The organism is Shimia ponticola (genome assembly GCF_007995215.1).
Taxonomy (GTDB): Bacteria; Pseudomonadota; Alphaproteobacteria; order Rhodobacterales; family Rhodobacteraceae; genus Shimia_B; species Shimia_B ponticola.
In genome coordinates this window covers 1-47731 of sequence record NZ_VCDK01000010.1, presented here as the reverse complement: position 1 = coordinate 47731, position 47731 = coordinate 1, and the positions used below count along the sequence as shown (strand labels likewise).

The following is a 47731-nucleotide window of genomic DNA, read 5'->3' as shown; positions in this document are numbered from 1 at the left end:
AGCCTGTTCGAACCGCTGATCAAACGCCCTTCGCGCCTGCGCATCCGTCGCAACCTGCGGCAAGAGCCGCGTCAACTGAATGTCATTGGCCAGCGCAGCCCGATCTTCACGGGTTTCAGCGGCCTCCAGAGCCGCCAGCCGCGACTGTGCCATTATGATATCCGTCGACAGCGACGTCAGACGGTCCCGGATATCCTTGAGCTGGATTTCCTGCACCTGCAGCGCTTCGACAGAGACCAAATCAGCCGAAGCGCTGAATTCGGCAACCGCCGCCTCTGCGTTTTCAAGCTGCGTCTTCAGCTCGGTGACCCGCTCGGTCAGCCAAAGCGTGGCTTGCTCGGTGGCGTCGAACTTCACCTGCAATTGCTCGAGGATATAAAGTTCGGCCATCGTGTCAGCGATCAGCGCGGCCTTTTGCGGGCTCTGGCTCACGGCCGAGATCTGGAAGACGTAAGTCTGGCGGATGTTGGACACCGAGACGCGTCTCAACAAGACATTCACAGCTCTTTCGCGCGCCCGCGCGGCGCGCACTTCGGGGGCGACTGTCGGCGTGGTTTCCTGGGGTTGGTTGTTGCCCAGCAATGACGCGCGCAATTGCGCGATCCGGCCAGGTGGGCGCAGGGCCCCGTTGAATTCGGGGTCGCTGGTCAGATCAAGCCGGTCGACGACCTTGCCCATCAGGGTTCGGCCCCGCATCACTTCGACCTCGGTCGCGATATCGACGAATGACCCTGTCGGCCCGCCAATCACGCTTTGCACGTCAACGACATTGGCCTGCTGGGATTCCAGCACAAGCGTCGTGCGCGCCGTATAGATCGGCACCGCCACGCGGTAGGCGTAGTACCCCCCGATGAGCATGGCGATCACGACACAAATCATGATCCACCACTTGCCGCGCCAGAGTGCCAAAACCAAAGACCAGAGTTCGAAATCTTCTGTCCCGCTGCCCCCGACATGGGGCGCAACAGGAAGCCCGTTTGAGGAGCGGGATGACTGCATTTGCGACTGGGTGTTCACGTCTATGTTCTTTGCCTCAGATGGGACCATGTCCCAGGAGCATCATGGGGTGCTGTCGCGTGCTATAGCTTTGAAAGATCGCGAACGCCATCACTCTTCGCCGTGGCCCTGCCCGGTTTGATACCCAGTTCATATCCATGGAAGGCAATCTCACCAAGTCACGCTTTCACACCAAAACCAACAAACACGACATGTCTCAAATCAGGGAGATCGCAGGACCTGATGCGCCGCGCTTGACTATTGTGCCTATCAAGACCCGGCTCCCGGATCGAGAGGTCGCCGCGATCAGGCCGCTCAATCTTGCGCGGATATCTGCCGATGCCACGTCCTGTCGGGTCACGCCCACAGGCGGGGTGACGCTTGATGACACCCTCACCCTGCAGGCTTAGTTGGACGCCGCCCGAATCCCGGTCCCGATCAGGGACGGCGTGATCTGATTGACGACACGGTTCCAGCGCGTCACCGGCTGTTCACTGATCAGGACAATGTCATTGGGGCGCATCTCAAAGCGGGTGGCCACAAGGAAGGCAACGGCATTGCGCGCATCCAGCTGGTAAGCATCCATCGCGGCGAACTCACGCGGATCATTCGACCCGCGCAACACGTAGATCTGGCCCGGATTGGCTTCGCGATTTTCAAAGCCGCCTTCTCCAAACAGCACATCGGCCAGGCTTGCCTGACGCCCAAGCGGCAGCGTCACGCGGCCCGGATTGGCGACTTCTCCCACCAGATAGACGTAATCGCGGTCGACGGCGTCAAAGGTCACGCGGCTTTTGTAGTTTTCCCGCGCTTCGTTCAGCGCCGAGCGCCGCAAATCCACCTCGGCCTGCAACTCTGCAAGGGCCTGACTGCGCGCCCGTTGCCGGAATTCGGAAATGCGGATCTGTTCCTCGAAATACGCCTGAGCCTGGCTCAACTCGTACTCGGTATCCACAAAGATGCTGTCGCCATCCACCAGTTGAATGCGCGCCGCGCGGCCTTCGTACAGATCGCTGACAGGAATCTGATACAGCGTCCCGTTGCGATAGAGACGAATGCTGGTGAAATCGATATCGCTGGACCGGATCCCACCGGCATTGGCAATCGCTTCCTCAAGGAAGAGCGGCGTCAGCGTAATCGGCGTCACACCCGGCGCACCGACAGCCCCGCCAATCGAGACACGCTTGGAGTTGAACTCGGCCACTTCGAGACTGAAGGTCGGATCGACCTGAGCTGCGACCAGACGCTGGAACAACTCGGCTTCCGCTTGATCAAGCGTCATCCCGGCAACAGACACCCGGCCGATATCCGGGATCGCAATGGCCCCGTCATCCTGCACGGTATAGCCTTGGCGGCGGTTCTGAGCGGCCAGAAGGCCACTGAGTTCTTCGACCGTGTTTCCGGCACTCGGAGTGGCCAGAACAAGCACATCACCCACGCCGATCTCATAGGCCATGGGCGTCACCGGAGGCGGCAGCCGCCGCTGCAACGTGGTTGGGCGGGATTCGAGATTGGTGGGAGGTGGCGGAACAGCCCCCGCGCCACGGGTTGCCGTGCCCCCTGCCCCTGCCGTCGCATAAAAGACGGCTGGCAATTCCTTGGGGCGATACGTGCTTTGATTGGCCACAAGCGCCGATTCAGCTGTCAGCGGCAGCACGCGCACCTTGGTCCCGTCCTGGGCGCCCGAAGACACCTTGGGCGAGAAATAGACAGCGCCGCATCCCGACAAGACCAGCGCTGCGGCCAGCGCCACGACGGGCCCAATTCCGCGCTTGCTCAAAACCCGCATTGTCATCTCTCCCCCGTATCTTGGAGAAATCCTCTCCCAGATGGCGCTATGGACTTCAAGAAAAACAACCCCGTTCGAAGCAAGTTATCCACAATTGTCGCAGAGATACCCCAAGGATACCCCCACAGATACCCTAAGGCACCTCAGAGCACCTGAGACAACTGCGTCCCAGCACAGCACCAGCGCCGTCTGCAGGCCGCACACACAAAATCCCCAAACGCAAAATCCCCCTGCACGGAGAGCCGTACAGGGGGATTTCAGGATTCTTGAGATCAAATAGATCTAGCTGTCAGATCAATCCGAACCGGACGACGAACCAGCAATGGCGAACAGACCGCCAATACCCAGAACGATCAGCGGAATGGGCAGAGTCTGTGTCGAAACGGTGGTGTCCAGAGGCTGGACAGCCTGTGCCGACGCGATCGAGGTCGATGCCAAAACGGCAACCGTCGCAAGAGCGAATAGCTTTTTCATTGGTTAACTCCAAATTGCATGCAACATGTGGTTATCACTTTGCTTACCCCCATGCAAAGGTCAATTCGGGACCGCGAGATCACTGGCGATCGCAAGCCGATCAGGCGAAAAGCGCACAGTTAACGGTCATATCGCGGGCATATCGCGGGGCCGGCCGAACCGATCAGGCGCTTTTTCAAACTGGCCCCTATGCATTCTCCACGAGACCTGAACAGGCCCCTCGAATCGCCGCGCGGCAGCCGCCATGGGGCTTTGAAATATCCCTCCGGGCAAGAGCGTCTTGGCCAAGCTTAACGCAAGCGCTGTACGCGAATGCGGCCCAGTTCGGGGCTGACCCACTGTTCGGATTGTCGGATCTGGTTGTTTTGATCCAGCCAGAACCGATTGATAATCTCTGTGCCCGCGCCCGTCAGACATGCCTCTTCGATCAGGCGGGTTGCAAAGGTCCCGGTCAGCAAACGCACCGTTGCCGGTCCGCGGTTCGAAATCCGGCACACCAGCCCGACGGCCTGAATCTTGTTTTCGCCGTTAAGAAGGCGATGCACCCGAAGCGCCTGCGACTGTCCGGCGGCGCCGCCTGCGATCACACGATCAAGGGCGCGCGTATCGGTGGTCATGACATCCCGGCCAAAGCCGCGCGTGGCCCGCAAAACGCCAGCCTGTGTGAAGGACATCGTGCGTGCCGTGCCCTCGACCCATGTCACCACATCGCCATTTTGCCCGGCAATGGCAAAGCCACCCCAGTTCCTTGCAGGTTCAAAGCTGCCATTGGTTTCAAAGGTCACGAGCAGATAGGGCGTGGTGATCCCCGCCAGGACCTGCGGAGTGAGCACCTGCTCTGGTGTCGGCGGCGGCGGTGGACGCCGGAACAGAGACCCCAGGGACCCCAAGGACGGGCGCTGCGCAACGGCACCGCTGGCAACCGGGACATCCCCCGGCGCAGGCGAGCGATAGGAATAGACCTCGCCACAGCCGCTCAGAACGCTGCCGAGGATCAGGACCGCCCCCAGATGCCGCAAACGGCCAAAGAGGTTCATCGCCGTCATCGCCAGAACCTCCCCCAACTGTCGCCCAGTTGCGGATCACTGTCCTGGCGGACAAGATCATAAAGCCGGTCTGACACCTCTACCCTCGCGCCGCCATCACGCAGGATGGGTTGGATCACGCTGGTCCGGGCCGCGCGGGACGGCTGCCCAAGGGTCCATGACAGTGGAATCGTGATGAAAATCCCCTTGTCGAAGGAGCCTTCGCCAAAATCATCAAAGCTCACATCGGTAAACGTCGCATAGGCGCCGACTTCCCAGCCATTGTCGAATTCCCGCGCCAGGGTGAACGTACCGCCCCAGTCTTCGGCAAGGTAGCGCCCGACATCGACCTGGGCGCGGAACCCGTTCTCGAAATCGTAATAGGCAGAGGCATGGCCCGTGATCGCGTCGTTGTCATAGACCCCTTCGCCCAGTTCAAAGAGCGCGCCGGGTTGGCGCTGATGGACCGCGTTCAACTCAACGCCCAAGGCCAGTCGCGACCCTTGGGGCTTCCAGAGAATTTCGCCCGACACGCCGGCAAAGGCGGTCTCGAGATAGCCTGCCGTCACCCGTCCATAAAGATTGCGCCCGGGACGAAAGTAATGCGCCAGCGTCAGTTCATCGAGCTTGGGATCATTGCCCCGGTTGTAGTCGTCCTCTTCGGATCGCACGAAGGGCAATACCGAGTTCGAGACCCGGTTCGTGTTGTCCCGGTTGCTGACCAACGGCTGACGCAGGCTCGCCTGCAATGCCCAGCCCGGAAGCGGCTCGTAGCGGGCGCCAAAGCGCAAGCCGGCATCATAGAGCACAGGCTCGTTAGGGTCGAACAGCGACGGGTTGAAATAGCCTGTCACAGAAAAGGTCAGCTTCGGCGCCGCGATGGACCGACGGGCATTTCGCTGATCCCCCGCATCCTCGATCCGGGCGCGCACATAGGACTGCCATGCATTGTCAGGCGCGAATTCAAGCTCTTCGAGATCGCTGCGCTGGATCGTCACCTGCGTCGTTGGCATGCCCTGCTCGACCAGAACGATGACAAAGGTCTCGACCGATGGCGGCAGTGCCCGCGTCAGCGCGCGGGCCGCGCGACCGACCGCTTGCGCGGATTGGCCAAAGCGCTGGTTGCGCAGCGCAACACGGGCCGAGGTCGCCGTCACGGTCAAATCTTCGAGCGCGAGCCCCTCGGGCGACAGCACCCCCAGAACCGCGGTCTCAAGCACGCCTTGGGTCTGGGGATTGGCAACCCAAGCGGTATCCCAAAGCCCGGGAGCGGCGGCGCGCGCAGGACGAACCATGACGGGTTGCGGACCAGGTTCGACCCCTGAGGCCGCCGGAGGCACCTTGGGGTTCAGCACATAGTTGATGCGGAAACCAAGTTCGCTGCCATACATGTAATAGAGACCGACATCGGCAGCTTCGGACAGTTTGTAGGACGTGCCGACATTGACCGATGACCGGCGGTCAAGGACGTTATCGTCCACGGCGCGGGAATAGGCGTCCGAAGAATATTCGAGCATCATCGTCCAGCGGTCATTCGGAGACCACGCCAGGCCCCCAAAGGCGGCCACATCACCCCGGAAAAGCTGATCAAACTCAAACGACCCGCCCTGCCCGAAATCAGCCGCCGGCCGCGTTTCAAATGCCGAAGAGAAGACCCCCAAAGGATTGCGTTGTCCGCCCTGCGACGCAAGACGCCCCCACCCCAGCCCGGCGGTCACCTGCACGTTGCCCAGACGCGGTCCAGAGAATGATTTGGTGGCAGCGAGGTATTCCGCGCTCTGCAAGCCCGTCCCGCCAAAGTCGCGGATCCCGACAGCCACAGCCGGACGATACGTCCCTTCGCGGGCGATCTGATAGATCAGATCAAAGCTGCGGTCGAAGTCATCGCGCCGCCCAGGCCCTCTATCGGTGCGCACATAGCGAAACGCCGCTGTCAAACGGGGGCTGACCTGAAAGGCCAGATTTGTTCGTGTTGTCGGGCCGAAATACGCCGCTGACAGGGCCAGATCCGCATCCGCCATTGCCCCTGCCGTGGGCATATCCATGAGGCCGGGTGTGCCGAAAAACGAAAGATGCGGGCGATCTGCAAGCCGCGCCTGATCAGACAGGGTACCCGCCCGATCCTGGGCCGAAACTGGCTGCGACAGAAGACCGAGCAGACCAGATGCACAGACCAGCGACAGGGCCCCGAGACGGGCGGCAGGGCTGGCCGCAAAACAGGCTGCACCCGTCTTGCAAATGTATCCCCAGGACACCTGTAAAAACTGGGAGATCATTGACCGCGCATCCCTTGTTCGATGCTTCCTGCGATAGCGGGCTGACTGGTTATCCACAAGAATCGGCCGCCAGAGACTTGGCAAACGTGGCATGATTGCATCGACACCCGCAGGGCCTGAACCCCGCCTGCGAGCCCCACCGGGGCCACACGCCACGGCGGATCTCGCCCTTCCTTTTTTGCCGTCAAGAGGCCGATTGACGATCCTGGCGCGCCGCAAAATGCCCAGACCCTCTGGCAGAGAATTCTAAGGCCTGACAAAGTGCAGCTATGAAACGTTTCTTGTCTAGGCTGCTTCCATCAGCACCGCGTGATGTACCCCCGCCTGCGCGCTTTGATCCACCGACCCCCAAGCGCGCCGTTTGGGTGATTGGAGATATACATGGCCGCTTTGATCTTTTGATACGGTTGATGGAGCAGATCGAGCAGCGCGCCCAAGACACCGATATCATCATGGTCGGAGACTATATCGACCGCGGCGACGAAAGCGCCTCTGTGCTGGCACAGGTGATGGCCTGGGAACAGGCCCATGAAAGCCTGATCTGCCTGCTCGGCAATCATGAACAATTCATGCTGTCCTTTCTGGACAACCCCACCCGGAAAGGGCGACGCTGGCTGCGCCATGGCGGCCTGCAAACCCTTGCAAGCTATGGCATCGGAGGGTTCGGAGAAGCCGCCAGTGATGCGCAGCTGACACAAGCCGCCATCGACCTGCGTGACGCGATGCCCGATGGGCTGACTAGCTGGCTGCGCGCGCGCCCCACCCATTGGCAGTCTGGCAATCTTCACGTTGTCCATGCCGCTGCCGATCCGGGGCGCGACATGGATGAACAGGATGTGAACACCCTGCTCTGGGGGCATCCGGATTTTGCCGCGACCCCCCGCACCGACGGTCAGTGGATTGCCCATGGCCATACGATCACAGACCGCCCCGGATCAGATGGGCAAGGCCGGATTGCGGTCGACACTGGTGCTTACGCCACGGGACGCCTGACTGCCGCGCTGATTGCGCCAGACGGGACGATCGAGATGGTCCAGGCCTGAGCCGGATGTTTCGCACGGGAAACGCGCCACCCCAAAAATCGTCTATGGCACCGTATAAGCCCTACGAAACTGAACGATCCAACCACGCGCGCAATGCGGCCTTGAACCCCTCGGTCACGCCGGGGCCAGACAGACGGATCTCGTTTTCCGCCTCATTCACGTCGATCTCGCCTCGTGGGGGCGCGGGTTTGGGCGGTTTCGCCCGGACCATTTTTTGGACAGGCAGAGCTGACAGGTCCGGCGTATCAATCACGCGGCGCAAGCGCTCTTGTTCCTGACCGGCATCGACGACAGGCGCGTCCAGCACCGCGCGCAGATCATCCCCGCGCCCAGCCTCGATTGCCTTGGCGACTTGCAGGCCCAGACGCTCGCCCAAATCCGTCGGAAAGCGCAGAACATCATCCAGCGCTTCGACCACCGTCACGAAAGACCCGATCTTGGAACGTTTCGCGCGCGAAACATTTGCAAAGAGACTCTGCAAAGCCGCTTTTCGGGTGGGATAGACACCTTCCTGCTCGGCACGCAGCACGATCCGGGCGCGTTCATAATAGGACAGACCCACCCGAATTTCGTTTTCCTCAATCATGGCGACATAGGCCTCGGCCTCGGTGCCCGGTGTGATCAATCGGGCCAGAACAGAGTCTGATTTCAGCGCACGTAAGGCATGCAGCCGCCGCCAGCCCGAGATCAAGCCAAAGCGATCCGGCGCAAGCTGCACGACCTCGATCGGTGTCTGCTGACCGCGATTGCGCAGGCTCTCCTTCAGAGCCTCCATCTCGGTGTCATCAACGGCCAGGCGATCGCGGATCAGGTGATCGGCGACGATCTGATCCAGCGGCAACTTCTGCACCAACCGCCCTTCGGCGCGGGCGGTTTCCATCGCCTCAACCACACGGTCAAAAGCATCTGCGCTGGCGGCCTCTGCGGCCTGCACAGCAATTGGCGGGCGGGCCGACAAGGCTGACTTCACCTCGGGCGCAGGTGTGGCCGCAAAGGCATCGACGGGCCCCAGACGTTTACGTTTGGCCATCAGAGCGTCCTTTCCGCGTTTGTTTCGCGCGCGAAACGTTTCGCACAGTGGTTAACCATTCGTTGCCACCCCGTTCTCATCCCGCTTCCAGGTGCCATAGAGCAGCCGTTTGAAGGCCCCATAGGTCGCATCAAAGGTCTCGCGCCCCCGGGCATAGGTCTCGCGGTTGAAGTCGCGATAATCCGCCTCGTAGATGCCGGCGACCTGTTCGCCCGCTTGCCCGATCAGCGCTGTGACCTCTTGGCGTTGCAGCGACAGGGTGCGCCCCAGATAGGCCTGCATCAGCGCCGCAAGTTCGGCCTGTTGCGCGCCGTCATAGCGCGTGATGACGGCCTGCACGGCGTCCCATTCAAAAGCCAGCTCTTCGGTGCCCAAGGCCCGCGCCGCCATGTTCTCGCTGTCCTCGATGCTAGAAAACGTCGATTGCAGCATGTCAAAGAACCGGCCGGTACTGTCGAACTCGAGAAAGGACGCGCCCAGAGGCACCAGCAGGATGTCGGCAGCCGCCAGACCGTTGATCGTCAGGTAGCCCAGGGCAGGGGGCGTATCGAGGAAAACGATGTCATAGGCGTCGAGCACACCGTCCGCCTCAAGCCGATCCGTCAGCGCATCCCACAGCTTCCAGCCACGCCCGTTCATGCGCCAGACGGGGATCTGGAATTCAGCCCAGTAGAGGTTCAGCTGTGCGCCGATCAGGTCGATATTGGGCCAGTGGGTTTTCTGGATCAGGTCACCGGCGCTGATCTTCATCGCCTCGGCCAGCGTGTCATCCAGAGGTTGGGGCGCATCGCCCCGGGCCACCCGAGCGGCGTTTTCCGATTGCAGGTGGCTGCCGTAATGGCGCGCGAGCAGGGGAAAGACCGTCTGCCATTCATCCGCAGGCGCGCCGCCAAAGATCGAGGTCATGGACCCTTGGGAATCCAGATCAATCACCAGTACCTTGTAGCCATCCAGCGCCGCTGACATGGCCAGGTGCGCGGCCGTCGATGTCTTGCCCACGCCCCCTTTGAAGTTGGCGACAGCGCAGATCTTGGCGGGCAGGCCTTTGGGCCGGTAGGGCAGGTATTCCTTGGCCTTCGATCCCTGACTGCCAAAGAACGCGCGCAGGCGCAGGACCTCATCGAGGGTGAACCACTTGGCGCCTCCCTCGGTCTCGGATCGGCCTTGGGGCAGGTCGGGGTTCTGTTTCAATACGCGGCGAAAATGCGGGGTGGCGACGGGGATCAGGTATTTGGTGATTTCCCAAGTCGAGAACAGGCGCAGCGATTTCGCCCCGCTGTCATCCAGACCCCGCCCGATCAGGTCTGCGCGCCCTTGGGCACAGGCCGCGGCGATCTGGGCAAAGTCAGATGTCCCGACAGGCGGGGGCAGGGCAGCCTCGGATGCCTCGGCATCAATGTTGAAATAAGGGGGCAGGCGGTCCAGCATGCTGCTCATCGGTGATTGGCCTCGTGAAACAGGCGTCTGATGTGCGCCCTTTTGAGCAAGATACGCAAAAACACCGCACATCGCCAAGAAAAGAAATCACCTTTTGGCTTTCTTGAGGTTTTCTAAGTAAGTTCAAAGAGTTGTATTATACCTAGAGGTTTGCAGGTCTGGGCCTTACCGGAAGGCTTAAAGAAAAAAAGCAGTGTTATATATGGGTTATTATATGTGTTAAGTGCCTGAGCACTTCTTCTAAATATCTGTATTTAAATAGAAAAATTTGCCTCCATCTTTGCAACCCGACTCTGGAACCACGCTCAGGCGACTCTGATCCCCCGAGCAAGTGACTCTGAACCCCCGACAGATTGGGCTGGAATCCTCTAGGCGGGTGCTGTGGATAACTTTAAGGTGGTGTCAGTAAAACCACGAAGAATCGGAGCGGCCCGCAAAGAGGCCTGAGCCCGATCCACAGAGGCAGTGAGCAGACGATGACAGCGGTGACCCCTTCCGGCGGGCTTGCGCCCGACCGTTACCCGCAGCGGGATTTTTTCCTCTGCGATATCTTCGATGCGATCCCCAAGGATGATCTGGCGACGATGGAGCATCCGGTGTTTTCGCTCTCCACACGACCCGACCGGCGCATCCTGAGCTATGAGCATAACGGCACGCGGATCGAGGTGACGCCATCGGTCAAAGGTCTGGCCACGATCCACGACAAAGACATCCTGATTTTCTGCATCTCGCAGCTGATGGCGGGGCTCAATGCGGGGCGCGAGGTCAGCCGCACGCTGACGCTCAAGGCGCATGATCTGCTGCTGGCTACGAACCGGGAAACCAGCGGTGATGCCTACCGCCGTCTGCGTGAAGCGTTCGAGAGGCTCGCTGGTACGCGCATCACCACGAACCTCGAAACCGGAGGCCATGAAGTTACGACCGGCTTTGGCTTGATCGAGTCCTGGGAGATCGTGCGCAAATCGAAAGGCGGGCGCATGGTCAGCGTGGCTGTCACGATCAGTGAATGGCTCTACCGCGCGGTGCTGTCGAAATCTGTGCTGACGCTTTCCCGCGATTACTTCCGTCTGAGGAAACCGCTGGAACGCCGCATCTACGAGATCGCGCGCAAACATTGCGGGCGACAAGACAACTGGCGCGTGTCCGTTGATCTGCTTTTGAAGAAATCCGGCTCTGCCAGCCCGCGCCGCGTGTTCCGCGCGATGCTGCGCGAGATGATCAAATCAGACCACCTGCCGGATTACCGGATGGAGGAGGTGCCGGGCGATAGGGTCCAATTCACCTCGCGCCATGCGGTGGTCGAGACATCCGATGCCCCATCGCTCACGCCTGACACGCTGGATCAGGCGCGCGGCCTGATGCCCGGCGCGGATGTCTATGCGCTCCAAGCCGAATGGGCGGGCTACTGGGTCGCCTCTGGCCGCCCGCGTCTGAGGAATGCGCAGGCGGCGTTTTTAGGATTTGTGAAGAAGAAGGCCTCGGATGAGGCAGGTCAGGCGGGCAATCGCGTCTAGAGCGACAAAGAGATCACACGCTGGGCCTGCGGGATCAGGGCGACGGTTCCGGCGTCAAAATCAGTGACAGGCACCTTGATGTCGACAGCCCCCAGCGCCGTCGTCTTCTGGGCGGCCAGCGGTTCAGGAAGGACCGAGATACCGGAAAACAGGACCTTGTGGTTCAGGCCGGTATCGGGATGCCCGCCCCATCCCCCGGCACGGTTCGAGTAATTGGGCAGCCAGAACACCTTCACATAGGCGGTGCCGGGTGGAAAATTCTTCGACACGTTGTCGCCCGACAGATCCAAGCCGCCCATGTGGTTTTCGCACAGGTACCATCGGTCGGTCTCATCCAGGATCAGACCCGACATAAGCGAATATTTGAAGTTGCCGCCGCTGAGCGTGTTGGCGATGCGCGTCCCCACAGGCCAGACGCCACCCGGGTCGTCCGGATTGGCCAGGCTGGCTGGCAGCGGCGCATTCAGCGTGATGCGGTTGTTGGTCTTGTCGACACTGCCCAGCTCGAACAGGTCCCGCTCATACAGGCGGCTGTAATGGGTGTAGCTCTGGCCAAAGCTGTTCTTGTAGCCAAACAGGATCAGGCCCCGGGCGTGGTCAGCAGCCAAGCTTTCGTTCCAGCCTGCGGCATCGGCGACCTCGACGATCGTATCACCGGGGGCCAGAGGTGCACTCAGCGTGGTCAGGCTGTCGACCCCTGCATGGCGATAGCGGCGATGGGTCAGCGCCGTGATCTCGGTATGATCCGCATCAAAGCACATCAGCCCCATGAACTGGGAATGGCGCGCGCCAGAGGCATAGGCTGACCAATCGCCGGGGATGCTGTCTTGCAGGATATAGCTGCGCAACCGGTAGACCGCGTTCGGGTCCACGGGCAGGAACTCTGACATCGCCAAGGGGCCGGGGTAATGGCCCGCATAGCTGACAGCGCCAGGCAGGTTGGGGGTGGTACCGGCTTCGAACGTGAATTCCGGCGGATAGTTATAGGCATTGCCCAGCATCCCGGTGCCGTTGGTGACCAGATCGGTGCCGCGGGCGGCTGCGTAACCCGTCGTCAGCAGCGCACCCTCGCCAAAGGCGGCATCGGCCAACCCGTCGGTGCCGGACGGAAACCGGATCCGGCCCGTCGCCTCATCGGCGAGAAGCGCAGTGTGAAAGGTGCTGCCATCGGCGCTGACCTTGATCTCGAACCCGTCTGAGCCCGTCGTGCCCATTTCGGCACGGCCCGAGAACCCGGTCTGAAACAGCAGGCTCGCGGTGTCGGTGGCGGTGGCCTTGTTGAGCTTGAGCTGATGACCGGCCCCGGCATGGGTCAAAAGCGTGGCCTCCGAGGCCACCGCAAGCCGGTTGATCGCGTCAGAGGCGGTGGCGATGCCCACCCCCGGCAGGTTGTCGTAGTCGGTCTGTTCGGGATGCGCGGCCTCCCAGGCGGTGCCGGTCCAGACCAAAAGGCGGCCGGCATCCATGTCTGCGCCCATGTCCCAGGCCAGCCAGCCGGAGGCTGGAGAATAAAACACCCAGCCGCCCGGTTCGCGGACCGCCAGGGCATGCTCATGACCCGCAAATTCCGCGCTGGCCCCCGCAGCCACCAGCACGCGCATCCCATCGCTCGGCTCGGCGGGCGGCTGCGCCAGAACCCCGATGACCGCGATCTGTGTCACCGCATCCAGCACCCGCAGGGCTTCGTTATGGGTGACATGTTTCTGAGCCTGTGCCGCCTGAATATAGGGCAGGCCGAAAACGGGGGTGTTCACTGACATCGCAGTCCCTTTGCATTGGAGCCATTCCGAAGTGGGTGTCTCGGGAGCATCCCAAGGTGTCCCGGAGGTTGTGGAGAGCGATTTCGACGGCCTGTCGACAAAGGCGCCCACTATCAGACCAGGATCACACCGAGACGAGACCACACCGAGACCGCTCTGGAAAATCATGATCCGCGAGGGTGGGTGTCAGATGTGAACATTCTGCGAGGCAAACGCGCTCAGCCGTGATGAATATTTAAGCATGCTGCGCTGCAGTGCTCAGGCACGCGCCAAACCGGCCAATCTTGGCCGATGCGGCTCCTGATCCCCGACCAGTCGGGATTTCCGGTCTTGAAGAACTTTGCCCACCGTCATAGCGTTTTTACACATTATATGTTTAATCCCTTGGTATTGCGCCTGTATCTGCTCAATATTTGAACCCGGTGGGGGGTCACTTTTGCATACGTCCATTCTGAATTTGTCGCGCTCGACGAAGCGCGCCACACTTCTTGCCGTCGACACTCTTTTGGTGCCGATTTCCCTATATGCTGCGTTTGCACTGCGATTAGGCACAAGCATGCCGGCAGAGTATCTGGTGCCGGGCATCCCGCTTTTCGTGGGTCTCACCCTCGTGGCCGTTCCGATCTTTCTTCTGACCAGCCTGAACCGAATCAAGGTCACGGCGTTCGAGGTGCCTGATATCTGGCGGACCGGCATTGCGACGGGCCTTCTGGCCGTCTCGGCCGCGGCGATCTCTTATGCGTTCGGTCTGGTGGGGCCACGTTCGATCCCGCTGATCTTTGCATTTCTGTTCCTGGGTCTGCACATCGTGACGCGTCTGGCCGCGCGCAGCCTGCTGATCTTCATGACCACACGCACCAAGGGCCGCATCCCCACAGCCATTTACGGGGCCGGATCGACCGGGGTGGAACTGCTGGCGGCGCTACGCCAGAACCTCGAAGTGCGTCCGGTCATGTTTGTCGATGACAACCTGACCTTGCAGAAGATGACTGTTTCCGGTCTGCCGGTTTACCCCCAAGCCGCGCTTGAGGCGGCTGTGCGCACGGGCCGTGTCCGCCGCATCCTGCTGGCCATCCCGTCCATGGATGAGACCCTGCGCCGCCGGAAGATCAAGGAACTGACAGAGCTGGGCTGCGAGGTCTACTCGCTGCCGTCGATCAACGAGATGATGCAGGACAAGGGGCTGGCCGATGCCCTGCGTCCGGTGACGCCCGACATGCTTTTGGGACGTGACAAGGTCAATCTCGAAATCCCCGAAGTGGCGCGCACCTATACCGGGCGCCGTATCCTGATCACCGGGGCAGGGGGCTCGATCGGTTCTGAGCTGAGCCGCCAGATCCTGCGCTGCAAACCGGCCTCGCTGACTTTGCTCGATCACAGCGAATACGCCCTTTATTCCATCCACCATGAACTCAAATCGGTGGCGCCGGACCTTGGCATCAAACTGACCGCCCGGCTCGGGTCGGTCTGTGATGCGGCGCGCATGGCCGAACTCATGGCCGAAAACGAAATCGACATCGTGCTGCATGCGGCCGCCTACAAACACGTCCCGCTGGTCGAGGATAATGAGGTCGAGGGGGTCTATAACAACGTGATCGGCACCCAGACCGTGGCCGATGCCGCCGAGACCGCAGGGGTCGAGCGTTTCATCCTGATTTCGACGGACAAAGCCGTCCGCCCGACCAACATCATGGGGGCCTCGAAGCGCCTCGCCGAGCTGGTGATCCAGGACCGGCAGACACGCGCCTCAAAGACCAAATTCTCCATGGTGCGCTTCGGCAATGTGCTGGGGTCTTCGGGCTCGGTCATCCCGCTCTTCCAGCGCCAGATTGCGGCCGGGGGACCGGTGACACTGACCCACGAGAAGATCACGCGCTATTTCATGACCATCCCCGAAGCGGCCCGGCTTGTGCTTTTGGCCGGTGCCTATGCAGAGGGTGGAGATGTCTTTGTCCTGGACATGGGCGCGCCGGTGAACATCGCCGATCTGGCCCGCAAGATGATCGAATTGTCCGGCCGGACAGTCCGCGATGTCCAGAACCCGGCGGGCGATATCGAAATCTGCACCGTGGGTCTGCGCCCGGGCGAAAAGCTCTACGAAGAGCTCTTGATCGGGGACAACACGCTGCCCACGCCGCATCCCAAGATCATGCGCGCACAAGAGACGCAGCTGTCGGAACTGGAATGTGCGCGGGTTCTGCAATCCGTGCGCCGCGCCCATGCTCAAGGGTCAAGAACCGACATGCGCAAGGTCATCTCCGAGAGCGTCGAGGGATATCATACGCAGGATGCCCTGCGCCAAGAAGTCTGACCGTTCCAGCGGAATTCGACGCTCTGGGCCCTTTCAGATCACGACCGAACCTCGTATCAGCCGCCCATATTCAGCCTGCATGCGCGGATGTATTTAGGAGCGTGAGTTGCTTGTAGACGACGGGACCCTGTTCGACATGTCCGAACATCAGGCGGAAACGCTGAGCGGCCTTGCTGATTTGGACGGGACACCATGAGCGGACACGCGATCACCGGACGGACGGATCGGCGCAAGCGGAGGCTATCGGCAAGCGTCCTGTTGCTGGTCCGTGCGGCGGGTGTTCCGATCATGCTCGGGATCAACGCAATCCTTGCGCGGACCGTGGGTGTCGAAGGGATCGGCTATCTCGCCCTCGTCGTGTCCTGGACCGCCATCGTGGCGCTGGTTGTCAACGCGGGGCTGCCGACACTGCTCACGCGCGAAATCGCCGCGGCCGGCGAGGTGAAAGACATGGCCAGCATCCATGGCCTGATGCGATGGTCGCTGCGCTTCATCACGATCCTGTCTGTCTGTGTCTTTCTGATCGGGGGGGCCATGCTCTGGGCGTTTTGGCCCGGATCAGAGGCTGGATCAGAGACTGGATCACAGACTGGGACCGGGGCGCTGGACAGCTATTTTGTCGTTGTCATCGGAGTCGTTGCCCTGCTGCCTTTCACGGCATTGCTGCATTGGGCGCGCGGCATCCTGTCGGGGTTCGACAGGGTCGTCAGCGGCGTATTGCCCGAGCAGTTCTTTCGGCCGGTACTTTTTCTGGTCTCTCTCGGGATCGTGGTGCTCTTGGTCGAATTAACGATCCCCATCACCATTGGCGTGTATGTCATGGCCACGGCCTTGGCCGCGTTGGCCGCCTCGGTTCTGGCGCGGGCGGCCCGCCCGGCCGGTATCTTACAGACCAAGCCTCGCATGCAGGCAAAGACATGGCTTTGGGCGCTGGTGCCGCTGTCCGGCGTGGCTGTGACATCGGTGTTCAAACACCAGACGGATATCCTGATGCTGGGTTTTCTGGCGGACGCCAGTGATGTGGGCTTTTACCGGATTGCGTCCCAAGTCGCTGTGATCCCCGGCGTATTGATGACGGTCCTCAACACCGTTTATGCGCCAAAGGTGGCCGCCCTTCATGCCGGTGGAACGCTGCTCGGTGCGCAGCCGACGCTGGTGGGCAGTGCGCGGGTCATGCTCGCGGGTGCGCTTGTGGCGGCGCTGATCTTTCTGGTGATCGGAGAATGGTTGCTGATGCTCCTCTTCGGGCCCGAGTTCAGCGTCTCTTACCCCATCGCTCTTGTTTTGATCGCCGGCACTGTTGTCAGCGCCTGGTGCGGACAGACCGCCACTGTCCTGAAAATGAGCGACAATGCCGGCATCGTCTTTCGCGTCGCCATCGAGGGGACGGTGATCAACATCACCCTGAACCTGATCCTGATCTGGGCCTTGGGTCCCATCGGAGCGGCAGTCGCCACCGCCTTGGCTCTGGTGTGGGTGCAACTGCGTCAGCTGCGCGCCATCCGGTCGGTCCTTGGCATGAATATCAGCGCCACGGCCCGCAAGGTGCCGCAGGACCCGCAACGGGAGCAGGCGACATGACGCGCCATCAGACAGGTAAAGACCCCGGCAAAGGCCCCGGCAGAGACACAGGTATAAAAACGGCACGGACATGAGCCACAGCTTCCCTGACTTCTTCATCATCGGTGCGCCCAAATGCGGGACGACGACCCTGTTTGACTGGCTCAAGCAGCACCCCGGCACACATCTGGTCGTCAAGGAGCCCAGCTTCTTTTCCCAGGACATCTTTCCCACGGATACCTTCTTTGGCCTGACGCGTGATCTCGAGACCTATCTCGACAAGGTTTGTCCCGAGGCCGCGCAAGGACGCATGACCGGAGAGGCCACGCCCAAATACCTGTATTCGGATGCGGCCCTTGCCGCCCTTGCGGCCCGTAAGGACGAGATCAGGATCGTTGTCTGCCTGCGAAACCCGATTGATCTGTGTGTCTCGCTCTTTGGCCAGTTCGTGAAACAGGGCGACGAGACCCGCAGCGATTTCGCGACAGCCTGGGCGCAGCCCGACCCCGAGGATGTTCGCGGCAATTACCAGTTTTGGGGTCAGTTCGGCGCACGGCTTGAAAAGGTGTTCGAGCTGTTTTCCCGGGATCAGGTTCTGGTGCTCATTCTGGAAGAAGAGCTGAAATCAGACCCGGAGGCGGCCTATCACAGGCTGGTGTCCCATTTGGGGCTGTCCGAGGATTTCGTGCCGCCCCTGTCGCGCTCCAACGAGGCCATCGGCATGCGCTCGGTGCGCGTGAATGCTTTGCTCAACAGACTGCGCCGCTGGTTGCGGCGCAATGGCATGCCGGTTGCGAACACAGGTATCCTCAAGACGTTCCGAAAGGCCAATCAGGCCCGCCCGACACGGCAGACCATCGACCCGGCGTTGCGACACGAGATGGCCGCGTTCTTTCGCGCGGATGTGGCCCGCACGGCGGCCTTGTTGCACCGAGACAGCCTACCGTGGCCGGATTTCTTTCCTCAGGCGCGTCAAGAGACCCCGGAAAGGCCGGATCAGTGACTATTCCAGCCCCATCCTCAGCGTCTTCCGAGCGGTCGGTTCGACCGACAATCCTGACATTCGTGCGGCATTACCTGCCGGGCTATAAAAGCGGCGGACCCCAGACCAGTGTGCTGAACCTGTGCAAGACACTGGATACCGAGTTCTCGTTTCGCGTGGTGACACTGGACCACGATCTGGGCGATCCGACCCCTTACCCAGGTATCACCCCGGGCCGCTGGAACCGTGTCGAAGGGCATGAGGTCTATTACCTCACAGCCCGCGAACGCCGCTATGCGGCAGTCCGCGACCTGATCCGCGCAACCCCTCATGATCTGCTCTACCTCAATGGGATCTTTCCGACCGAAACCACGATTTATCCGCTTGTGGCCAGACGGCTGGGGCAATTGGAGCGCAAGCCCGTCATCCTTGCGCCGCGCGGGTCGTTTTCGCCCAATGCGCTGGCGCTGAAATCGGCCAAGAAACGGCTCTATCTCGGCGCATCCCAAGCCCTTGGTCTCTACAAAGGGATCACGTGGCAGGCTTCGACCGGGATGGAAAAAGAGGACATCCAGCGCCGCCTCGGAATTCCGTCAGATCAGATCGCCACCGCCCAGGACCTGCCTGTCCGGGTCCCGACGCAATTGCCTGAACGTCCGCTGGCCGAGATGGACGCCAAGGGCGACGCCGGAGAGGCCGCGTTCCGGGTCACCTTCCTGGGTCGTGTGGCTCCGATGAAGAACCTCGATTTCGCGCTGCGCTGTCTGGCCCAGTGCCGTCGCACTATCCGTTTCGACATCTATGGCCCGCAGGAAGATGCAGCCTATTGGGCCGACTGTCAGAGCCTGATTTCTGAGCTGCCCGCGAATGTCGTGGTGCACTATCACGGGACGCTCAAACCAACCGAGGTCGCCGGGCTCTTTCAGAATAGCGATCTCAAGTTTCTGCCTTCGCGCGGCGAAAATTACGGCCATGTCGTCTTTGAGGCGCTGGCCAATGGGACGCCGGTGCTGGTGTCCGACAAGACACCCTGGCGCGGGTTTCCCGAGGATGTGGGTCAGGTCCTGCCGCTTGACGACCCTTCGGCTTTTGCGCGCCACATCGATCGCTTGGCAGGTCTGGGACCGAATGCGCGGGCCGAACTGGCCGTCCGGACCCATGCCCATGCGCTTGAGCTCCAGCAGACGAACAAGGACGTCTCGGACAACGCCCGGATGTTCCATCACGCGCTGGCCCATTCCAGTATCTCTCTGTAAGACGACCCTGCCATGAATATCACCGCCACTTTGAACAAGGTTTTGCCGGCTTCCGTAACCCGGTTGCGCGAACAATCCCTGTATTGGCCAACGGTTCTGAGCCATGCCGTGGTGCCGCATGGCAACCGCTCGATCTTCATCAACGGGTTCCAGAATTCGGGCACGAACTGGCTGTGCCAGCTCACGTCCAACTATTTCGACGTGCCGATCTTCGAGGCCTGGACCCGCTGGACGCCGGGTTTCGTAGGGCCCTATGTCTTTCACCTGCACCGTTTCCTGAACACCGCGCAGGTCAACGACAGGACGATCTATATCACCCGCGACGGACGCGACACGACCGTCTCCCGGTTCTACAAGGCAGCGCGTACACCCAAGCAAAGCCACCTGCGCAATCAGATCAAGGCTCAGGCTGGTTTTGATCTGGATGAAAGCCAGATCAAAACCCAGCTTCCCCAATTCATCGAATGGGATTTCACGCATCGGCAACGCTCCAGCGTGAACTGGGCCGAACATATCCGAAAGGCCCGCGCGCTTGGAGTGCGACGGATTTCGTTCGAAGGGCTCAAGGCGGATGCCGCCGCCACGCTGACACCGATTTTCGAAGAGATCGGCAAGGCGCCTGTCGATCAGGACAAGCTGGCCCGCGTGATCGAGGCCCGCAAATTTGAAAACGTGCGGGGAACGGGCACGACCTATCACAAGCGCAGCGGCAGTGTCGGTGAATGGCAGCAGCATTTCAGCCCCGAGGCCCGTCAGGCCTTTGCCAAATATGCCGGCTCCGAACTGATCTGGGCTGGCTACGAGGCGGATGACGCATGGGCGGCTGAGCCAGATACGGCTCCCGCCGGGTCTTGCGTATGACGCCCGGCATGATCTCTCGCCACGTGATCATCAGCGGTTTGCGCCGCTCCGGCACGACCATCTTCTGGGGGGTGTTGGCCAGCCATCCCGAGGCCTGCGCCATTGATGAGCCCTTTCACCCGGCCCTTGCCGCCGGAGCGCGGGAGAACAAGAAAGGCACATGGGACGATCTTGCCCCGCTTCTGGTGCCTGAAGGACAGATCACACCGCAGGCCATTGCGCCTGTCGAAGAATTATCCCCGACACTTGGCACTCGGCGTACGGATTATCTGGTGAGCCTGGTCAACAGCAGGCCTCAGACGGTCACAGACGTGGTCCGCTGCTGGGCCATGGGCGCTGATCTCAGAGCCCAGCTTCCAGAGGCTGCCTATGTGCATCTGGTGCGCGGCGTGCAAGGCTGGGTTCAGGGGCACCTGATGCCCACAGGGCCTGCCTCATGGCGCAAACGACTGGCCGACGCCTATCGCCGGACGTCCTTTTTCCAGCGGCGGGGCTTCTTCGACAATTATCACTACCAGACGATCATCCGAGCGGCTCTGCAGCAGGATCACCCGATCTGGCGCCACAGCCACATGCGCCCGTCCGAATTGCTGGCAGCCCCCGCCTATATGCAGCTCATGGCCTTTTGGTGGTGTGCCAATCTGGAAATCTACCGCGACTTCGTCGTGCAGAACCCCGAAGCCCCGGCGCTTCTGACGACCCTTGAGGATTTCAGCCGCGATCCCGGAGAGACGCTGTCGCAACTCGGCACGATCAGTGGCTGGTCTGCACATGACTACCCGCTGTCGCGCGTGCGCGCGCTGCGCCCTGCCTATCGCAGCACGGCCTCCGCCTGGGGGAAGGCCGCAGAGAAGATCGGCATTCCGCAAGTTCTTCTGACGCCGCAGGGAACCACCGCAGATGCTCTGCACACGGCCTTTCGGTCCGCTCTGGAGAGGCGCCAGTCATGACACTCACATTGCTTTATGTCGGCAATCTCCGCGACGGCGGCAACGGGCGCGACCGGGCCGGTGTCTTCAAGAAGGCCGGTTTCGAGGTGCGCGGCTTTGACATCCGCCCCTACAAGGATCGGGGTCCGCGGCTTGTCAAAAGCCTGGGCGGACGGTTGCAGATCGGCCCGAACATCCGGCGCATGAACGCAGATCTGATGAAACTGGCCGACACAGAGCCTTTCGACGTGGTCTTTGTCGACAAGGGCACATGGATCTATCCGGAGACCCTGGAACAGTTGAAAGCCGCGGCGCGGCGTCGGTGTGCGATCCATTTCACCCCTGACCCGCAGTTCCAATCGAACCGGTCGCGCCACTTCTTCAAGGGGCTCGTGCATTACGATCTGATGGTCACGACCAAAAGCTATGAGATGGCCGAGTATCGCGCGGCTTGCCCGGATACCGATTTGCTGTTCATCGAACAGGGCTATGGCGCGCGTATCCTCGTGAATGCCGCCGCCCAGCCCAAAGCGGCCTTTGCCGCAGACATCACCTTTGTCGGCCACCAAGAGCCGCATTATGCCACCCTGCTGCAGGCTGTCGCGCCAATCACCGACGATCTGGCCATCCGTGGTCCCGGTTGGGAAAGCTACGCGGCCGCGCATGCTTGGGCGCGCGATTTCGTGCAGGGCGGGGCGGTTTACGGGGATGACTATTCCCACGCCCTCGGGGCGGCAAAGATCGGGCTTGGGTTTCTGTCCAAGACCGCCTCTGACCTGACCACCACCCGAACCTTTGAAATCCCTGCAATCGGCACGTTTCTACTGGCCGAACGCACCCAAGAACACCAAGCGCTCTTTGAAGAAGGGCGCGAGGCTGTGTTTTTCGACGGGCCCGAGGAATTGCGCGATAAGGCACAGTTTTATCTGGCCAATGACACCGCGCGCGAAACAATCGCCGCTGCCGGCCATGCCCGCGCCCTGCAAAGCGGCTATTCTACCGAAGAGCAATTTTCCAAGATTTTGTCCTGGTTAAGGGCGCAGGGTATCGTGCAGGGGCCAGAAGGGCCGCAGACATGAGCATCACAGATAAAATCCGCAAACCGTGCTGGCGCATCAGCGCCGATATCGACGATCAGGAACAGGGCCTGCTGCAACGACCCCTGCCTCTGGCAAGCATGCTCGATGCCGTTGCCGTGGACCGGGTCGAGGCGATCAGGCGCGCGACGACCAAAAACGGGCAGTCATACTCGTGATGATCCATCCCACGTTCTTCATCATCGGCGCCGGCAAGAGCGGCACGACCTCGCTCTGGTCCTATCTGAATGCCCATCCCGAGATTTCGATGTCCCGGGTCAAGGAGCCCAGTTTCTTTTCGATGGATGCGCAATGGGCGCGTGGCTGGGACTGGTACACGAGCCTGTTCCCGGCCGACCGGCCCTACCGCCATTTCGGCGAGGCCAGCAATTCTTATTCCGCGCTGGAGGCCTATCCGCAGACGTTGGAGCGGATGCTCGGCCATCGGCCTGAGACCGCCCCTCTGCCCAAGGCGATCTACAGCGTGCGCCACCCGCGAGACCGCACCGCCTCGGACTGGATGGAACGTCAAAAGACCGCGCCGGTGTCCTTTGAGACCTTTTTGGCGACAGACACGCTTTATCGCGACAAGAACAAGTATCTGCGCACCTATGACAGATATGCCGAGGCCATCGGTCCCGAGAATATCCACGTGATCTTCTATGATGACCTGAAATCGGATCCGGGGGCTGTCGTGAACGGGTGTCTGGCCTTTCTGGGACTGGAGCCACTGGAGACGCAGGATGGCCAAGTCCATCGGGCCTCGTCCGAATTTCAGCGCCTGCCCCGAGGGCTGGAGCGGATCAAGTCCCTGCCGTGGCTGGAACCTGTCCTGATGCGCCTGCCGCCTGCCTTGAAACAGAAGCTGCGCCGGAGCATCGGCACGACGCAAACCATTGCGCGCCCGGAGTTCTCCGAAGCGGATTGGCAAACCTTTGAGGCGAGGACCCGGCCTCAGACGGAAGCCTTCCTGACGACCATGGGCAAGCCTGTCGATTACTGGTCCTGGGACCGGACCTAGACCCCAAATCAGACCCTACTTGGGCCGAAAACCCAGTGGCGCGCTCAGACCTCGCCTGTCGCCACGGCGCGATAAAGTGCGAGGTATTGAGCCGCGATAGTCTCTGGCGCAAAGCGTTTGGCGTTCTCAAAGCCCTGCCGCACCAGTTCCTCACGGTACGCGGCATCTTCCATGACCCGCACCACACCCGCGCGGATGCTGGCGGTCTCTGTGGGATCGACCAGACAGGCCGTGGTTCCGACCACCTCGTCAAAGGGGCGCTCGCGGCTGGTGACGACGGGCTTGCCGCAGGCCTGCCCTTCGATGGCCACCAGACCAAAGCCTTCGAACAGGGACGGAAACAGCACGATGTCGCTGTTCTGGTACTGCGCGACGATCTCGGCATGGCTCAGGTCGACGGCATTTTCAAAGCGGATGCTGTGCTGATCCAGCAAGCGGCGCTGCGCCTCTGACAGGGGACCGATGATGACCAGCGTGCAGGGCAGCCCTTCAAGCGCGGGGATCACGCGCTCGAGGTTCTTGTTGGGCCGGGTTCCGATATGCAGGATGCGCGGGTTTTGTGCATCAAACGGACGCTCTGCAGGGGTGAAAGCTGGTGACAGCGGGTTGTAGATCACGTGGACCTTGCTGGCCGGACAGCCCAGACGCGCGACCACATCGTCCTTGCTGCGTTGCGAGATCGTCGTCACGACCTTGGCGCGGGCAATCGGCCATCTGAACCAGATGAGCGTATAGAGCCAGTTGCGGATGCCCTTGACCCGGTCCAGCCGCTCCACATCGTGGATCGTCAGGATCGTGCGCCGCCGGGGCAGGCCCATGGCGATGAAATGGATATCGCCCGAGATATGGTTGACCTTGGTCGCTGCAAACGCTGCCCACAGGGTGATCGCCAGACGTCTGATGACACCACGAGAGCGAAACGGCGCATAGGCGAGGGTGACGTCGGCGTCTTTGGGCAATCCATAGAGCACATCCTGAAAGACACGTTCGATGCTCCACTGCTTGCTGTGCTGGGAGCGCATGAAAATCTTTGTCTTGTGCATCTTGAGCCTGCTGAATTGCGAGGGTGGGCCGCCTGTTTCATGACCGTATCGGGGCTGTCTCTATGCGGCCTGCCGCGCGAAGGCCACAGCAGAAATCCGACATGGCCTAGGGCGGGCAGGGGATAGCCAAAGGGGATGCATAAGCAAGGCGGTGGGCTCAAACCCCACGGGCGCGCGCCCTGCGATAAACCCTGTCCAAAACAGACCGTCACAATCGATTGACCGCAGCCGCAGGGGGCGAGTTCCGTATTGTTGTACCTGCGCGTGCGCCGTAAACTGCGCCCGAAATTGCCCTCACCGGGCTGGATGGGCATATAGGGTTCCTGTCGCCGGTACGCGTTTATCAGGAGCGGTCAATGACAGATGCGACGGCGTACCGCCTAGAGGGTGAAGACAACACGGCGGTGCCCTTCCAGCGGTATTTCGGCACGGCGATTGTGTTGATGATCCCGTTGTGCCTGATGCACCTTCTGGTGCCCACCACATCCGAAACCACGATCTATGACGGCTTTCTCAACAGTCTGGGACAGCTCTACATGACCGCGGTTTTCTTGGGGCTGGCGTTCCGGATCATCTTTGCCTTTCCCGGTGCGATCTGGACACCGATGTTCTGGCTGCCTGTGCAATGTGGTGTCTTCTTCGGCTTTGGCCCCTTGGTCGAGGTGTTCGGCAACGAATATACGCGCAGCTACTTGTCTGAATATTCACTTGCCATCGATAGCGGACAGCTGACCCGGGCGAATGCCTTATCGGTCGTAGGCACGACATTTGTCATGTTCGGTGTCTTCCTGCACCTTGGCTTTGCCCGGAACATGTGGACCCAGGCTCTGGCCTTGCGGCCGTCACCGACGGCGCAAACAAATGGCTTGAAAGCGGCAGCTTTGATTTTCGTGCTGGCCGGTTTTTACCTCAAATACGTTCTCGTCATGCCAAGCCAGTATGGCGGGCAGGTTGTGCCCGGCGTCATGGTCAAGATGACGGCCATGCTGGATGCGGGCTTTGCCATGATGGCCTATCTCATCGTTGCGCGACGGGATTCCCTCCTGACGCTGATGTTCCTGGCTCTTTTCCCCGCCCACCTGGCGCTGTCCTTTGTCAGCTTTTCGAAATCCGCGGTCGTCATCGCGCTGCTGCTACCGGCTCTGGGCGTGTATCTGGCCAATGCCAAACTCAAGCAGTTGCTGATGTCGTTCCTCGTCATCGGGCTGCTGTATTCGACCCTGCAACCTTACGTGCATTACGGCCGGGCGGTGATCTATAACAAGACCGGCACAATCAGCTTGGCGACCTATTCCGAGCGGGCCCAGATTGCCGGTCAGTTCTTTGTCAATCAGGCGACCGTGGCCACGCCGCCCAATATCGAAGAACGTCAAAGCTGGTGGACGCGCCTGAGTTTTGTCGGGCAGCAGGCCTTTGCAATCGAGCTCTATGACAGCGGTCAGCGTGGCGACACGATCAATCGGGTCTGGATGTACTTTATCCCCCGGGCAATCTGGCGCGACAAACCCGTCCTTTATGCGCCGGGTCTGGAATTCTATTACCTCGTCACGCTGCGAGAGCGCGTCAGTTTCATGCCCGCGACCGTATTTGGCGATCTCTACTGGCAATATGGATGGGCCGGTGTGGTATTCGGCACGACCATAATCGGGATGCTGTTTTCGTTTCTGGGGGTGCTGTGCGTGCGCGTCGTGCGACGCAAGCAACTGGTGATGTTACCGGTCTTGGCGATCATCGTCGAAATGTCCGCGAACGCTTTGGTGAGATTCGTGATCAACGGGATCATCTCACCGCTGCCACTGCTGGCTTTCTATTTCGTGGCTTTTTCCGTCCTGTCCAGGCTGCGGTTGAAATAGCGCGCACCGCCTGCGTGAATTTGAGGCCCCCCCGGCACAGAGCCTTCACTTGTCCGGTCACAACCACTAGGGACACGGGGACACGAACGGTTTGTTGGGCACCCCTCCAACGACCCATAGAAGACAGGACCATATCGTGGATATTTCATCTGTTCTTATTACCGGGGGCACGGGTTCCTTTGGCAAAACTATGTTGCGCGGACTTCTCGATGACGGTGTTGGCGAAATCCGCATCCTGAGCCGCGATGAAGAAAAGCAGGACGCCCTGCGCAATGAACTGCGCGATGATCGCGTGCGCTATTACATCGGTGATATTCGCAACCGTGAAAGCGTCGACCGCGCCGTGAGCGGGGCAGATTGTGTGTTCCATGCGGCGGCCTTGAAACAGGTTCCATCGTGCGAATTCTTTCCCATGGAGGCGGTCCGCACCAATATTCAGGGCTCCGAGAATGTGATCCGCGCCTCGGTCGATGCGGGGGTGAAAAGCCTTGTCTGCCTGTCCACCGACAAGGCCGTCTTTCCGGTCAATGCCATGGGCATTTCCAAGGCGATGATGGAAAAGCTGGCGCAATCGGTGGCCCGCGACCTCGGGCCGGATGCCGCAACCACCATTTCCTGCGTGCGCTACGGCAACGTGATGTATTCGCGGGGCTCGGCGATCCCGCTCTTTATCCGCCAGATCAAGTCCGGCACGCCGATCACCGTGACCGAACCCACCATGACCCGCTTTCTGATGCCGCTCAGGGATTCCGTGGCGCTGGTGCGCTATGCCTTTGAGAACGCCAATCAGGGCGATCTGTTCATCAAGAAGGCCCCGGCCTCGACGATCATCGATCTGGTCGAAGCGCTCAAGCAGCTCTTCAACGTGCCCGATCACCCGGTCGAGATCATCGGCTGGCGCCATGCCGAGAAACTCTACGAGACATTGGCCTCGGCGCAGGAACTGACCACCTCCGAAGACATGGGCGATTACTACCGGATCATGCTGGATATCCGTGATCTGAACTACAAACCCTTCTTCAGCGAAGGCGATCAGGCCACGGTGCAGCACGAGGATTATCACTCGCACAACACCGAACGGCTGGATGTCGAGGGTGTCAAAGAGCTGTTGCTGAGCCTGCCCGAAGTTCAGGCTGAACTGAACACCTGAGCCTTCCCGCGGCCGGATCAGAGAGTGACCAGATGAGTACAAAGATTGTTATCACCGGGGCCCGTGGTCTGGTCGGGTGGCATGCCCATGCCCGGCTGCACGGGGCCAATTGCGCCGCCGGGTTTCACGGCAAGCCTGCGCCTTACGATATCGTGGCCTTGGGCCATGCGGCCTTTGACGATGACGCGGCGCTGGATGCGGCCCTCGCCGGGGCCGAGGCCGTGCTGCATTTCGCGGGCGTGAACCGGGCCTCGGGCGACATGACCGAGGCCGATATCGAAGCCGGCAACCCCGCCATCGCAGAGCGTCTGGTCACGGCCTGTGCCCGCGTGGGGGCGCAACCGCATATCGTCTATGCCAACTCGACCCATGCGGCCTCGGACACGCCCTATGGCCGCTCGAAGCGCATCGCAGGCGAGATCCTTGGCGGCTATGCCACGCGGTACACCGATCTCGTGTTGCCGCATATCTTCGGCGAAGGCGCGCGGCCCTATTACAACAACGTCACCGCGACGCTGATCGACAAGTTGCTGGCGGGCGAAACCCCAGAGGTGAACCCCGACGGTCAGGTCCAGCTCTGCCATGCAGGCGCCGCCGCGCAGGCCGCCATTGATGTCGTGACCACTGCGGCAGAGGATGCGACCGCGACCACGTTTCATAACGAACATCGCCCCGATCACCGCCCGATGTCGGTGCCCGATCTGCTGGCCCGGCTGCAAGGCTTCCACGACAGCTATCAGGCCAATATCTATCCCGACCTGACCGACCCGTTCGACGTGGCCCTGTTCAACAGCTACCGCGCGGCCACCTATCCCGGCGGATGGCCCCGACCGCTCAAGCTGAACACTGACCCGCGCGGCACGCTCTTTGAAGCGGTCAAGGGCGGGGGCGGCGGTCAGACCTTTCTGTCGACCACAGAACCCGGTATCACCCGTGGCGACCATTTCCACCTGAACAAGGTCGAACGCTTCCTCGTGGTGCAGGGCGAGGCCATGATCCGCATCCGCAAGGTGCTGACGGATGAGGTCTGGGAATACCGTGTTACTGGCACCGCGCCTGCGCCCGTCGACATGCCGACCCTGCACACCCATTCCATTGAAAACATCGGCGAGGGTCCTCTGCTGACGCTGTTCTGGACCCATGATCTCTTTGATCCCGCCAATCCTGACACTTTTGCCGACAAGGTCCTAAAATGAGTAAATTGAAGGTCATGACCATTCTCGGGACCCGCCCCGAGATCATCCGACTGGCCCGCGTGATGGCCCGGCTCGAGACCCATACCGATCACGTTCTGGTCCATACCGGCCAGAACTGGGATTACGAACTCAATGACGTCTTCTTCGAAGACCTCGGCGTCAAGAAACCCGATCATTTTCTGGGGGTGGGCGGCGGTTCTCTGGGCGAGACCCTGGGCGGCATCCTGACCCAGACCGAAAAGGTCCTGACCGAGGAAAAGCCCGACGCGGTGCTCGTCCTCGGAGACACGAACTCGGCGATTTCGGCCATCATGGCGCGGCGCATGAAGATCCCGGTCTATCACATGGAGGCCGGCAACCGGTCCTTTGACCGCAACGTGCCAGAGGAAACCAACCGCCGCCTCGTCGACCACATTGCCGATTTCAACCTGGTCTATACCGAACATGCGCGCAGGCATCTCCTCTCAGAGGGCCTGCATCACCGCCGCATCAACCTGACCGGCAGCCCCATGCGCGAGGTTCTGGAACACTATCGCGACCAGATCGAGGCCTCTGACGTGGTCTCGCGACTGGGCCTGAAGCCGCGCGGCTATTTCATCGCCTCGCTGCATCGCGAGGAAAATGTCGACAATCGCGCCCGCCTGACACAGCTGGTCGAGGCGCTGAACATGCTGGCCGAGCGTCACGACATGCCGGTGATCCTGTCCACGCATCCGCGCACGCGCAAACGCCTCGAAGCCTTTGGCCTGTCCTTTGATGCGCGCGTGCAGGACATGAAGCCCTTCGGCTTTCACGACTACAACAACCTGCAAATGAACGCCTTCTGCGCGATTTCAGACAGCGGCACCATCGCCGAGGAAAGCTCGATCCTCGGGTTTCCGGCAATCACGCCGCGCGATGCGATCGAACGTCCCGAAGGCGTCGATGTGGGCTGCATCATCATGACGGGGTTGAATCGTGACACGATCCTGGGTGGGGTCTCTGCGGTGACAACGCTCTTTGCCGAGCGCGAGGCCGCTGGCACACCGCACCCCGTGCCCGCCGATTACTGCATCACCAACACCTCTGAACGGGTGCTGACACTGATCATGGGCACGGCGAAACTGTCGAACCAATGGGACGGGATCCGGATGAATGACGCCGGTTGATCGGGCTCTCAAACGCAGCTTTGACATCGTGGTCTCGGCCTTGGGTCTGGCGGCCCTGTGGCCCGTGATCCTTGTCACATGGGCCTTGGCGGCCCGTGATACCGGGGCCAGCGGGTTTTTCCGCCAAGAGCGCGTGGGCCGTCACGGCAAGATCTTCCGCGTCGTGAAACTGCGCACCATGCGTGCGGTGGGCGGCACCACCGTGACCACGGCCAATGACGCGCGCATCACACCGCTGGGCGGGCGCCTGCGCCGCTACAAGCTCGATGAACTGCCCCAGCTCTGGAACGTGCTGAAAGGCGAGATGTCCTTTGTCGGACCGCGTCCGGACGTGCCGGGCTACATGGACAAGCTCGAAGGTGCGGATCGCGAGATCCTTGAACTGCGCCCCGGCATCACCGGCCCCGCCACCCTGAAATACCGGCGCGAAGAAGACATTCTGGCCGAACAGCCCGACCCCGTCGCCTATAACGACACGGTCATCTGGCCCGACAAGGTGCGCATCAACCGGGCGTATCTGGCCAACTGGTCTCTCGGGACCGATCTGCGGCTGATCAAGGAGACGGTGCTGAAATGACCCCGTTCGAGTTCACACCCGTGGTGATCCTCGGGGCAGGGCGCTCCGGCACGAACATGCTGCGCGATGTGCTCACGGCCTTGCCGGATATCGAGACCTGGCCCTGCGACGAAATCCAGCCGATCTGGCGGCACGGCAACCTGAACCATCCCACCGATGCCTTCACCGCCGATATGGCCACGCCCGAGGTGACGGCCTTCATCCGACGGGCCTTTATACGCCAGTGGAAGGCTCGTGGCCGCCCTCGGTTCCTGGTCGAAAAGACCTGCGCCAACACCCTGCGCGTGCCGTTTCTGGCGGCGGTGCTGCCAGAGGCCCATTTCGTCGTCATCACCCGCCATGGCGAGGATGTCGTGCGCTCGGCGGTGGCGCGCTGGCAAGGGCGGCTCGAAGTGCCGCCGGTGTCATATTTCGCGGCCAAGGCCCGGTTCATTCCGCCCGCTGATGTGCCGGTCTATGGTCTGCGGTTTCTGTCCAACCGGATCGACAAGCTGCGCGGCAAGTCCAAACGCCTGCGCGCCTGGGGACCGATCTGGGACGGGTTCGACCCGAATTCGGACGCCCCGCTCGAAGACATCTGCGCCCGGCAATGGGTCGCCTGCGTCGGGGCAACGCGCCGCGATACGGCGGGTCTGGACCACCCGGTCACCCATACAAGCTACGAGGCCTTTCTGGGGGACCCCGAAGGCGAGACCGCTGAAATCCTGCGCCGGATCGGATATGGCGACACGCCCGTTGATCTGGCCGGTGCCACCGCGTCGGTGCGCCGCAAAGAGCTGGGCCTTGGGCCGCGCACGGGCCTGTCCGAGACCGTCAAATCAATTCTGGACCCGGAAGCCCGGGCCCATGGCTACGGAGTTTTCTGATGCGTATCTGGTTATCGAGACCCCATATGGGAGGGCGTGAGGAAGCTTATGTGGCGGAGGCCTTTGCCAGCAACTTCATCGCCCCGCTTGGCCCTCAGCTGAACGCGTTTGAGGACACCGTCGCCACCTATCTGGGCGGGGATGTCGGCTGCGTCGGGCTGTCATCTGGCTCGGCCGCGCTGCATCTGGGCCTGCGCCTGTCAGGCGTAGAGACCGATGATGTCGTCTGGGTCTGCTCGATGACCTTTGCCGGGGGTATCTTTCCGGTGCTCTACCAGAATGCGACCCCTGTCTTTCTCGACCTGTCGGCAGACAGCTGGACATTGTGCGTCGAGACGCTCGAGACCCAGTTGAAAGCCGCAGCCGCCGCCAATGCCCTGCCCAAGGCGCTGGTGCCGACCGACCTCTATGGTCAATCGGTGGCGCTGGAGCCGATCGAGACGCTCTGTGCCGAATACGGCGTCAAACTCATCGTCGACAGCGCCGAAAGCCTTGGCGCGCGCGACGCCTCGGGGCGGCGCTGCGGGACAGGTGGGGATGTCTCGATCCTGTCCTTCAACGGCAACAAGATCATCACCACCGGCGGTGGCGGCATGCTGGTCTCCCGCGACCGCGCGCTTCTGGATGCCGCACGCATGCTCTCGACGCAGGCCCGCGATCCGGCCCCGCATTACGAACATTCGACCTATGGCTATAACTACCGGCTGGGCAATGTGCCTGCCGCCATCGGTCTGGGCCAGATGGAAGTCCTCGATGCCCGCGTCAGCGCACGGCGCGCGATCTTTGACCGCTATGTCGCGGCCTTTGCGGATCGCCCCGGGATCACCTTCATGCCCGAACCCGAAGGCGCCTATTCCAGCCATTGGCTGACAGCGGCGACCTTTGACCCCGCCCTCTGTGGCCGCACGCGCGAGGACATCCGTCTGATGCTGCTCGAAGAGCAGATCGAGGCCCGCCCCTTGTGGAAACCCATGCACATGCAGCCGCTCTTTGCCGGCACCACCTATCACGGCACAGGCGTCGATGAGCGGCTCTTTGAACAGGGTCTGTGCCTGCCCTCAGGCTCTGACATGACCGAGGCCGAACAGGATGAGGTGATCGCGCGGATCACCGATTATCTGGACGCGGCCTGACGCCCATGAAGCTGCTCTTCACCCATCGCTTCTTCTGGCCTGACACGCCGCCCTATGCGCTGATGCTGCGCGAGATCGCGGGGCATTTCGCGACACCCGAAGCAGGTCCGCACGAGGTGCATGCCTTTGCCTCTCAGCCGTCCTATCGCGACGGCGGGGCAGGGGCGCCCGCGCGCGAAACGCTCGACGGGATCAAGGTGCGCCGCTGCTTTGCCTTTCAGGGCGAAAAGCGCAATCCGGTGAAGCGCCTGGCCAATGTGGTGATCTATTGCCTGGCGCTGATGCTGCATATCCTGCGCCTGCGGCCCGATGTGGTCACGGCCTCGACCTTTCCGCCGGTGGCCGCTGGCTGGTGTGCCAGCCTCGCCAGCCGCATGGTCGGCGCGCGCTTCATCTATCACATGCAGGACATCCATCCCGAAGTCTCGGTCTATTCGGGCGGCGCTCTGGGCAAAGGCGTGCTCCGGCGGGTGCTGACATGGCTCGACAATCAGACCCTGCGGCGCAGCGCGGCCATCGTGACCCTGTCCGAAGACATGGCCGATACGCTGCGCGCCCGCGGGCTGGGTCCCTTGCCGATCCATGTGATCAACAATTTCGAGCTGACCGATTTCGACGCGTCACCGGATGCCGCAGCCTCGGTTGACCCCGCCTTGCTCAAGGCGCCCGGCACCACGCGCGTGATCTTTGCCGGCAATCTCGGGCGGTTTCAGAACCTGCCTGCCCTGAGCGCCGGGATCGCGCGCTGTTTCGACGACCACCCTGACCTGGAACTGATGTTTCTGGGCTCCGGACAGGCCGAAGCCGAGCTCAAGGCCGCATGGGGCGCGCATCCGCAGGTGCGCTTTGCCCCGTTCATGCCTTTTGCTCAGGCCCAGTCGGTCATTGCGGATGCCGATATCGGTCTCGTCTCGCTGACCCCCGACATCTACCGCGTGGCCTATCCTTCGAAAATTCTGACCTATGCCGGTCTGGGCCTGCCCGTCTTTGCGCTCGTCGAACCCGAAAGCCGCCTGGCGCAGGATTTGGAGGCGAAAGGGCAGGGGGTCGTCCCACAAAGCCCGGCACCGGATGATATTGCCGCGGCTTTGGAACGGTTCCTGAGCCAGCGTAGCGCAGGCGCGCCCACGCGCATCCGCGCAGACTGGACCCGGACCGATGCGATGGCGGCCTGGCAGACCCTGTTGAAGAGCGGGCTCTGAGTATCTGGGGGCAAGTGTTTGGTTGGCCGAAGGCCCCCACGTCGACGAGACGCGCCTGCCGCCACAACGACAACAGCCGGGCGCTCACACACCCGGCTGTCATTTTCTGTGCTGACGATGTCGCCTAGACGAAGACGATGTCGTCGATCAGGTCCTGCACATCGGCAATCCCGTTCAGCGTGAGGGTGTTGCCCCCGAAGGTGAACACGGTATTGCCGCCGCTGTTAGACCCATAGGTATCGATCACGTCCTGAACCGTCAGGGCCGCGCCGCCCCACAGATCATCGTCGAGGTTCAGCGTGTCCTGATTATCCACGAAATCATTAATCGTCGTCGCCGTGGCCAGCGCTTCGAGGTCGAACTGGAACGTATCGGCTTGGCTGCCACCGATCAGGGTGTTGGTCCCGGAGCCCCCATTCAGGAAGTCCTGGCCAGTCCCTGCATTGAGGGTATCGTCACCGCTGCCGCCATTGAGCGTATCACGGCCCGAGCCACCAATGAGCGAGTCATCACCGGCGTCGCCAGACATGATGTCAGATCCGCTCTGACCGATCAGGGTATCGTCGTTGTCGCCACCATTGATGGTGTCACTGCCCGAGTTGCCGTTGAGCGTATCTTCGCCTTCACCACCATTCATCACGTCCGAACCACCGCCGCCGCGAATATCGTCATCGCCATTGCCACCCGTAAGGTCGTCAAAGCCGAGGTTGCCGAAAATCAGGTCGTTATCATCACCGCCATTGATCACGTCAGAGCCGTTGCCACCGGAGATGTTATCCTCGCCATTGCCGCCATCGATCGTGTCGATCCCAGCGGCACCATCGAGAGTGTCATTGCCCGCACCGCCATCGATCGTGTCAAAACCCAGACCACCGTCGATGTCATCGTCACCGCGCATCCCGAGGATTTCGTTGATCCCTTGGGTCCCGGTGACCGTATCGTCCCCGTCGCCCAGAACCACATTCTCGAACACGCCATCCAGAGTGCCCCAGAGCAGGCCGTCAACCGTGAAGCTGCCGCCATTGTTCATGTTCAGCACCACGTCGCCATTGCCGACGCCGTCGGAGTTGACACCGACGAAGTTCAACCAATCGCTCCCGCCATTGCCATCCGTGATCACCGAGCGCACCGCGTCAAAGGCCGTCAGCTCAAGGAAATCACGGCTGATGATGTGGATGTCGTTCGTATCGGCTGTGCTTCCAAAGAATTCGATCTGGAAGTCGTTGAGCGTGCCGACATCGCCACCGGCCTGATCCGAGATCACGATGCTCCAGTCGCCTTGGCTGTCAAAGCCCAGAAGCGCGCGGATCTCAAAGGTCCAGACAAAACCGTTCTCCATCGTGGAGCTGCTGCCATCACGGAAGAAGACCGGAACCTGATCCCCGTCCGGCGTCACCAGATAGATTTCAAGGTCCGACCCCCAAGTATGGTCGATATCCACGGTGAGCAGAATGGTTTCGATCTGGATGTTCTGGGCCACGTTGAGGGTCGCAGTGACCTGACCGGCGGTGTTGGTGTTGATGTCATAATCCGGGATCGCAATCGCGCCGTTGGTCGCCTCGTCATAATCCGCCAAGACATACTGTTCGTTCATGCTCGTCTGGGCATCGCCGATCATGTCGAGCCAGACTTCGGCCATGCGCACAGCCGCAAAGGCATCGACCATGCCAAAGCCGTAGGAGGCGTGATAGCTCAGCGTGCCGCCGTTCCAGGTCGAGCCGCCCCGGCCGCTTTCGGCGCCCCAATTGCCGATCTCATCGATGGTTGCGTTTGACCCGTCCAGATCCTGACCGGTCTGTGCAGCCGTCACGGCGAGGATGTTGTGAACATCGCGCCAGCCCAGATTTTCGTTGGCTTCGAGCATCAGAGCCACGACACCCGAGACAACCGGCGTTGCCGCCGAGGTTCCGCCAAAGGTTTCGGTGTAATCCGCCGGCACGCTTTCGCTGCCGTCATTATAACCATCGGTGCCGGTCAGGTCGGTGGTGACCGAGGCCGCAGGCGCAGCCAAAAGAAGGCTCACGCCATAGTTCGAGTAATTCTGAGCAAAGCCCAGCTCATCGGTGGCGCCCACCGTGACCGTGAAGCGTGACGCGTTGATGCTGTCGCCATTGGCATTGAGCCGATCATTGCCCGCCGCCTGCACGATGACGGTGCCCAGACCGCCACGGCCGGTCGCACCAGCCAACTCAAGCCCAGCCACTTCGTTGATCAGCTGCGCGCCCGGCGCGTTGATGTTCTGGAAATCCTCAAAGAGCGGCGTGTAGCCCCACGAGTTCGACATGATGTCGAAGACACCCGCATAGCCAAGGCTGGCCACATAGGCGTTGTAGTCGTTGGGATACAGGGCGCTGTCGAGGAAGATATTGACCGATGTGATCGAGGCGCCAAAGGCCACGCCCGTCCCGCCAATGCCGTTATTTGCGTCCCCTGCGATCAGGCCCGCGACCGAGGTGCCGTGTCCGTCATTGCCGGTCATTGGATCAGCCGGGATATTCGCGCCGGTCTCGTCAAAGCCGTCGCCGTCGTAATCGAATTCGAATTCGAGGCTGTCGTCGTAATTGGCCACCAGATCAGGGTGATCGGTTTCGATGCCATCGTCGTAGACGCCGACAGAAACACCGTTGCCATCAAATTCATTCCAGATCGTCTCGATGTCGCCGATCAGTGGGAAATGCCATTGTTGCCCAAAAAGGGGATCTGTTGGTGTTGCCATTGAAATAATCCTCCGCGTTCCAAAAGAGTCGCGCCACGCCACATTCGGGTTCAATCTTAGTTGAGATGGACGTGTAGGATAAGCCCTAACATTCATCTCCTCTTAAGGAATTCCTGACCTCAGCAGCGCTCCGCCGACCTGTCACCGCCGCATCGACACGGCCAAGGATCGCCCCAACAGAACGGGCGAACACCTCCGAGATCAGGTGCGCAGCCAGTTTGCATACCATAATACCAATTAATGGCCCGCATGCCGCGGCCGGGGCGCATTCTCACCTGGGGTGTATTTGTTTTTCAAAGCACAACCGGCGCGTTTCCACCCCAAGGCGGATATGGGCAGGCGGATATTCTTGTGACTTTCGGACTTCTGGTGAATAACGCCCCCATATCAGATTATCTAAATCCAGAGCATCTCCAGAGCCTCCTATGAAAATTACCATGATCGGAACCGGCTATGTCGGCCTTGTCTCAGGCGTCTGTTTTTCAGACTTCGGTCACGAGGTGGTCTGTGTCGACAAGGACCCCGCCAAGATCGAGATGCTCGAAGCCGGTCAGGTGCCGATCTATGAACCGGGCCTCGATCAGTTGATGGCCCGCAATGTCGAGGCCGGGCGGCTCTCGTTCACGCTGGATCTGGCCGCTGCCGTTCAGGGCGCCGACGCGGTCTTTATCGCCGTGGGCACCCCCACCCGACGCGGCGACGGCCATGCGGACCTGACCTATGTGATGGCCGCCGCCGAAGAGGTCGCCAAGGCCCTGACCGATTACGCCGTGATCGTGACCAAATCGACCGTGCCTGTCGGCACCAACCGTCAGGTTGCAGAGGTCGTGCGCAAGGCCCGCCCCGATCTGGACTTCGACGTCGCCTCGAACCCCGAATTCCTGCGCGAAGGGGCCGCGATCGAGGATTTCATGAAACCGGACCGCGTGGTTGTCGGCGTCCAGTCCGACCGCGCCGCCGAGGTCATGGGCGAAATCTACCGCCCCCTGTTCCTGCGCGACTTCCCGATCGTGACCACCGATCTCGAAAGCGCCGAGATGATCAAATACGCGGCCAATGCGTTTCTGGCCACGAAGATCACCTTCATTAATGAAATCGCGGCGCTGTGCGAACGCACCGGTGCCGATATCAAGCAGGTCTCCAAGGGCGTCGGTCTGGACGGACGGATCGGGAACAAGTTCCTGCATGCTGGCCCCGGCTATGGCGGCTCCTGCTTTCCCAAGGACACCGCGGCGCTGGCGCGGATCGGTCAGGATTACGCCGTGCCGATGCGCATCACCGAGACCGTCATGGCCGTCAATGACGCCGTGAAGGCGCGCATGGTCGAAAAGCTGCGCGACCTGTGTGACGGCTCCTTCAACGGCAAGACCGTGGCCGTGCTCGGCGTGACGTTCAAACCCAATACCGACGACATGCGCGATGCGCCGTCTCTGACCATCGTGCCTGCGCTTGTGGGTGGCGGGGCCAAGGTGCGCGTCGTCGATCCGCAAGGCCGTCGCGAAGGCGAAGCGCTCTTGCCCGGCGTCCGCTGGGAGGACGACCCCTATCAGGCCGCCGATCAGGCCGACCTTCTGGTGGTCTTGACCGAATGGAACGAATTCCGGGCGCTCGATCTCAAGCAACTGGCCGAAGCCATGGCCACCCCGCGCATGGCCGACCTGCGCAACATCTACACGCCGCAGGATGCCAGCCGCGCGGGCTTTAGCGCCTATGAAGGCGTCGGACGTCAGGGCCATGGCCCGCAGGCAGACGCCTGATGCGGATCTTTGTCACTGGCACAGCCGGGTTCATCGGGTTTCACCTCGCGGAACTCCTGCTGCAGGAAGGCCACGAGGTCGCGGGTTTTGACGGGCTGACCGATTACTATGAAGTCAGCCTGAAAGAGAGCCGCCGCGCGATCCTGAACCAGCATGCCCGCTTTCATGACACGGTGGCCATGCTCGAAGACAAGGCGGTGCTGCACGACGCCATCGTCTCGTTCCAGCCTGACATGATCGTGCATCTCGCGGCACAAGCCGGGGTCCGGTATTCGCTGGAAAATCCGCAGGCCTATATCAGCGCCAATGTGCTCGGCACCTTCAACGTGATGGAAGCCGCCCGCGAGGTCGGCGTGAAGCATCTGGTGATGGCCTCGACCTCTTCGGTCTACGGCGCCAATACCGAGATGCCCTTTGGCGAAGACCAGAAGGTCGATCATCAACTGACGATCTATGCCGCCACCAAGAAAGCCACCGAAAGCATGGGCCACTCATGGGCGCATATCCATGACCTGCCCACGACCATGTTCCGCTTCTTCACGGTCTACGGTCCCTGGGGACGGCCTGACATGGCCTTCTTCAAGTTCACCCGCAATATTCTGAACGGAACCCCGATCGACATCTACAATCAGGGTCAGATGGCACGGGACTTTACCTATGTCGTCGATCTGGTGCGGGGCATCCGCGGCCTGATGGACGCCATTCCCGGCGGCCCCGAAACCGCCGTTGACGGCGACAGCCTGTCTCCGGCCGCCCCCTACCGGGTGGTCAATATCGGCAATTCCACATCCGTGCCGCTTCTGGACTTCATCGAAGCCATCGAAGAAGCCTGCGGCACCAAGGCGATCCGCAACTACATGCCGATGCAGACCGGCGACGTGGTCGCGACATGGGCCGATGCCGGGCTGTTGCACCGGCTGACGGGCTATGCGCCCGAAACCGATTACCGCACCGGCGTGGCCGCCTTCGTCGATTGGTACCGCGACTATTACGAGCTGTAACCGGGCGTGTGCCCGCTCGGCAGGGCTTTGCCGCAGACGCAAACGGCCTGATTTTGGGGGCTTTGCGCCGTTTTGAGCCGGTTTTGGGCAACCAAAGGCGGCTTGGCTGCCGTGGAATGCGCTGAGGTGTCTCTCGGGGCTGAACATATCCGCCCAGATGTCTGCACACACGGTTGAGCCGCTGCCCGAAATGCGGGATAGGGCAGTGGAATTTCGACCAAGGTACTCTTTTTATGTCCACCGACATTGCGTTGATTGTTCTGGCAGCGGGCAAAGGCTCCCGGATGAAATCCGACCTGCCCAAGGTCCTGCACCAGATTGCAGGCGCCCCCCTGATGGTTCATGCCCTGCGCTCTGGCGCAGCTCTTGAACCCGCCCGGCAGATCCTGATTGCCGGTCACGGGGCCGATCAGGTCGAAGCCGCCGCCAAAGACTACGACCCCGAACTCGAGATCGCGCTGCAAAGCGAACAGAAAGGCACTGGCCACGCCGTGGCACAGGCCCGCGAAGCCCTTGCCGGGTTCGAGGGCGACGTGATCGTGCTTTATGGCGATACCCCCTTCATCCGGCCCGAAACGCTTGAGGCCATGGTCGCGGCCCGGACCAAGCATGACGTGATCGTGCTGGGCTTCGAGGCCGCCGATCCCGGCAAATACGGACGCCTCATCACCGATGGCGATGCGCTGGAAAAGATCGTCGAGTGGAAAGATGCCAGCGCCGCCGAGCGCGCCGTCACACTGTGCAATTCAGGCGTCATGTGCGCCTCGGCCACGCTGCTCTTCGAGATGATCGACCAACTCTCCGACGACAATGCTGCCGGTGAATACTACCTCACCGATGTGCCGGGGCTGGCCCGCGCCGCCGGGCGCTCCGCAGGCGTCGTCGTCTGCGACGAGGCCGAGACACTGGGCATCAACACGCCGCTCGAACTGATGGCTGCAGGTCAGCTCTTTCAGGACACGATGCGCGCCCGCGCGCTGAGCGACGGCGTCAAGATGCAGGCCCCCGACACGGTGATCTTTGCCTATGACACCGTTCTGGGCCGCGGCGCCGAGATCGAGCCTTATGTGGTCTTTGCCCCCGGCGTCAGCGTCGAAAACGACGCCCATATCCGCGCCTTCAGCCATCTCGAAGATGCCCATGTCGCGCGGGGTGCCGTGATCGGCCCCTATGCCCGCCTGCGGCCCGGCACCGAAATCCACGAAGACGCCAAGGTCGGCAACTTCGTCGAGATCAAGAAAGCCAACATCGCCGCCGGGGCCAAGGTCAACCACCTGAGCTATGTGGGCGATGCCGAGGTCGGCGAGGCCGCCAATATTGGCGCGGGCACCGTGACCTGCAATTATGACGGGGTACTCAAGCACCGGACTGTCATCGAAGCCGGGGCCTTTATCGGCTCGGGCTCGATGCTGGTGGCCCCGGTGCGCATCGGGGCCGATGCCCTGACGGCCTCCGGCTCTGTGATTACCGAGGACGTCCCTGCCGAGGCCCTGGCCCTGGGACGTGCGAGACAAGTGAATAAACCCGGGCTCGCAGCCCGTCTGAAAGCGCATCTATTAGCGCTGAAAGCCAAACAGAAAGGGTAATCTGATGTGTGGCATTGTTGGCGTATTGGGACAACACGAGGCAGCTCCGATCCTGGTCGAGGCGCTGAAACGGCTGGAATATCGCGGCTATGACAGCGCGGGCATCGCCACGGTCAATGGCGGGGCGCTGGATCGTCGGCGCGCCGTGGGCAAGCTCGTGAACCTGTCGGACCTTCTGGTTCATCAGCCGCTGGCCGGAAAATCCGGCATCGGCCACACCCGATGGGCGACCCATGGTGAGCCCAACGAACGCAACGCCCACCCGCATCAGGCCAGCCACGTGGCCGTCGTCCACAACGGCATCGTCGAGAACTTCAAGGACCTGCGCGAAGAACTGACCGCCAAGGGCCTGTCCTTTGAATCCGAGACCGACACCGAAACCGTCGCCAAGATGGCCCAGTATTACCTCGATCAGGGTCTGTCGCCGCGCGACGCGGCCGAACAGACCGTTGCCCGGCTCGAAGGTGCCTTTGCGCTGGCTTTCCTGTTCCAGGGCGAAGACGATCTGATGGTCGTGGCCCGCAAAGGCTCGCCTCTGGCCATCGGCCATGGCGACGGAGAGATGTTCGTGGGCTCTGACGCCATCGCGCTGGCGCCTCTGACCCATAAGATCACCTATCTCGACGAAGGCGATTTTGCCGTTCTGACCCGCAACAGTGTCGAAATCCGCGACGCCAAGGGACAGCTTGCCAATCGCGAAATGCGCACCATCCAGCTCGATACGACGCAGGTCGATAAAGGCGGCTACAAGCACTTCATGGCCAAGGAGATTGCCGAGCAGCCGATGGTGCTGGAACGCACGGTGGCGTCCTATCTGAACGATGGCGCGATCGCCCTGCCCCGGAATGCCGAAGGCGCGGCCATCGATTTCACCCAGATCGACCGGCTGACCATCGTGGCCTGCGGCACCGCCTATTACGCCGGAGCCGTGGCGAAATACTGGTTCGAACAGATCGCGCAGATCCCGGTCGAAATCGACGTTGCCTCTGAATTCCGCTACCGCGAACCGCCGGTCAGCCCGCGCACGGCTGCGCTGTTTGTCAGCCAGTCTGGCGAGACCGCCGATACGCTGGCTGCGCTGCGCTACATGACGCCCCGCGCGGATTGCATCCTGTCGGTCGTCAACGTGCCGGAATCCTCGATCGCGCGCGAAAGCGATTTTGTCTTTCCGATCCATGCCGGCCCTGAAATCGGCGTGGCATCGACCAAGGCCTTCACCTGTCAGCTGACCGTGCTTCTGGCCATGGTGCTGGAAGCCGCGCGCCAGCGTGGCACGCTGGACGACGCCACCCTCGCCCATCACGTTGAGACGCTGACGACACTGCCCGGCATGATGAGCCGCACGCTGAATATCGGCACCGCCTCCGAGAAGATTTCGGCCAAGCTCGCCGAGGCCCGGGACATCCTGTTCCTCGGACGCGGCCCCCTCTTCCCGCTGGCCATGGAAGGGGCGCTGAAGCTCAAGGAGATCAGCTATATCCACGCCGAAGGCTACGCCTCTGGCGAGCTGAAGCACGGCCCCATCGCTCTGGTCGACAAACAGGTGCCCGTGATCGTCATGGCCCCCCGCGACGGTCTTTTCGACAAAACAGTCTCGAACATGCAGGAAGTCATGGCGCGCGGCGGCAAGATCGTTCTGGTCTCAGACGCCGTCGGGCTGGCCGAGGCGGGCGACGGCGTCTGGAAGCGGGTCGAAATGCCCGCCTGTGACGACCTGATCGCCCCGATCCTCTATGCGATCCCGGCCCAGATGCTGGCCTATCACACCGCCTGCGCCAAAGGCACCGATGTCGACCAGCCCCGCAACCTCGCAAAATCGGTCACGGTGGAATAGACCCATCCACCATGCCGCGCCCCGGGGGATCACGGGAGGAGGGGCAGTCTCAGCGATGATACCGGCGGACACACAACTTGCTCTGGCCTGCTGCCGATGGCCCCGGACGGATCGTTCGGCACAGACGACCGTTGAGCAGGCCATCGCCCGGATCACCGATTGGGATCAGGCCATGGCCACCCTGCATCGGCACCGGGTGATCCCGCTGGCCTGCATGGCCCTGCAACAGCATCAGGCCGTCCCCCGCCCCGTCAAGGACAGGCTTGCCAAAGACATGATCCGTCAGAGCCGGCGCGCCCTGCAACAGACCCGGGAAACCGCGCAGGTCGCGGCACGGCTGGAGGCGGCCGGATGTCAGCCGATCGTGCTCAAAGGTGCCGTCCTCGGGCAGCTGGCCTTTGGCAATCCGCTTCTCAAGACAAGCTGGGACATCGACATCTACGTGCCCAGATCCCAAGCGCCACAGGCCATGGCCTGCCTGCAGGACAGCGCCGGGTATCGGCACGCCCACTCAGATCGCCCGCTTACCCGGAAACAGGCACATGCCCTCACCGCGCATGTCAAGGACACGGCCCTGAGATCACCGGACGGGCTGGTGCTGGAACTGCACTGGTCCCTGACCGGCAGCAGGCACCTGCTTGGGGACCTCGAAGACCAGCCCCGGACGCAATCGGTTCTGCTGCAGGGCGGTGGCGCAGTCAGAACCTTTGCCGATGATCAGCTGTTTGCCTACCTGTGCCTGCACGGGGCCCTGCATCGCTGGGGCCGCCTGAAGTGGCTGGCAGAGGTACATGCCTTTTGGCGCGGCATGGATCGCGCCGGACAAGCGGCCTGCCTTGCCACTGCACAAGACCTCGGCGCAGAAACCGCGGTGCTTGAGGCGCTGCATCTGTGCCATGAGTTCTTGGAGGGGCCACTGCCGTCTGAAGCCCGGACTGCGGAACATCCGCCCAGTCTGCCTGTGGCCCGCGCAGGCCCCTTGGCCAGCCCCTATGCGCCGGACACCGGCAATCCGTGGCACCTCGCCCGCAACGCGCTGCGCAACCTGCGCCATCACCGCCACTACCACGATGCCGACATCCATCCGGCAAAACGCCAGTTCAGAGCCCTTCAAAACCCGATGATCAGCGAGGCCGATGTGCTGCTTCTGCCACTCCCCCAGCGGGCCTGGTGGGCCTACTGGGTCATGCGTCTGCCCGGCTTTGTCCTGCGCCGCATTGACGGTGTTCTGCGCCCTCAAAGTTCTCAGGACGCTGCCGCGACGTCTATGCATCAAAGTGGCAATCCCCTATCGTAAACCAGAACCTTTATTTCACGAGGCGATCTTGATCACTCCAGTTCTTCTTTGCGGTGGGTCCGGCACCCGCCTGTGGCCCTTGTCACGCAAATCCTACCCCAAGCAATTCGTCCCCCTCGTGGGCGATCAGACCCTGTTTCAGGCCTCGGCACAGCGCCTGGCCGCGCCGGGCTATGGCGCCCCGGTCATCGTCACGGGATCAGACTTCCGCTTTATCGTGACCGAACAGTTGCAAGAGGTCGGCGTCGATCCGGGGGCCATCCTGATCGAGCCTGCGGGCCATAACACGGCCCCTGCGATCCTGTCGGCGGCGCTGCATGTGGCCACCCAAGATCCAGACGAGCTGCTTTTGGTGGCGCCCGCCGATCACGTCGTCCCGGACGCCGCCGCGTTCCGCACCGCCGTGGCCGCAGGCGAAGAGGCTGCGCGCGCCGGACAACTCGTGACCTTCGGCATCACCCCCGACCGGCCAGAGACCGGCTATGGCTATCTCGAACTGGCCCAGAAACCAGAGGGCATCGCCCCGGTCGCGCTGACCCGTTTCGTGGAAAAACCCGATATCGAGACCGCCCGCGATATGGTCGCCGCTGGAAGCTACCTGTGGAATGCGGGCATCTTCCTGTTTTCAGCCCGGACACTGATCGAGGCCTTTGAAGCCCATGCGCCTGACCTGATGCCGCCGGTGCAGGCCGCCTATGAAAAAGCCAAGGTCGATCTGGGCTTTCTGCGACTGGACCCCGAGGCCTGGGACCAGACCGAAGATATCTCGATCGACTACGCGATCATGGAACGCGCCTCGAACCTGTCTGTCGTCCCCTTCTCGGGCGGATGGTCTGACCTTGGCGGATGGGACGCGGTCTGGCGCGAAGGCGGGCCCGATGACGCCGGTGTGGTGACCTCAGGGGCGGCCACTGCAATCGATTGCGAAACCAGCCTCCTGCGCTCGGACAGCGAGTCCGTCGAGCTTGTCGGTATCGGTCTCAAGGACACCATCGTGGTGGCGATGAATGATGCGGTCCTCGTGGCAAACACCGCCCATGCCCAGGACGTCAAGAAAGCCGTCGCCGCGCTCAAGGCCAAGGACGCCCATCAGGCCACGACATTTCCCAAGGATCACCGCCCCTGGGGCTGGTTCGAGAGCCTCGTCCTCGGACACAGGTTCCAGGTCAAGCGCATCCACGTCCATCCCGGCGCCGCCCTGTCACTGCAATCCCATCACCACCGCTCCGAACACTGGATTGTTGTCGAGGGGACCGCACGCGTCACGGTCGATGACGATATCCAGCTGATCAGCGAAAACCAGTCGGTCTACATTCCTGTGGGGTCAGTCCACCGGATGGAAAACCCCGGCAAGGTGCCCATGGTTCTGATCGAAGTGCAGACCGGACCCTATCTCGGCGAAGATGACATCATCCGCTACGAGGACATCTATTCCCGCGATCAGGGCGCCAAGGGGTAATAGGCAAGAGGAGTCAATCGGGGCAACGGGCCCCGATCGTCTCTATGCCGTCTCGAGAACCGCCGTTTCGATCTGCTCGGCCAAAGCCTGCATCAGCCCGGCATCCTCGGATTCGACCATGATGCGGATCAGCGGTTCGGTGCCGGATTTACGGATCAGCAAGCGACCTTGATTGCCCAGATCGGCCTCGGCCTGGGCAATGGCCGCCTTGACCGAGGCGGTCTCCAGCGGCAGGCTTCCGGCCCCGTAACGCACATTGCGCAGCACCTGCGGGCACGGCTGGAACACCCGCGCCAGTTCAGAGGCGCGTTTGCCGGTTTCCACCATGGCCGCAAGGAACTGAAGACCGGCCAGAAGACCGTCACCCGTGGTGGCGTGATCGCTCATCACGATATGCCCGGATTGCTCGCCACCCAGATTGAAGCCGCCCGCGCGCATCGCCTGCACCACATAGCGGTCGCCCACCTTGGTCCGGTGCAGGCCAATCCCCTGCCCTTCGAGCCAGCGCTCGAGGCCCAGATTGGACATCACCGTGGCAACCAGCGCGCCGCCCTTCAACTCGCCGCTTTGAGCCCAGCGGGCCGCGATCAGACCCATGATCTGGTCGCCATCAGCGACCTGTCCGGTTTCATCGATCACGATGATCCGGTCAGCATCGCCATCCAGACAAATGGCCACGTCAGCCCCGGTTTCGCGGACCTTGGCCGCGGCCGCCTCTGGCGCCGTCGAGCCGACGCCGTCATTGATGTTGAACCCATTGGGCGACACGCCCAGCGGGATCACCTCGGCGCCCAGTTCCCACAGCACATCCGGGGCTGCGCGATAGGCGGCGCCATTGGCGCAATCGACCACGACCTTGAGCCCATCAAGCGTATGACCCCGCGGGAAACAGGCCTTGGTGGCCTCGACATAGCGCCCCACGGCGCTTTCGATGCGCTGCGCGGCACCGATCTGCCCGGCGTCACAGAGTTGCGGCTCACCGGCAAAAAGCGTCTCTATCTCGGCTTCAACGGCATCCGAGAGCTTGTAGCCATCGGGGCCAAAGAACTTGATCCCATTGTCATGCGCCGGGTTGTGGCTGGCCGAAATCATCACCCCCAGATCGGCGCGCATGGAGCGCGTCAGCATGCCCACCGCCGGTGTCGGCAAAGGCCCGAGCAGCACCACGTTCATGCCCGCCGCCGTGAAGCCCGCCGTCAGCGCGTTCTCAAGCATGTATCCCGAGCGCCGGGTGTCCTTGCCGATCACCACGCGATGCCCGGCCCGGCCATCGGCCTTGAACACCTGACCTGCCGCCTGCGCGAGACGCAACACAGCCTCAGAGGTCATCGGCCATACGTTGGCCGTACCCCGCACCCCGTCGGTCCCGAAAAGCTGTCTTGGCTGCGCCATTACACCACCCCTTTTCAACGTTGCCGTTCTAAAAAATCTTAGTTGGAATAATACTTGGACCCGTAGGCGGCATAGGCCCCGTATTGGCCGCCATAGCCATAGGCCTTCATGCGCTTGGCGTTGATCTGGCTCAAAACAAGCCCGCTCAGGCGCTGCCCCGAAGAATGGAACATCCGCAAAGCCTCTGTCAGTTGCGACTTGGAGGTATGATCCCACTTCACCGAGAACAGGACCGCATCAACGGATTCCGCGATAATGCGGGCATCCGGCACCACCAGTACCGGCGGCGTGTCGATGATCACGATGTCGAACTCGTCGCGGACCCGGGCAATCAGATTGCGGAACTTATCCGAGGCAAAGAGATCGGCTGCGTTGATGCTGCTGATTTCACCCGCCAGGATCGACGCCTGCAACATGTCGTCCTTGACCAAAGCATCTTCCAGACTGATGTCTCCCGACATCACCGAAACAAGACCCTTTTCAGGGATATTGTCGAAATATTCGGTAAAGGTCCGGCGGCGGATATCGCCTTCGATCAGAAGCACCTTCTTGCCAAGCCCAGTGAAATTCTGAGCCAGCGCCAGCGAGTTGGTCGTCTTGCCCTCGCCCGGGACACAAGAGGTCGACAAGATCACGCGTGGCGGCTCGTCTACATTGGACAGCATGAGCGAGGTCCGCAGGTTGCGATAGGCCTCTGCGGCGTTCGAGGTGGGCTTTTCCAACAGGTAGGAGAGCACTTTCTTGCGCTTGCGCGACGGGATCGAGGGGATTTGCCCCAACACGCTGTAGCCTGCGAAATTCTCGAGGTCTTCGGCTGTCCGGAAACCGCTCTGGCGCAGTTCACGCAGCAGGATCAGACCCGCACCGATCAGCAATCCAAGGATCATCGACATCGTCAGGATCGACGACTTGCGCGGGGCTGTCGGAGACCGCGGCACCACCGCAGGGGACAGAACACGGCTGTCTGCTTGCTGCAGGCCACGCTGCGCCGTGGTTTCCTGCAACCGCCGCAGGAAGGTCTCATAAAGCAAGCCCACGGCCTCTGCCTCTCGGGTGAGCTGCTGAAGCTGGATCAAATCCGCGCTCTGCCGCTCGATCGAGGCGGCCAAGTCATCGCGTGAGTCTGAGAGAGCCGTCTGTTGCTGCTGCAGTCGGGTGATTTCGAGGGCGGCCCGTTCCAG

General features: G+C 61.6%; 37 protein-coding genes. 25 read left to right on the top strand and 12 right to left on the bottom strand.

Annotated features, from left to right (window positions below; genetic code table 11):
- The 5 genes from FE702_RS17975 to FE702_RS17955 form a co-directional block, all read right to left on the bottom strand.
- On the bottom strand, positions 1–1047 hold a 1047-nt coding region (locus FE702_RS17975; protein WP_255449732.1), incomplete at its 3' end, for a GumC family protein.
- A gap of 355 nt (positions 1048–1402) precedes the next feature.
- Positions 1403–2785: a polysaccharide biosynthesis/export family protein gene (locus FE702_RS17970; RefSeq protein ID WP_186827159.1), complete on the bottom strand. Its 1383-nt coding sequence runs from the start codon at positions 2783–2785 to the stop codon at positions 1403–1405.
- A 294-nt stretch (positions 2786–3079) separates the two neighbouring features.
- Positions 3080–3259 (bottom strand): hypothetical protein, encoded by a 180-nt coding sequence (locus tag FE702_RS17965; protein WP_147127731.1) that lies wholly within the window; start codon positions 3257–3259, stop codon positions 3080–3082.
- A 290-nt stretch (positions 3260–3549) separates the two neighbouring features.
- A complete protein-coding gene (locus FE702_RS17960; protein ID WP_147127730.1) occupies positions 3550–4305 on the bottom strand; it encodes a YjbF family lipoprotein in 756 nt (251 codons plus the stop codon).
- The gene (locus tag FE702_RS17955) at positions 4302–6560 is read right to left on the bottom strand and encodes a YjbH domain-containing protein (RefSeq protein WP_186827158.1); all 2259 of its coding nucleotides are present in this window, start codon (positions 6558–6560) and stop codon (positions 4302–4304) included. Before FE702_RS17955 ends, FE702_RS17960 begins: the two co-directional genes overlap by 4 nt.
- Positions 6561–6829: 269 nt before the next feature.
- Between FE702_RS17955 and FE702_RS17950 the strand changes: the two genes are divergently transcribed.
- Entirely contained in the window at positions 6830–7603 is a 774-nt protein-coding gene (locus FE702_RS17950) for a metallophosphoesterase (protein ID WP_147127728.1), read from the top strand.
- A gap of 61 nt (positions 7604–7664) precedes the next feature.
- On the opposite strand, the gene FE702_RS17945 is transcribed toward FE702_RS17950, so the two are convergent.
- Entirely contained in the window at positions 7665–8633 is a 969-nt protein-coding gene (locus FE702_RS17945) for a ParB/RepB/Spo0J family partition protein (RefSeq protein WP_147127727.1), read from the bottom strand.
- A 51-nt stretch (positions 8634–8684) separates the two neighbouring features.
- Positions 8685–10070, bottom strand: coding sequence for an AAA family ATPase (locus tag FE702_RS17940; RefSeq protein WP_147127726.1), 1386 nt, complete (start codon positions 10068–10070; stop codon positions 8685–8687).
- Positions 10071–10546: 476 nt separating this feature from the next.
- Between FE702_RS17940 and FE702_RS17935 the strand changes: the two genes are divergently transcribed.
- Positions 10547–11584 carry a replication initiator protein A gene (locus FE702_RS17935; protein WP_147127725.1) on the top strand — a complete coding sequence of 346 codons (1038 nt, stop codon included), beginning with the start codon at positions 10547–10549 and terminating at the stop codon, positions 11582–11584.
- Here FE702_RS17935 and FE702_RS17930 read toward each other — a convergent pair.
- The gene (locus FE702_RS17930; protein ID WP_186827157.1) at positions 11581–13344 is read right to left on the bottom strand and encodes a DUF2793 domain-containing protein; all 1764 of its coding nucleotides are present in this window, start codon (positions 13342–13344) and stop codon (positions 11581–11583) included. The two genes, FE702_RS17935 and FE702_RS17930, sit on opposite strands and share 4 nt — an antisense overlap.
- Positions 13345–13780: 436 nt before the next feature.
- Between FE702_RS17930 and FE702_RS17925 the strand changes: the two genes are divergently transcribed.
- The 9 genes from FE702_RS17925 to FE702_RS17885 all read left to right on the top strand — a co-directional run bounded on the left by FE702_RS17925 (position 13781) and on the right by FE702_RS17885 (position 23340).
- Positions 13781–15655: a polysaccharide biosynthesis protein gene (locus tag FE702_RS17925; RefSeq protein WP_147127723.1), complete on the top strand. Its 1875-nt coding sequence runs from the start codon at positions 13781–13783 to the stop codon at positions 15653–15655.
- 192 nt (positions 15656–15847) lie between these two features.
- Positions 15848–17236, top strand: coding sequence for an oligosaccharide flippase family protein (locus FE702_RS17920; protein ID WP_147127722.1), 1389 nt, complete (start codon positions 15848–15850; stop codon positions 17234–17236).
- A 70-nt stretch (positions 17237–17306) separates the two neighbouring features.
- Entirely contained in the window at positions 17307–18218 is a 912-nt protein-coding gene (locus tag FE702_RS17915) for a sulfotransferase domain-containing protein (RefSeq protein ID WP_147127721.1), read from the top strand.
- The gene (locus FE702_RS17910) at positions 18215–19453 is read left to right on the top strand and encodes a glycosyltransferase family 4 protein (RefSeq protein ID WP_147127720.1); all 1239 of its coding nucleotides are present in this window, start codon (positions 18215–18217) and stop codon (positions 19451–19453) included. Before FE702_RS17915 ends, FE702_RS17910 begins: the two co-directional genes overlap by 4 nt.
- 12 nt (positions 19454–19465) lie before the next feature.
- A complete protein-coding gene (locus tag FE702_RS17905) occupies positions 19466–20314 on the top strand; it encodes a sulfotransferase domain-containing protein (RefSeq protein ID WP_147127719.1) in 849 nt (282 codons plus the stop codon).
- Between the two features lie 8 nt (positions 20315–20322).
- Complete coding sequence (locus FE702_RS17900; RefSeq protein ID WP_147127718.1) at positions 20323–21264, top strand: hypothetical protein; 942 nt, start codon at positions 20323–20325, stop codon at positions 21262–21264.
- Positions 21261–22322: a CgeB family protein gene (locus FE702_RS17895; protein WP_147127717.1), complete on the top strand. Its 1062-nt coding sequence runs from the start codon at positions 21261–21263 to the stop codon at positions 22320–22322. Before FE702_RS17900 ends, FE702_RS17895 begins: the two co-directional genes overlap by 4 nt.
- Positions 22319–22498 (top strand): hypothetical protein, encoded by a 180-nt coding sequence (locus FE702_RS17890; protein ID WP_147127716.1) that lies wholly within the window; start codon positions 22319–22321, stop codon positions 22496–22498. Before FE702_RS17895 ends, FE702_RS17890 begins: the two co-directional genes overlap by 4 nt.
- Positions 22498–23340: a sulfotransferase family protein gene (locus FE702_RS17885; protein WP_147127715.1), complete on the top strand. Its 843-nt coding sequence runs from the start codon at positions 22498–22500 to the stop codon at positions 23338–23340. Before FE702_RS17890 ends, FE702_RS17885 begins: the two co-directional genes overlap by 1 nt.
- 44 nt (positions 23341–23384) lie before the next feature.
- Here FE702_RS17885 and FE702_RS17880 read toward each other — a convergent pair whose 3' ends face one another.
- Positions 23385–24383: a glycosyltransferase family 4 protein gene (locus FE702_RS17880; RefSeq protein WP_147127714.1), complete on the bottom strand. Its 999-nt coding sequence runs from the start codon at positions 24381–24383 to the stop codon at positions 23385–23387.
- Positions 24384–24739: 356 nt separating this feature from the next.
- Between FE702_RS17880 and FE702_RS17875 the strand changes: the two genes are divergently transcribed.
- The 8 genes from FE702_RS17875 to FE702_RS17840 all read left to right on the top strand — a co-directional run bounded on the left by FE702_RS17875 (position 24740) and on the right by FE702_RS17840 (position 33508).
- On the top strand, positions 24740–26236 hold the full coding sequence (locus FE702_RS17875; protein ID WP_147127713.1) for a hypothetical protein: 1497 nt from the start codon (positions 24740–24742) through the stop codon (positions 26234–26236).
- Positions 26237–26372: 136 nt separating this feature from the next.
- Complete coding sequence (locus FE702_RS17870) at positions 26373–27386, top strand: SDR family NAD(P)-dependent oxidoreductase (RefSeq protein ID WP_147127712.1); 1014 nt, start codon at positions 26373–26375, stop codon at positions 27384–27386.
- Positions 27387–27418: 32 nt separating this feature from the next.
- The gene (locus tag FE702_RS17865; protein ID WP_147127711.1) at positions 27419–28582 is read left to right on the top strand and encodes a polysaccharide biosynthesis C-terminal domain-containing protein; all 1164 of its coding nucleotides are present in this window, start codon (positions 27419–27421) and stop codon (positions 28580–28582) included.
- 14 nt (positions 28583–28596) lie between these two features.
- Complete coding sequence (gene wecB / locus FE702_RS17860; protein WP_255449731.1) at positions 28597–29730, top strand: non-hydrolyzing UDP-N-acetylglucosamine 2-epimerase; 1134 nt, start codon at positions 28597–28599, stop codon at positions 29728–29730.
- Positions 29717–30307: a sugar transferase gene (locus tag FE702_RS17855; protein ID WP_147127709.1), complete on the top strand. Its 591-nt coding sequence runs from the start codon at positions 29717–29719 to the stop codon at positions 30305–30307. The genes wecB and FE702_RS17855 overlap by 14 nt, the downstream gene beginning before the upstream one ends.
- Complete coding sequence (locus FE702_RS17850) at positions 30304–31173, top strand: sulfotransferase family protein (protein ID WP_147127708.1); 870 nt, start codon at positions 30304–30306, stop codon at positions 31171–31173. Before FE702_RS17855 ends, FE702_RS17850 begins: the two co-directional genes overlap by 4 nt.
- The gene (locus tag FE702_RS17845) at positions 31173–32306 is read left to right on the top strand and encodes a DegT/DnrJ/EryC1/StrS family aminotransferase (RefSeq protein ID WP_147127707.1); all 1134 of its coding nucleotides are present in this window, start codon (positions 31173–31175) and stop codon (positions 32304–32306) included. The genes FE702_RS17850 and FE702_RS17845 overlap by 1 nt, the downstream gene beginning before the upstream one ends.
- Positions 32307–32311: 5 nt before the next feature.
- Positions 32312–33508, top strand: a complete 1197-nt coding sequence (locus FE702_RS17840; RefSeq protein WP_147127706.1) for a glycosyltransferase family 4 protein — start codon at positions 32312–32314, stop codon at positions 33506–33508.
- Positions 33509–33632: 124 nt separating this feature from the next.
- Here the strand turns inward: FE702_RS17840 and FE702_RS17835 are convergent, their stop codons facing one another.
- Entirely contained in the window at positions 33633–36224 is a 2592-nt protein-coding gene (locus FE702_RS17835) for a S8 family serine peptidase (protein WP_186827156.1), read from the bottom strand.
- A 425-nt stretch (positions 36225–36649) separates the two neighbouring features.
- On the opposite strand from FE702_RS17835, the gene FE702_RS17830 reads away from it, so the two are divergent.
- The 6 genes from FE702_RS17830 to FE702_RS17805 all read left to right on the top strand — a co-directional run bounded on the left by FE702_RS17830 (position 36650) and on the right by FE702_RS17805 (position 45158).
- Positions 36650–37981 (top strand): UDP-glucose dehydrogenase family protein, encoded by a 1332-nt coding sequence (locus FE702_RS17830; protein ID WP_147127704.1) that lies wholly within the window; start codon positions 36650–36652, stop codon positions 37979–37981.
- Positions 37978–38982, top strand: coding sequence for an NAD-dependent epimerase/dehydratase family protein (locus FE702_RS17825; RefSeq protein WP_186827160.1), 1005 nt, complete (start codon positions 37978–37980; stop codon positions 38980–38982). The genes FE702_RS17830 and FE702_RS17825 overlap by 4 nt, the downstream gene beginning before the upstream one ends.
- A gap of 233 nt (positions 38983–39215) precedes the next feature.
- On the top strand, positions 39216–40568 hold the full coding sequence (glmU, locus tag FE702_RS17820) for a bifunctional UDP-N-acetylglucosamine diphosphorylase/glucosamine-1-phosphate N-acetyltransferase GlmU (protein ID WP_147127702.1): 1353 nt from the start codon (positions 39216–39218) through the stop codon (positions 40566–40568).
- 4 nt (positions 40569–40572) lie between these two features.
- Complete coding sequence (glmS, locus tag FE702_RS17815; RefSeq protein ID WP_147127701.1) at positions 40573–42402, top strand: glutamine--fructose-6-phosphate transaminase (isomerizing); 1830 nt, start codon at positions 40573–40575, stop codon at positions 42400–42402.
- A 55-nt stretch (positions 42403–42457) separates the two neighbouring features.
- Positions 42458–43699, top strand: coding sequence for a nucleotidyltransferase domain-containing protein (locus FE702_RS18925; RefSeq protein WP_255449730.1), 1242 nt, complete (start codon positions 42458–42460; stop codon positions 43697–43699).
- Positions 43700–43727: 28 nt separating this feature from the next.
- Complete coding sequence (locus FE702_RS17805; protein ID WP_255449729.1) at positions 43728–45158, top strand: mannose-1-phosphate guanylyltransferase/mannose-6-phosphate isomerase; 1431 nt, start codon at positions 43728–43730, stop codon at positions 45156–45158.
- A gap of 42 nt (positions 45159–45200) precedes the next feature.
- Here the strand turns inward: FE702_RS17805 and glmM are convergent, their stop codons facing one another.
- Together glmM and FE702_RS17795 are read right to left on the bottom strand one after the other, a co-directional pair.
- Positions 45201–46550, bottom strand: a complete 1350-nt coding sequence (gene glmM / locus FE702_RS17800) for a phosphoglucosamine mutase (RefSeq protein ID WP_147127698.1) — start codon at positions 46548–46550, stop codon at positions 45201–45203.
- Between the two features lie 38 nt (positions 46551–46588).
- Positions 46589–47731, bottom strand: a 1143-nt coding sequence (locus FE702_RS17795) for a CpsD/CapB family tyrosine-protein kinase (protein WP_147127697.1), incomplete at its 5' end; no start/stop codon positions are given.

Excerpts from the sequence above, each read along its gene's own strand:
- FE702_RS17970 (WP_186827159.1), bottom strand. The coding sequence starts at position 2,785 with ATGCGGGTTTTGAGCAAGCGCGGAATTGGGCCCGTCGTGGCGCTGGCC.
- FE702_RS17965 (WP_147127731.1), bottom strand. The coding sequence starts at position 3,259 with ATGAAAAAGCTATTCGCTCTTGCGACGGTTGCCGTTTTGGCATCGACC.
- FE702_RS17960 (WP_147127730.1), bottom strand. The coding sequence starts at position 4,305 with ATGACGGCGATGAACCTCTTTGGCCGTTTGCGGCATCTGGGGGCGGTC.
- FE702_RS17955 (WP_186827158.1), bottom strand. The coding sequence starts at position 6,560 with ATGATCTCCCAGTTTTTACAGGTGTCCTGGGGATACATTTGCAAGACG.
- FE702_RS17950 (WP_147127728.1), top strand. The coding sequence starts at position 6,830 with ATGAAACGTTTCTTGTCTAGGCTGCTTCCATCAGCACCGCGTGATGTA.
- FE702_RS17945 (WP_147127727.1), bottom strand. The coding sequence starts at position 8,633 with ATGGCCAAACGTAAACGTCTGGGGCCCGTCGATGCCTTTGCGGCCACA.
- FE702_RS17940 (WP_147127726.1), bottom strand. The coding sequence starts at position 10,070 with ATGAGCAGCATGCTGGACCGCCTGCCCCCTTATTTCAACATTGATGCC.
- FE702_RS17935 (WP_147127725.1), top strand. The coding sequence starts at position 10,547 with ATGACAGCGGTGACCCCTTCCGGCGGGCTTGCGCCCGACCGTTACCCG.
- FE702_RS17930 (WP_186827157.1), bottom strand. The coding sequence starts at position 13,344 with ATGTCAGTGAACACCCCCGTTTTCGGCCTGCCCTATATTCAGGCGGCA.
- FE702_RS17920 (WP_147127722.1), top strand. The coding sequence starts at position 15,848 with ATGAGCGGACACGCGATCACCGGACGGACGGATCGGCGCAAGCGGAGG.
- FE702_RS17915 (WP_147127721.1), top strand. The coding sequence starts at position 17,307 with ATGAGCCACAGCTTCCCTGACTTCTTCATCATCGGTGCGCCCAAATGC.
- FE702_RS17905 (WP_147127719.1), top strand. The coding sequence starts at position 19,466 with ATGAATATCACCGCCACTTTGAACAAGGTTTTGCCGGCTTCCGTAACC.
- FE702_RS17900 (WP_147127718.1), top strand. The coding sequence starts at position 20,323 with ATGATCTCTCGCCACGTGATCATCAGCGGTTTGCGCCGCTCCGGCACG.
- FE702_RS17895 (WP_147127717.1), top strand. The coding sequence starts at position 21,261 with ATGACACTCACATTGCTTTATGTCGGCAATCTCCGCGACGGCGGCAAC.
- FE702_RS17890 (WP_147127716.1), top strand. The coding sequence starts at position 22,319 with ATGAGCATCACAGATAAAATCCGCAAACCGTGCTGGCGCATCAGCGCC.
- FE702_RS17885 (WP_147127715.1), top strand. The coding sequence starts at position 22,498 with ATGATCCATCCCACGTTCTTCATCATCGGCGCCGGCAAGAGCGGCACG.
- FE702_RS17880 (WP_147127714.1), bottom strand. The coding sequence starts at position 24,383 with ATGCACAAGACAAAGATTTTCATGCGCTCCCAGCACAGCAAGCAGTGG.
- FE702_RS17875 (WP_147127713.1), top strand. The coding sequence starts at position 24,740 with ATGACAGATGCGACGGCGTACCGCCTAGAGGGTGAAGACAACACGGCG.
- FE702_RS17865 (WP_147127711.1), top strand. The coding sequence starts at position 27,419 with ATGAGTACAAAGATTGTTATCACCGGGGCCCGTGGTCTGGTCGGGTGG.
- wecB (WP_255449731.1), top strand. The coding sequence starts at position 28,597 with ATGACCATTCTCGGGACCCGCCCCGAGATCATCCGACTGGCCCGCGTG.
- FE702_RS17855 (WP_147127709.1), top strand. The coding sequence starts at position 29,717 with ATGACGCCGGTTGATCGGGCTCTCAAACGCAGCTTTGACATCGTGGTC.
- FE702_RS17850 (WP_147127708.1), top strand. The coding sequence starts at position 30,304 with ATGACCCCGTTCGAGTTCACACCCGTGGTGATCCTCGGGGCAGGGCGC.
- FE702_RS17845 (WP_147127707.1), top strand. The coding sequence starts at position 31,173 with ATGCGTATCTGGTTATCGAGACCCCATATGGGAGGGCGTGAGGAAGCT.
- FE702_RS17840 (WP_147127706.1), top strand. The coding sequence starts at position 32,312 with ATGAAGCTGCTCTTCACCCATCGCTTCTTCTGGCCTGACACGCCGCCC.
- FE702_RS17835 (WP_186827156.1), bottom strand. The coding sequence starts at position 36,224 with ATGGCAACACCAACAGATCCCCTTTTTGGGCAACAATGGCATTTCCCA.
- FE702_RS17830 (WP_147127704.1), top strand. The coding sequence starts at position 36,650 with ATGAAAATTACCATGATCGGAACCGGCTATGTCGGCCTTGTCTCAGGC.
- glmU (WP_147127702.1), top strand. The coding sequence starts at position 39,216 with ATGTCCACCGACATTGCGTTGATTGTTCTGGCAGCGGGCAAAGGCTCC.
- glmS (WP_147127701.1), top strand. The coding sequence starts at position 40,573 with ATGTGTGGCATTGTTGGCGTATTGGGACAACACGAGGCAGCTCCGATC.
- FE702_RS18925 (WP_255449730.1), top strand. The coding sequence starts at position 42,458 with ATGATACCGGCGGACACACAACTTGCTCTGGCCTGCTGCCGATGGCCC.
- glmM (WP_147127698.1), bottom strand. The coding sequence starts at position 46,550 with ATGGCGCAGCCAAGACAGCTTTTCGGGACCGACGGGGTGCGGGGTACG.